We start from the raw sequence: 43,530 nt of genomic DNA on the forward strand, positions 1-43,530 counted from the left end.
CTGGAAAGGTTTAAGGAATTTGCTTCAAGCCAATTGTAAGCAAGTCCTGATTCACCATCAAAAAAATAAAAAACCTCGTTGATCCTGAGAAATCAGAGTGATAGATTGATTTTAGACTGGGCAGAGGTTTGCTATGAACTAAAAATGAGCTATTTCTTTCAACAATTCGATCCTGTTACGCAGGCGTTCATTGCCACACTCTTTACCTGGGGTGTGACTGCCGCAGGGGCGGCGCTTGTTTTCTTTACCAGAGCTGTAGACCAAAAAGTTATGGATTCAATGCTTGGCTTTGCTGCCGGCGTAATGATTGCTGCGAGCTTCTGGTCTCTTCTCGCACCAGGCATAGAGATGGCGGAACAGTTGGGGCATACCCCATGGCTGACCGCGGTCATCGGATTTATGGGTGGCGGGGTTTTTATGAGACTGACTGATAAATTCCTGCCCCACCTTCATCCAGGCCTCAGTGTTGATAAAAGTGAAGGGGTGAAGACTTCATGGCAACGAAGTACCCTTCTGGTACTTGCCATAACCCTCCACAATATACCTGAGGGTCTGGCTGTCGGTGTCGCTTTTGGAGCTGTAGCGGCTAATCTTCCTTCTGCAACAATTGGAGGAGCAATTGCTTTGGCAATCGGCATTGGGATTCAAAACTTTCCTGAAGGTGCCGCTGTATCAATACCATTGAGAAGAGAAGGGATGACTAAAGGGAAAAGTTTTTTCATAGGGCAAGCTTCCGGTATGGTTGGACCCATTGCTGGAGTTATCGGAGCTTTATTTGTCATGAAAATGCAAAACATTCTACCATATGCTCTCTGTTTTGCTGCAGGAGCCATGATTTTTGTCGTGGTGGAGGAACTTATCCCGGAATCTCAAAAAAATTATAAAAACATCGATCTGGTAACAATGACAACAATGATCGGTTTTTCGGTAATGATGATTCTTGACGTGGCTTTTGGGTGATGAGGAACCAGGTCAAGTCTATGTTCAAATAAGAGAAAAGAGAATGAAAAAAGAAGAGTTTCGAAATAAAGCGCTGAAAATTTTCCCGTGGGTCTGCGGAAAATGCGGCAGGGAGTTTTCCGGCAAAAAACTGCGCGAGTTGACGGTCCATCACAGAGACCATAATCACGGGAACAATCCGCCCGACGGCAGCAACTGGGAACTGTTGTGCATCTACTGCCACGACAATGAGCACTCTCGCTTCCTGGAGGCCGAATGGCAGAACACTCCGGATTCTGATACCGAAGAAAGACCGGCGGCTAATCACACCCCTTTCGCAGGCCTCGGCAAACTGTTGCGTGTGTCTGTCCATCAAAGAGAGAAGGACGAAGCAGAATGATTGACAACTTAGGATTAGATCGCATGCAAAAAGTATATTGTGTAGAAAATAAAACGGTCGATGAAATCTTAGATCGGCACAGGCATGGAGGGGGACAATCCCCTATCAATTTCCGTGAAATAATCAGGGAGGTTCTCGAGTTTGTCAATAAATTTATAGCCCCTTCCCGCGCGGGTACGATCTACATAGATGACCCGTCAACACGCGTCTATGATGAAAATGGAAACCTCGATTATGGGGCAGCGAGACTCGTTTTTGCCGCATGTTTTGGTGACAAGTCGGAAAGCCTGATTGGTCGTACTATCCCTGCCGACAAAGGTATAGTGGGATATGTTTACAGAACCGGCCAGGCCCTGCTGGTTAAAGATGCTGTCAACAATCCGTTTTTTAACCACGAGGTCGGCGATGAACTCGGGGTGGCTTCAGACAATATGCTAACCGTTCCCTTAACCGTTGGAACCACGACATTGGGCGTTCTTCAACTAATTAACAAGAAGGGGAAAGGTACTTATTCAAAATATGACCTTGAGCTTGTGGACTACTTTTGTAAACGCCATATCGTCACCAATATTATCCGTACCATAGAATTCAACAAAGATTACCTTACGGGGTTATATAATCAAAGAAGCTTTGAGTCCCGCCTTGGAGACAATCTCGAATATTTAAGAGCCAAAAACAAAAAAGGCTATTTATATTTCATAGATTTAGATTTTTTCAAGACGGTTCCCGATACCTTTGGTCATAGTACGGGAAGCAAGGCAATCGTCCTGGTGGCCGACTTTCTTGGCAAATACATTTTTGACAGGTATGAAAGAAAAGGGTTGACAGCACGTTATGGCGGCGATGAATACGAAGTCTTTATTCCAGAGATAGAACAAACCGAGGCAGTTGAGCTGGCAGGGGAGATCGGTTCCGGAATCAGCCGACTCAAAATGGCTGTAATTAACAGCAACGGAGAAAGCGTGGATGCCCTGGAATGTGTGACGGCAAGTATAGGCGTTGCTTCAACGTTCAACAAGTTCACATCAGTGGATGAATATATTAAGCTTGCAGATCAGGCCATGTATCTGGCTAAGACCAGAAAAAACTGTACCTGCCTTCTTCATGATGATAAGTATGTCATTATATAATCGCTTCATGTAAAATTTGACCAAGGGCGCAAGCTCCGCCCTGTGGGCTAGGAGCTTCACATAAAGGGCCAATGTCGGATCGGATAAAACATATCCTGTTTGTTTGTACGGGTAATATATGTAGAAGCCCATTTGCTGAAGGTTTACTAAAAAAGCTCGCGCAAAAAAATGGACTTGATGACATAGTCGCTGATTCAGCGGGGTTGCTTGCGCTTTCCGGCAATAGCGCCACCAGCCTTGCACAGAAAGTTGCGGCGGAATATGATGTTGATCTGTCGCGCCATATGGCAAAATCCGCAAAACAGGATATTATAAATAGAAGCGATCTTATATTGGCAATGGAAAATTCCCATGTAAAAAACCTTTTGTATGACTTCCCGGAAGCTGAAGACAAGGTTTTTTTAATCAGGCGCTTTGCCTGCTTTGGTTCTAAAGATCGGGGGATCGCGGATCCTTATGGCTTAAATTATGATGCTTATCGTTTCTGCTTTCTCGATATTCAGGACAGTGTTTCAGGTCTGGCAGAATATCTGTCCGGCAGAAACGGTTCGGAAAAGGAAAGCAAGCGTTGATGCTCCATAAAAGATATGAAATCCGGTAAAATATTTAGATGTAATCCCCCTTGTTGAACTTTATTGCCTCGACAGTGGAGGTAACGAGGGCTCTGTTGAGGATATCCTTTATTCCATCTTCATCGGGCAGTGAATTTAAAAGTGGTAACATATTTTCTGCTTCACTTTCCATTTGGGTGACAAGAGGATGCATATCCTTTAAGTTGACGGACGGATCTTTAAGTTTCTTCTGGTAATTTTCGAGAACATCCAGGAACTTTTCCACCCTTTTTATGTTTTCGGTTCTGTCAATGTTGGAAATGAGATCAAATCTTATATTTGATATGTTTTGAAGCGGCGGCAGTGCCATGGTCTGATCCTCGGAAGACGACGATTTGTTAATCGTTTGTTGAAGAATGTCCTCAAATTTATCCCCTGTAGTTTTTGTGAGTTTGTTGGTTTTTTGATCATTGGCGATTTCTAAAATCTCATGCGGTATTATTTTCATGTTGCAGCATCCTTTCTTACAGTTTACTTGCCTCTATCTGAAAAGCAGGAAAATTTTACTGGTATATCGGCAAAAAATTCTTTTTATTTAAGTTTTACTTGTAAAAAACCATAAAGACCGGAAATCATAATTAAGAATCAAAAGATCAAACATTGTAATCTTGATTACTATATTTGTGAGCCGCAAAAGCGAGCGCTAACCCACCCCGTAGCTTGCTACAGGGTTCTTCAAGTTTTTGCAATATTCAGATAAACCTTTTCTTGAAATAAATATAAATTTGTGCCGGCATGACAAAATTACTCTCAAGCGATTAAACGGTTTATTTTCTTTTATTTTCTTAAAAGCATATAGCGTGCCATTATTGTCCGAAATAAATCCAAATTCTTAAAAGCGAGCGCATTCCCCCGCCCCGTTCCATCCGGGCTGCAGGTAGCTTCAACAAGTCGAGGTTAAGATATTTCATAACGGTGCGGAAACATACAGGGTTTTAGGCAGCCACTCTTGTTGACAAAGAAAATGACGTTCGGTAATCTGTTTTTGTGATTATTTTTTAATTTATTACTAAACAACTACATATTAACGGAAATTAAAATGACAATAAAACATGTTGAAGAATATAGAGACCCGGAAATTTCCAGGGCAATTATTAACAGGATAAAAAAGATAAGCCAAAGAAAGATACGCTTGATGGAGGTTTGCGGCACTCATACGATGTCTATTTTTAGAAATGGCATCAGGGCTCTGTTGCCTGATTCAATTTCTCTTCTTTCAGGTCCAGGCTGTCCTGTATGTGTTACCGACCAGAAGGAGATAGATGCCTTTATAGGGCTTGCCAGGGCGGATGATGTTATTATCGCGACCTTTGGTGACCTTATAAGAGTTCCCGGGACAGATTCATCCCTTCAAAAGGAGCTGGCAAACGGCAGGGATATCCGTGTTGTATATTCCACATTTGACTCTCTTGAAATCGCAAGGAAAAATCCCGATAAAAAGGTGGTTTTCTTAGGCGTGGGCTTTGAAACAACAGCCCCGACCATAGCGGCCACCATAATTTCAGCAAAGGAGGCAAATCTTGATAACTTTTTTGTTTTTTCAGCCCACAAAATAGTTCCTCCTGCTCTTGACGCCTTGATGCAGACAAAAGGGGTGAAAATAGACGGCTTTATTCTGCCCGGACATGTTTCCGTAATTATCGGCACAAAGGCTTATCTTCCATTTTTTGAAAAGCATAAAATGCCATGCGTTATTGCCGGTTTTGAACCGTCGGATATATTGCAGTCCATATCGATACTGGTTGAACAGATAGAATCAAACACTCCGGAACTTATCAATGGATACCCCAGGGCGGTGACATTTGATGGAAACAAAAAAGCGCAGAAAATCATGGAGGATGTTTTTGAAACAGTTGACGTTAAATGGCGCGGTATAGGGGTAATACCAAAAAGCGGTTTAAAAATCAGAAAAAGGTTTTCTTCATTTGATGCAGCAGAGATGATTGAATTTTCAGCGCCTGAATCAAAAGATCCAAAGGCATGTGCTTGCGGTGAGATTCTTACAGGCCTGAAGTTACCCCCCGAGTGCCCTTTATATAAGAAGGTCTGCACACCCATGGATCCCGTAGGCCCGTGCATGGTGTCCAGCGAAGGAACATGCGCGGCATATTATAGATATCATAACGGGTAAAGCGGTATTAACAGCTAATCGGCCTTGATGCCTAATTCTTTTTCTTTTGCTGCCACAGCCAGCCTTGTTTTAATAACAGTGTCAGGAATAAGGCTCATGGAATCTATGCCGCATTCAACGAGGAATGTGGCAAATTCAGGGAAATCACTTGGAGCCTGGCCGCATATCCCGATCTTTTTGCCGCGTCGTTTGGCAACATCAATGACCATGCGCACCATGGTTTTAACGGCTTCGTTACGTTCGTCAAATATATGGGCGACAAGGTCTGAATCGCGATCCAGACCCAGGGTAAGCTGGGTTAAGTCGTTGGAGCCGATAGAGAACCCGTCAAAGACATCACAGAAGGCATCTGCTGAGATTACGTTGCTGGGTATCTCGCACATCACATATACTTCAAGACCATTTTCACCCTGAACAAGACCGAATTCCTTCATAACCTCAATTACCCTGCGTCCTTCTTCAGGCGTCCTGCAGAACGGCACCATCAATTTAATGTTGGTCAGGCCCATATCGTTGCGCGCCTTGATCAGAGCTTTGCATTCAAGCTCAAAGGCTGGTTTGTATTTCTTGTCATAATAACGGGATGCCCCTCTCCAGCCGATCATGGGATTGCTTTCTACGGGTTCATATAAGGTGCCGCCGATCAGATTGGCGTACTCATTGCTTTTAAAATCAGACAGCCGGACAATTACGTCCTTTGGATAGAAGCCCGCTCCTATGCGGCTGACACCCTCAGAAAGTTTATCTATAAAAAACTGTTTCTTGTCGTCCGGGTAAGCCGTGGTTTTAGCTTCGATCTTTTTTACAATTTCTGTTAGTTCACTGTCGCCTTTCTCGGCTTTGGCTTTGAGATCATCAAAGTAATACAGAGCCAGCGGATGAATTCCGATATGTGAATTAATAATGAATTCCTCTCTGGCAAGCCCCACCCCTTCATTGGGGATCTGGCATTCGGTGAAGGCCTTTTCCGGGATTCCGACATTCATCATGATCATGGTCCTGGTTGCAGGCACTGAATCAAGATCGATTTTATCTATTTCGAATTTTAAAAGCCCCTCATATATTTTGGCTGTTTCACCTTCCGCGCAGGAAACGGTAATCTCTGCGCCGGTTTTGATAATCTCCGATCCGTTCACAGTGCCTATTACGCACGGGATTCCCAGCTCACGGGAGATGATCGCCGCATGGCAGGTTCGTCCGCCACGGTTGGTTACAATAGCGCCGGCTATTTTCATTATCGGCTCCCAGTCAGGATCCGTCATGTCGGTAACCAGAATTTCACCTTTCTTAAATTCATCTATATGGGCCGTATCTTTAATAATATGGGCACAGCCCTGGCCGATCTTGGCTCCCACAGCCTGTCCGGTTACAAGAACATTGCCGGTTTCTTTGAGCACATAAGTTTCCATGACCCTTTTTGTGTTTTGTGAATGAACGGTTTCCGGCCTTGCCTGGAGGATAAAAAGTTTGCCTGTGCCGACATTAACGCCATCACCGTCTTTGGCCCATTCAATGTCCATGGCTTTCCCATAATGATCTTCGATAATGCAGGCCCATTTGGCGAGATGGATGATTTCATCATCATTTATTACATAACTTCCCTGTTCTTCAGGTGTGGTATCAATATTCCTGACCGGCTCCCCGCCATCACCGGATGTATTATATATCATCTTGATTTCTTTACTTCCCACCCTTTTACCGACTATAGGTCTTTTGCCTTGTTTTAAAGTCGGCTTAAACACATAATATTCATCCGGATTGACAGCGCCCTGCACAACATTTTCGCCAAGGCCCCATGAAGCGGTAATAAAAACCGCGTCCTTAAAACCGGTTTCCGTGTCAATGGAGAATATAACTCCGGAAGAGGCGGAATCGCTTCGGATCATCTTTTGAACCGCAATAGAGAGATATACGTCAAACTGGCCGAATCCTTTATCATGTCTGTATGAAATGGCGCGGTTTGTAAACAGGCTGGCAAAGCATTTTTTGCAATTGTCAATGAGATTGTCAGTGCCCTGGATATTAAGGAAGGTTTCCTGCTGGCCGGCAAAGGACGCGTCAGGCAGATCCTCTGCGGTAGCGGATGACCGGACAGCCACGTCTACATTGTCGCCGTATTCTTCTTCCATTTTTTTGTATGCTTCAATAATAGCCTGCTTGAGATCGTCCGGGAACTCGGCAGTGCGTATGATATTTCTGGCTTTTTTGCCCCGCTCCTGGAGATTTTTCATGTTATGTGTATCCAGTCCGGCCAGCGCATCTTTTATGGCATCTTCAATGCCTGCTGATTTAAGAAGGTACTGATATGCATACGCGGTGATTGCAAAGCCGTGCGGCACAGCCACTCCTTTGGAGGTAAGTTTTTGATACATCTCCCCAAGTGAAGCGTTTTTCCCGCCAACCATGGGAATGTCATTGATGGAAATATTATCAAACCAGAGAATTAAAGCATCATCATGTTTTTCTACCATCTTTTTTCTCCCTCGTACTCTCTTGTATCCGGCTGGTTAAAGTAACATATTGTATTTTTACGAATTCATCAAACCTGTACAAAAATAAAACATTAAATCGACGGCAACAGCCAATGTCATTTTATATATAATTTTAAATCAGCCTGTCAACCTAAACATAAGCGCTTTGTTTTATAATTATGATCTGTTTATAAATCAGGTTAAACGTAATTTGGAAATTATTGGTTTAAAGTGAGACCATCTCGTAAGCGCGGCTTCCAAGTTTAATCTTTTCAGCATAATCGAGCTGGATCTCCCAGTCAACTTCAGGATATAAAGCCCTGAATTTATCCTCGCCTGGTTTTGTGTTTGTTTTAAGGCATGATCCCGGAAGGGCATACTCTTTGTTCACAAGGTCTGCCGATGCCTGGTCAATGGCAACAGGGTCTTTTGATGCAACTATCCCGATATCTCTTATAATCGGCGCATCATTATGGGCTATGCAATCACAGGCAGGGGACACATCTGTAATGAAATTAAGAAACAATGCTCTGCCTTTCTTGTTTTTTAAAACACCCATCGCATATTCGACCATGTTTTCCATAAAAACAGGTATATCCTGATTCCACTGGATCTGTATTGCTTTATTTGGACAGATAATGATGCATTCTCCGCATCCTATACATTTTTTGGGGCTAATAACCGCCTTTTCTTTGATTAGAGAAATGGCCTGTTGCGAGCAGTGAGCTGTGCATTCCCCGCAGCCGGCACATTTTTTTCTTTTTACTTTTGGCGCTACCGTTGAATGCTGGGCCAGCTTTCCCCTTCGTGAGGCGCATCCCATGCCCAGGTTTTTTATGGTTCCTCCAAAACCGGAAAGTTCATGACCCTTGAAATGGGCTGCCGATAACAGAGAATCCGCATGGATAATTTCAGACCCGATATAAACCTTATTAAAATTCTTCTGATCTATGGTAACACAGGTCTCACTTTGCCCTCTTAAGCCATCTGCAATAATAACAGGAGCATTTATCACAGAATAGGCAAAGCCGTTGTAAACAGCTGTTGCATGATGATCAGGAGCATGGCTTCGCGTGCCGGCATAAAGTGTGTTGCAATCTGTCAGAAACGGTATGCTGTTGATCTCTTTTAAGGTTTCCACTATCTTTCGAATATATACGGGACGGATAAAGGCTGTATTGCCCAATTCTCCGAAATGGAGCTTGACTGCGACAAGGTCTCTTTCTTTGATAATTTTTGAAATACCGGCTGTTTTAAGAAGCCTTGCGATCTTTTGGGGCAGATTTTCCTTATAAGTAGCCCTGAGGTCGATAAAATAGACTTTGCTTTTCATAATATCCCTCGTATAATGTTTTAAAAAAGTGTTAAGTGTCAGGTGTTAAGAGGACGAATTAGATTTTTTAAGATGTCATCAAAATTACTTATTGGCTCATCTTAAGTCAAGCTGTTTAAACAGAGTATTTTACAGGGCTGCAAATGAACTTAAATTCAAAATTAGATGTCTTGGACAGGATTTATAAGGTTTATGATGATTTTGCCCGCGACCTGGATGTGGTATGCAAAAGATGCTGCGCCAGCTGTTGCACACGGAATGTCACATTAACGACCCTTGAGGGGTACAAAATTGTTGAGTATTTAATATTGGACGGGAAAGCGGATTTGTTTAATGGTATTCGGAAGGATTTGCATAAAAAGCGATTTCAGCCGGCCATAACCACAAACAGGCTTGCTGAATTATCCGTTGCAGGAGAGGATATCCCTGATGAAGATAGCCGTTATTTTCAGGAAGAGTGCCCGATTTTAACAGACAGACAATGCCCGGTTTATAAGGTCAGGCCGTTTGGATGCAGATGCTTTGTTTCAAAACACAACTGCCGGGAAAAAGGTTATGCCGAGGTTGATGAATTTATTCTTACTGTAAATAATATATTTTTACAGTATATTGAACATGTTGATTCGCAGGGTTGTTCCGGGAACTTTACCGATGTGCTGCTTTTTTTAGAATCAGGCGAAGTCCGCCGGAACTACAGAGAAGGTTTAGTCGATTGCGCGGAAAACACACTGGTCTCAAACCGGTCCATGCCTGCCTTTATGATACCCCCTGAACACCGGCTTAAAATCCAACCGATCCTGCAGGCGATTCTAAGCTTATAAACCAAGCAACCTTGCCGTGTTTTTCCCGCAAATAGAGTCGATTTCGCTTTTTGTAAGTCCGGCTTGATCAAACTCCTTGAAATATTTTGCAGGTGTTAAAAGCGGAAAGTCGCTTCCAAAGATAATCCTGTCTTGTCCCAGGATATTAATTGCAATTCTGTATATCTTTGCATCATAAAGAAAAGGGGATGCTGCTGTGTCAAAATATATGTTGTTAAAGCTCTTTTTTACTTCTTTTTTAAGAAGATTAAAAAAGAATATGCCTCCGCCCCAGTGGGCTAAAACAATCTTGTTTTCCGGAAACTTTGTTATCAGTCTGTAAATCTGCCTGAAAGTGTTTGGAGTTTTGCCGGGATATTGATGGCCTACAGGCTCATTTGTATGAATCAAAACAGGAAGGTTTTTATCAAGGCAGATTCCCATTACAGGTTCCAGCCTGTTTATGGATTCTTCATCAATGCCGGATTCATAAAGGGCAAGCTCTCCTACGCCCGAAAGCCCGCTTTCACAGCACCGCATAATTTCGGCGACAGCTTCCCTGCTGAATATATCAATACAGCAGAAACCTGTAAGACGGCCGGGGTATCTTTTAGTTGATTTAATTATATAATCATTATGCTTTTTAAATGTGTCTGAATTTTTCCAGGGAAACCCGAAGATTACAGACCTGTCCACCCCATGGCTGTCCATGGAATCAATTAGTTCACCGGCTCCTACCAGTTTTGATCCATGCCTGCCATACAAAAGCTCGAAACCAGGTTCGGACGGAAAATATTTTTCCCTGTTTTCACGTATCTCTTTTGGGAAAATGTGTGTATGAAAATCTATAATCATCTTGTTTTATACTGATTTTGTTGCTTAACCCTTAACACCTAACACCCATTTTTATTGAGGCGGAATGTAATGTAAATTATATGCAAAATCGATAATTAGAGCAATAAAGCAGGATACAACCGGCGTTAAAACCCAGGCCAGGAGAATATTTCGCAGGGTTTTCTTTTTGACCGTTTGAGCGCCCTTTACAATACCGATGCCGATTACAGCTCCGACCACAGCCTGGGAGGTTGAGACAGGAACACCGATTAGGGTATAGACATGCACGGTAATGGCCTGGGCCAAGGCTACTACAAAAGCCGAGAACGGATCAAGCTTCACAAGTTTTTTGCCGACCGTCTCCATAACCGACCTGCTGTTTGTTAGAATACCAAGGGCAATGCTGGTCCCACCGATAATGGTGGCAAGGGATACTGTTATAAGTCCGGCACCAACAAAAACCGCTGTTACATTGGCGGCACTATTTGCTCCAAGGGCATAGGCCCCATATGACCCGGCAGCAATCAGGCCGATGCGAAGCAGGCTGTCCGACCTGAAGACACTCAGGTTAAGTTTATTATATATTGCCGCCATCACATAGTAGAGAGGGATGGATATAATCATTGCGCCTGTGGGAGTTCCGACCCAGCATGCCACTACCTTCCCGAGGCCCCCTAAATTAATCTGGTTATTCAGGATTCCGATTCCCATGATCGCTCCGACAACCGCTTGTGATGCTGAGACAGGCAGCCCCAGAACCGTCATTATGGTTACGGTCAAAGCCGCCGCCACAGAGGAAATCACGGCCTGATCAAGCCTGATACTGGTCAGCCCCTTGAGAGTTTCTATACCCGGCTGTCCTCCGACAATCGCCCCTGTCACGACAAAAACCGACGCAACAACAACTGCTGTCCAGAACTTTATCATTCTGGAGGAAACCGCGGCGCCGAACACATTAGACGCGTCGTTGCTTCCAAGGGACCATCCTAAAAAAACTCCGCCTAAAAGAGAAAACATTATACCCGCCTCTTCATATTGATAATATTAATCCGCTTGGACACCCGGTCTGCCTGATCTGAAATTTCCCCCATAATTACGATTAGTTCCTTTAGCTGGAGTTTAAGGAACGGATCCAGATCTGAATCAAAAATTTTACTGATAATACGCCGTTCAATATGGTCGCAGTGGCTTTCGTTTGTGTCAATAGTGCCGAGGATGGCGCGTATTCCATGCTTTTGCTTCAAATGAAGAGCTAACTGCCTGGATAAAAGATCACAGCATTCAAGACTGATGCGTATGAGGTCCTTGACATCTAAGGCAATGAACTCGGGTATGCTTAGTTTTTCAGTTTGCATAACAAACAGAACACGTTCAAAAAGATGCGGGATCAGATCTATTGACTCAATAAGCCGCATTATATCTCCGCGCGAATCAGGAATCAGCGCCTTGCTGTACATCATATTGTTTATCTCGTCACGGATATCGTCTGCTTTGGACTCGTACTTGTGGGTCTGAGTGATAAGAAACTCAAACTCATCACACTTTTGGTCTTCAAGGCAGCTATTTATTGCATTTAAAAAGCTTTCCTGGGTAAGTTTCAATGTGTCCATGTATTCAAAAATTAATACTTCAACACGGTTCTCTTTTTTGAAAAGAAAATTAAACATAGCTTCAACCTTTATTTATGAATTCATTTTTATTTGACAAACTCGTAAAAAGTCAAAAACCACTTTTTACAAAACGTGTTATTTAATCATGCTTTAGATTATGCTCCCTTAAAAGGGCGCAATCCTTGTGCCATTTTTCAGCGATCTCTATAATTTCTTTTCTTAATCCCGCATGTGCTTTTATGCATGACTCGGGTATGTCGCCGCGTATCTGTCTGCTGGAATTTTCTACAAGCTGGATTAATTCGGTGGCTATTATGGAATTGATTTTTATAAGGTCCTGCAAAAGTCCGGTTAATTTTTCCTGACCTTCATTCATATACTTCTCCTCAAAATTTAAATAGAGTTGACTCTACTAAAAAATATTATGTAATACAAGAAGTTATTTATAGCATACAGGAGGATATTATGTATTTTGATAAAGCAGGAAAGGTTAATACAAACAAGACTCTGGAGCTGGCATATGAAAGGGGAAAAGAATTAGGTTTAGACGAGGTTGTGCTGGCTTCCTCCGAAGGGGATACAGCCTATAAGGCGCTGGAAATATTTCAGGGTTTCCGGATTGTTGTGGTGACATACCACTGCGGCTTTAAAGCGCCTTTTAAAAAGGTGATGCCTGATAAAGTTTGCGAAGATTTAAAAAAACATGGAGCGACAATTGTTTCGGCAACCCATGCCCTGTCAGGCGTTGAACGATCCATCGCGAAAAAATACGGGGGAAGCTATCCCGTGCTCCTTATTGCCGATACTTTAAGGCTTTTTGGCCAGGGCACAAAGGTCGCTGTGGAGGTGTCGATTATGGCGGCTGACGCCGGAACTCTTACAGGAAACGATATTGTTTCCATTGGAGGGACATCAGGTGGAGCAGATGCAGCTCTTATAATCAAACCCGCAAACCAGTCTAATCTTTTCGATATGTGCATCAGGGAGATTATCTGCAAGCCAAGATCGTTTTGAACCGCAAAAGCGAGCGCGTTCCCCGTAGCTTGCCGAAGCGGAAGCAGGGAAAAAATACAATGAAACAGAAATCCATTAAAAAAACGTCGATAGATTTCGACCTCCGGCAGTTGGAGATTTTTTGCAAAGTGGTTGAATTAAAAAGTTTTTCAAAAGCAGCCGAAGCTGTTTTTCTGGCCCAGGCCTCTGTCAGCGAGAGAATCGCCTCCCTGGAAAGCATGGTCGGGGTAAAACTGCTTGATAGATTGGGCCGGCAGGTTGTTCCGACCATGGCAGGCAAACTTCTTTATAGGCACGCAAATGAGCTGCTGGACATGAAAACAAGAGCCTGTCTTGATATGGAAAACTTTCTTGGCATTAAAAAAGGGGATGTGCATATAGGGGCGAGCACAATACCCGGCGAATACATCCTTCCAAAATCTATCGGACTTTTTAATAAAAAATACCCATCAATATCGGTTGTAATGACCATTGCAGATACAGATGAAATCGAGCGTCGCATTCTTAATGGAGATTTTGAGCTCGGTGTGGTCGGATCAAAGAGTTCGAACAGGGAACTTATATTCAAGGAGTTGTGGAACGACGAACTGGTTTTAGCTGTACCCCGGGATCACTGCTGGGCCCAAAAGAAACAGATAGATATTAAAGAGCTTTCTGACGAGCCGTTTATATTAAGAGAGGTCGGTTCAGGAACCCTGAGGATAATAGAAGAGTATCTTGGCTCCTCTGCATCAAAGATTATTGATTCACTCCATGTTGTTGCCCGGCTTGGATCTTCTACAGCGGTCAAAGAAGGCATTAAGGCGGGTCTCGGTGTGTCTATTATATCTTCAAGAGCTATTGAGACCGAGCTTGAAACAGGATCGCTTAAGGCCGTACATATAAAAGGGATTTCCATATTGCGAAAATTTTATCTGATCATGGATAAAAGGAGAACCGTTTCTCCAATATGCCGTGCCATGCTTGATTTTTTAATGGATGCTTGCAGAGAGACCTGATAAGAAAGGGCGCTCCATTGAATAAAATAATGGAGTGCCCTTTATATGTTTGAAATGATGGTTTAGACTACCTTAACGTTTACTGCTGCGGGACCTTTTTGCCCCTGTTCTATGTCAAATGTAACCTTGTCGCCGTCATTAAGAGTTTTAAAGCCTTCGCTATCGATTCCTGAATGATGAACAAATACATCCGGACCATCTTCCTGCTCGATGAAGCCATAACCTTTTTTATCGCTAAACCATTTTACAATTCCATTAGTCATCGTGACATCCTCCTTTCAAAAATTTTTCATGGTTCCAAACTTCAGGTCGCCACTTTTGAAAAATGGATATTTCCTTCGGAACGAAACCTGCATGCCTATAAATGTGAATATTTATTGACGCATCAGATAATAATCTATTTTTATCTAAAGTCAAGTTGTTAATGAAAAATATTAATGCAAAAAATGAAATTCTAGGCTTTAAGAAAAAACAAGGCTTCGAAGGAGGCTGATCGGTTTTTTTCATGAAAAAGCCGTCCTGTTATCGGAAAATCCAGTTTGACAAATCGGCGCATCCTCTATACTGTGCCAATCAACATTCCAGCAAGGGGTTCATCCATGTATCAATTTTTCGGCTTTACCTGAGTTATTATAAGCAATTCTGCCCGGGTTCGGTAGGCACTGTCGTTAGCTGAAAAATCGAGTCTATTTTTTCACTTATAGCCTTTCTTTTTTTTCCAAATCGATCAGATTTCATAACGTGCCTTTTAGCCCGAATATTTCATTAAAGAATCAATGCGGGAATATGTAAAACTCATAAAAAGAAAGGACTGAAGTAAAATGAAAAAAAACATTTTTGCAACTCGCTGGGGAATTATAAGCGTAGGGGCATTTATCGGTGTACTTGCCGCGCTTTTACAAAAGCTGGGAAATCCCGGCAACATGGGTGTTTGCGTTGCATGTTTTGGAAGGGATATAGCAGGAGCAATCGGATTCCATCAAGCAGGTGTGGTCCAGTACATGCGGCCGGAGATTATCGGTTTTGTTTTAGGCTCATTGCTTGCCGCCTATATTTTTAAGGAATTTCGGGCAAGGGCGGGTTCTGCGCCCATTGCAAGATTTGTACTTGGTGTTTTTGCCATGATAGGGGCTCTTGTTTTTCTGGGATGTCCCTGGCGGGCAATGCTGCGCTTAGCCGCTGGAGACGGGAATGCAATCTTTGGATTGCTCGGACTCATAGGCGGTATCTGGACAGGCACCCTTTTTCTAAAAGGCGGATATAATCTTGGGCGCGTTCAGAAAACCTATACCTCGGTGGGCTGGTTGCTCCCCTTGACCATGCTCGGTTTTCTAATACTGATGCTCATGTTTCCACAAATTAAGGGGGAGGCTAAAAGCGGGATTCTGTTTTATAGTGTAAAAGGCCCTGGCGCCATGCATGCTTTTTTGCCTGTCTCTCTGGCAACAGGACTTGCAATAGGATTTTTAGCGCAGAGGAGCCGTTTCTGTACTATGGGCGCCTTTAGGGATTTGATTCTGTTTCGACAGGCCCATCTTTTATCCGGTGTTATAGCGCTTGTAGCGTCGGCATTTATTGCAAATTTGCTTCTCCAGCAGTTTCATCCCGGATTTGTGAAACAACCGGTTGCCCATACCATGCAAATCTGGAACTTTGGCGGAATGGTACTTGCCGGTCTTGCTTTTGCCTTGGCCGGTGGATGTCCCGGGCGGCAGCTTTTTCTGGCAGGTGAAGGTGACGGTGATGCTGCTGTCTTTGTAATGGGTATGATAGTCGGAGCTGGATTCGCCCATAATTTCGGCCTGGCAAGCTCGCCGAACGGGGTGGGGCCTCACGGCATTGCCGCTGTTATTATCGGGCTTATTGTCTGTTTGTTTATAGGATTTACAATGAGAAAAAGGGTAAGTTAAGGGGGGTAAAATTATGAGTATAATTGTTGATGCCAAAGGGCTCTCCTGTCCTCAACCGGTCTTGATGACTTTAAATAAAATCAAAGAGATTAAAAAAGGGGAAATCATAATAAAGGTAGATACAGATACTTCCAAAGAGAATGTCAGCCGGGTCGCCCAAAGCCAGGGGTGGGAGATTGCTGATATTCAGGAGAAAGAGGGAGGGTATCAGCTTACTATTAAGAGGGATTAGGGGATTAAGGGATTAGGTTATCGATTAAAAAGATAGAGCGAAGCTATTCCAATAATCAATAATCAACGATCAACAATCATCAATTCAAAGTGGGGGAATGAGAATTGTCATTTTTTGAATTTTTAAAAAAGAAAAAAGAAAAAAAAACACTAAAGTCTGATCAGGACAGGGGTATATTGGTATTTGAACATACCAGCGAGGTGATCCGTGCTGAAAGCGTTCTTAAGGCATCAGGGTGGAAAATCAGGGTTATGGGGCCGCCGCCTGAAATTCAAAACGGATGCGATCTGGTTATAGAGTTTCCGCTTATAGAAGAACTTAATATTATAAGAACTCTTGAGGAGGCAGGGGTTGTTCCAAGGGAAATAGTCCCTGTCAGCGGTCCTCTGTTGCGGCCTGTTGATCTCTTCCAGATTAAGGATTTTGGTCAATACTTGATGGTTCGAGCGGCTAATATGAAATTAACTGTTGAGAAAAAGACCCTGAAGATAGTAAACATATCAGGCGGCGGCTGCCCGGATGTTCCGTATCTGGCACAGGAAATGGTTGGAAAATCGTTGTCCGAAGCGCCAAGCCCCAGGGAAATAGGTCATACTCTCTGCGGATATGCACTGCAACTGGCTTATGAGGAGATGAAACGTCAATGCTCGCCATAGTGGGAACCGTTCCTGATCAAAAGTTTCCCCTGATAACAGGGGAAGTCAGCATGAAAGACGATGAAATCTGCATCCAGGGAAGGCGGGTCCATGTTAACCGCGGGACTCCGGCCCTGCTGGCCGCGGCTGTCAAAGCCGGGCAGGTTATGGGCAAATCAGAACTTTTCGGCTATCTGGTCGGCGACATCGGCCTCGGAGGCGGCAGCCGGAAACTTTATGAATATCTGACTAATAATCTTGACCAATCCGGGTTTTCCGGCATTACATTTCATTATCTTCAGCCGGATGTAGACTGGCATAACCGTGTTTTATTTGCTATAGAAGAGATGGCAAAGCAGCCTGTCCTGATTGCGGATGCCGGATTTATGTATGCAGCCAAGATGAGCGGTCAGGCCGCTGCATATGATCTGTTTACACCGGATATAGGCGAACTGGCCTTTCTGGCCGATGAAACTGCGCCGCACCCGTTTTACACACGGGGTTTTATTTTTCAGGATGAAAAGCGTGTGCCGGATCTGATTAAACGTGCATATGCACATGAAAATGCTTCGCGCTTTGTTCTTGTTAAGGGTGAAAAGGATTACCTGGCCGACCAGGATGGGATTAAGGCAATAATCGACAGCCCTGCCTGTGAAGCCATGGAGGCTATGGGCGGCACAGGGGATACAATTACCGGCATTGTCGCAGCCTTGATTGAATCCGGAATGGAAATAAGCAAAGCCGCAATTATTGCCGCAAAGGTGAATCGATTAGCCGGCTATTATGCCCGGCCAACGCCGGCGACCCAGGTAATGGAGATTATACGCCACATACCCGCAGCACTGGAGGAGATTCTGAGGAGGGAAACACCATGACAGAAAAAAAAGCGCTTCGTCTTACTGAGACGGTTACAGGCTCTGGCTGAGCTTCTAAATTACCTCCAGGGGACCTGGAGAGGGCATTATGCGGGTTGGAGTTTCCGACTGATTCAAATCTTATTGTTGGTTTGGACCGCGCGGACGACGCAGGAGTTTATAAGATCACGGATGATATCGCCATGATTCAGACCGTTGATTTTTTCACGCCGATTGTTGATGATCCTTACTGGTTCGGACAGATTGCCGCTGCCAATGCCTTAAGCGATGTCTATGCCATGGGAGGTATTCCCAAAACAGCCATGAACATTGTAGCCTTTCCAGTCAAACAGATGGAGATGTCTGTACTCCGTCAGATTATCCAGGGGGGACTGGACAAGATGAAGGAGGCGGGTGTGGTTCTTGTGGGAGGACACAGCGTGGAGGACAAGGAGCTGAAATACGGCCTTTCGGTTACCGGTTTTGTCCACCCGGATCATATCCTTACAAAAAAGGCTCTTAATGCCGGAGATCGTTTAATACTTACCAAGCCGCTTGGCACCGGTATTATTAACACAGCCATTAAAGGGGGCATCGCTTCCACTCAACTCATAGAATTTGTTACACATCTTATGGCTACGCTTAACCGGGATGCGGCTCAGGTGATGAAGGGGTTTCCTGTTCACGCCTGCACCGATATTACCGGTTTTGGCCTGTTAGGTCATGTTGCTGAAATGGTTGTAGATTCCGGATTTGGAATCAGCCTCTGGTCCGAGAAGATACCGATAATCCCTGAAGCCCTTGATTACGCGGCAATGGGGTTTGTGCCTGCCGGAGCTTATAATAACAGGAAGTTTCGTGAGGGTATGGTCGATATTTCTCCTTCTGTAAAACAGGCTGTTCTGGATATTCTTTATGATCCCCAGACATCCGGGGGATTGCTGATTAGCGTGGAGAAAGAAAGCGCAGGCGATCTGGTAGATGAATTAAAGAAAAAAGGGATAGATGCTGCCGCAGTTATCGGAGAGGTGCTGACGGAACCAAAAGAAAGAATTGTTGTGAGTTAAATTCATAAAAAGTCCAACATACCCCTTTAAAAAAACCGTTTCGTTACCCGGAAAGTCCTTTGAGGAGCAGGTTTTTTTGTTTTTCTTTGTTCTGTTTGTCCTTCTCAACAAAAATCGATTTTCCGCTGTCATAGGCTTTTCCCGTATAGTACATAAGGGTTGCCGGTGTCGACGGAGAGGGCGTAAAAATCTGAATCTGCCTGGGTTTGAACTTGAGTACCCTGTGGTTGAAGCGGTTTAAACGCTCCATGTCCTGGTATGTACATCCCGGATAAGCAGCGATAAAATAACAGGTTAAGAACTGTTTTTTCCCCATCTGCCGGTTGATTTTCTGAAACCAGCGGAAGAATTCCACAAAGCTCTCGATGGGGGGTTTTCCCATGAGCGCAAGTATATGATCTTCGGAATGCTCGGGCGCGACCTTCAGTTGTCCGGAAATATGATGCTGTATAATCTCTTTAAGATATTGAAGGCCGTATGTTTGATCTTTCAGCACCAGATCATGGCGTATTCCGGAACCGATGAAAACCTTTTTAACCTTCGGCAGCAGCCTGATTTTTTTCAGCAGGGTAATCTGGGGGAGATGGCTGATTTCCAGCTTATTGCAGATGACAGGAGTCAGGCAGCGCTTGTTGCGGCATCTGCCCTTGGTTTTTTTTCGCTCGCATTCGATGCCGTACATATTGGCGGTGGGGCCTCCGACATCGTGAATGTATCCTTTAAATTCAGGATGGTTGATTAAAATCGACGCTTCCTTCAGAATGGACGCTTCGCTCCGATCCACAACCCTTTGCCCCTGATGTGCTGATATGGCGCAGAAGTTACAGTCGCCATAACATCCTCTGTGAGTAGTGATTGAAAAACGGATGGTTTCAAGTGCTCGCACAGGCCCCCATGCCGCATAATACGGGTGGACGTTCCGTTCATAGTCTAGATCATGAACATGGTCCAGTTCCTCGTTCGTGAGCGGAAACTGAGGAGGATTCTGGATCAGATACCGGCTGTCCTGTTTCTGGCAAAGACCTTTTCCGGTTATTGGGTCATTGTTTTTATAAAAAACCTTAAACATTTCAATGAACCTGGTGTTGTCCACCGCAACTTCCGCATGGGACGGGAGCTCTATGTAACCTTCTTCTTTTTCCGGGGCAATATAGCAGATTCCGCGGACATCTGTAACCGGTCGGTGGTGCCGGATGTTTTCTGCCAGTTCGAGAGTTGTTTTTTCCCCCATCCCATAAACCAGAACATCGGCCTTGGCGTCAAAAAGGATGGACCGCCGTATACTGTCGGACCAGTAATGATAATGGGAGATGCGTCTCAGGCTTGCTTCAATCCCGCCGATAACAATCGGTTTTGTCTTTTTGAAATAGCGGCGAACAAGATTGGCATACGCGATAACCGCCATGTCCGGACGTCTGATATTTAGACCGCCGCCGGTCAGATCATCTCGCTTTCGCCGTTTATTCGTCGGAGTATAATTGGATATCATGGAGTCCATGCATCCCGAAGTAATTCCCCAGAAAAGATTCGGTTCCCCCAGCCGCTCGATATCTTTTCCACTGAAGATATCGGGCTGCGCTATTATGCCTACCGTGTAACCGGCATCTAACAGTACCTTTCCAATGATCGCGACGCCGATAAACGGAGAATCCACATAAGTGTCTCCTGTTACCAGTATGACGTCCGGAGACTTCCAGCCAAGAGCATTCAGCTCATTTTTAGTTGTGGGAAGAAACATTAAGAGAAATCCAGGTCAATTCGTGTTTGTTGTATGAAAGATGGAGAAATGCGACATTTTCCCGAATTCAGCCAAATAGAGACCTACTCCATATATCTCTGTGTGTACACGCTGTTCAGATACCTCATGCATCTTGAAATATTTCTATGCGGCTACATTTGCATTATACATTTCAGATATTTGAAGCTCCCCGCCGCAAGCAGAGAGGAGTGCGCTCGCTTTTGCGGTTCAATTAGCAGAATATTCTATTCTAAATGGACGTGACATATTGACCCATATAATATTTTATCTTATATGGGTCAATAGTAGACTTGACTCCATTTGTTCCCGGGTTTGACCAGTTAGAGCCGGGCGAAATGTTTTTGCCAGGCCGTAGTTGATCAAAGAGGCGAGAAGGGAAAAATATGAATGGAAAAAATGTTGTGAGTTAAAAAAATTCGTAGTATTAAAGCTTTGTAATTGTTTACGGTTTACAGTTATCGGTTCACGGTTAAAATAGGTATGCATTCCCATGCAGGAGCGTGAAGAAAAGTGTTAGGTGTTAAGTGTTAGGTGTTAGGTGTTAAGAAAATTATTAATCCCTAAGCCTCGAATCCCTAAGCCTTTGAGTTTCTATCCGTGAAATTTGGAACCTGATAAATTAGACTTTTTACGAAAGCCATCAATTTTCAGGGAGCAAACAGATGATCTATCTTGATTATAATGCTACAACTCCGATAGCTCCGGAGGTTGCTGAAGCTATGATGCCTTTTATCAAGGAAGAATTCGGGAATCCCAGCAGCTCATATTCTCCGGGGATAAGGGCAAAGCAGGCGCTGGAAAAGGCGCGTGGCCAGGTGGCAAGACTTCTCGGGTGTGAATCCGGAGAAATCGTCTTTACCAGCGGAGGGAGCGAATCAAACAATATGGTATTAAAGGGTGTGGCATTGAGCCTGCGTGATAAAGGACGTCATATCATTACAACCGAGATCGAGCACCCTGCCATATTCAATCCTGCTATCTTTCTAATGGAAAACGGCTGGGATGTTACCTTTCTTCATGTGGACAGCTATGGCTCTGTTGATCCGGACGATATAAAAAATGCTATCAAAAAAGATACTGTATTAATTTCCGTTATGCATGCGAACAATGAAACAGGCACCTTGCAGCCTGTTCAGAAAATCGGCCGGATTTCAAGGGAACACGGCATTTTATTTCATACAGACGCCGCCCAGTCTGTCGGCAAGGTGAAAACCGATGTAAGCGATCTGTGCGTGGATTTTTTATCAGTGGCCGGTCATAAATTATATGCTCCTAAGGGGGTGGGTGCGCTCTATATCCGAGACGGCATAGAGATGGTTCCCTTGATTCATGGTGGTGGTCAGGAGTCGGGCCGCAGAGCAGGCACCGAAAATGTAATTCTTAATGTAGGTTTGGGGGCTGCCTGCAAGTCGGCGGCAAAGAATATGAAGGATGACACACCGCGCATCGTCGGCCTTAGAGACAGGCTGCTTGATAAGATAGTGTCAGCCATACCTGAGGCGGCATTAAACGGCCACCTTGACAATCGACTTCCCAATACATTAAATCTTTCCTTTCCAGGGCAGACAGGGGAAAAAATTCTGAAAAGAATCCCAAATCTTTGCGCATCCACCGGCGCTGCCTGCAAGGACCGTTCAACGACTATTTCTCATGTTCTGGCGGCAATGGGGGTCTCCCGTGAATCGGCAACAGGGGCGGTTCGCCTTACCCTTGGCCGCCCGACTACTCAGGATGAAGTTGATCAGGCTGCCGAATGGATAATAAAAGCGGTGAAAGAAGGGATCAGGGATTAAGGATTATGAAAAATATATCCGCCTGTATATTCTGTGCTGTATTTTTGCTTTTTTGCCTTAGCAGCGGCAATGTTTGTGCAAAATCGAAAAAAAGCGATACGGAAAAGATTAAGGTTTTTGTCAGTATCCTGCCGCAGGCATACTTTGTGGAGCGCGTCGGGGGCGACAGGGTGGATGTTTCCGTTATGGTTGGGCCTGGCCAGAGTCCCGCCACTTATGAGCCTATGCCCAGACAGATGGTTGAACTCGGCAAGGCAAAGCTTTTCTTTAGCATCGGAGCGCCTTTTGAGGATGTGTGGATGGATCGGATAAGCAGTGCGCATCCGAAGCTGAAGGTGATAGATACCAGACGCGGTGTACGGCTTTTTCCCATAAAGACCCATCACCATCATGAAGACACGCAACATGCTGAAGAATATAGAGGCCGAAAGGATCCTCACATCTGGTTAAGTTTGAAGCTGGTTAAGATTCAGGCCAAAAATATATGCGATGCCCTGATCTCTGTGGATGATGTTTGCACGGAGTATTATCGGAAAAACTTAAAAGCCTTTCACGATGACCTTGATAAACTGGATATGGAAATAGAGCAAAGCCTGAAAGGTCCCGGCGTCCGGAAATTTATGGTTTTTCACCCTGCCTGGGGATACTTTGCCCGTGATTACGGGCTGGAACAGATACCGGTTGAAATCGGAGGGAAAGATCCAGGGGCAAAAGAGCTTGCCGATCTCATTGAAGAGGCAAAAAATAATGGAATAAAGATAATCTTTGTGCAAAAACAGTTCAGCGAAAAAAGCGCTGAAGCCATAGCTGCCGCTATTAAGGGAAGGATAATTCAGATTGATCCATTGGCAAAAGATTATCTTAATAATATGAAGATGATTGTCGAGACATTTTGCAGGGCAATACAATGACCATGAATAAAACGGTTGTGGAAATCAGAAATGTAGATTTTGCCTATGATGATATTCTTGTGCTAAAGGATATCACGCTGACTGTTGAAGAGGGTAATTTTTTAGGGATAGTAGGTCCTAACGGGAGCGGCAAAACCACGCTTTTGAAATTAATTCTCGGCCTGATTCATCCTTTAAGGGGCAGTGTTCGGGTATTTGGCCAGGCGCCTGAACGGGCAAGGCCTTCCATCGGCTATGTGCCGCAGTATGCGGAAATTGACTCCGGCTTTCCAATCAGTGTAATGGATGTGGTTCTGATAGGCCGGCTGGGAAAGGCTCCGTTGATTGGAAGGTACCGGAAAATTGACAGGGAGATGGCTGAAGAGGCTTTGAAAGAGGTGGAAATTTATGAATTCCGCGATCACCGCTTCGGAACCCTGTCCGGAGGGCAGAGACAGCGGGTCCTTATGGCAAGGGCATTGGTGGGAAGACCTGAAATGCTCCTTCTTGATGAGCCGACAGCAAGCATAGACGGAAGGGTGGAACAGGATATTTATGAACTGTTGAAAAGGCTTAATAAAAAAGCAACCATAATTCTTGTTTCTCACGACCTTGGTTTTATTTCCACATATGTGAATCAGGTGGCATGTGTTAACCGGAGCCTTGTCTGCAACCCAATAGAGCATGTTACGTCGAATGTGATCGAGGCGTGCTATGGAGGGCCGGTTCATATGATAAAGCATAAATGCGAATTATAATATTAAGGGATTAGAGGATTAAAGATTTTCGCAGCCGTTTACTGCTGCTTGAAACTTGAAATTGGAAAGTAGAAATTAGGGAGAATGGTTGCGAAAATTCTAATATGAAGGCCAAATTTCCAATTTCTATTTTCTAATTTCAACGTTATATGAACGCTTACTATTGGATTTAGGATTAAAAGTCAGAAGTTTTCTTAACACTTAACACTTAACACCCAATATAATTATGTTTGAATTTATTCATGTGCTTCAAAGCCAGACTTTTATGCAAAACGCCTTTATTGTCGGCCTGCTGGCCAGTGTGGCATGCGGGGTTATGGGAACATATGTTGTGACCAGACGGATAGTTTTCATCAGCGGAGGAATATCTCACGCGGTTCTTGGCGGTATGGGAGCGGCGTATTACTATGGTTTTAATCCCATACATGGAGCCTTTGTGCTGGCAATTATTTCCGCACTTTTAATCGGATTTGTAAGTCTTCGTTATCACCAGCACGAGGACACACTGATAGGGGCTTTGTGGGCTGTTGGCATGGCTGTCGGGATATTATTTATCTATAAAACACCGGGCTATAATGTAGATCTTATGAGTTATCTGTTCGGCAACATTCTGATGGTGAAAAGAGAAAGCATATTGTTTGTGGCCTGTCTTGATCTGGTTGTTATTTCGCTGGTGATAGTTTTTTACAAACGTTTTTTAGCCGTATGCTTTGATGAGGAGTATAGCCGGCTGCAGGGTGTCAGCGTGGAAAGCACATATTTGCTTTTGCTTTGCCTCGTTGCCGTGACAGTTGTAATGCTTATCCAGGTGGTGGGGATTATACTTGTGATAGCGCTTCTGACACTTCCTGCCGCAACAGCGCGTTATTTTGCGTCAAGCCTCGGGAAAATGATGATTCTTGCCTCGCTGTTTGGAGCGGTATTTACAACATCCGGACTTGTTATTTCATATAAGCAGGACCTTCCTTCAGGGGCTACAATTATAGTTGTTGCCGGGCTGGCCTATATTATGGCAACAGCTCTAAAAGGGCTGGCCTCAAGATTTCGCAGTTATAATAAAGGATAACGATAGCCTTCACGGCTTGAAATTGGAAACTGGAAAGTAGAAATTAGGAAAAGATGAAACGAGTTTACGAGTTGGATGTCTACAAACTTGCGGAAGAGTTGTCAGATATGGTCTGGAATGACTTTGATAAGTGGAACAAAAAAGTTCAGAACACTGTGGGCTATCAGATTATACGATCATCCGACAGCATAGCCGCAAATATAGCGGAAGGCTATGGTCGATATACTCCCGCTGACAGGAAAAAGTTTTATCTATATTCAAGAGGTTCACTTAAAGAAACCAAATCATGGTTGCGAAAACTCATCAGAAGAAAAGTTTTATCTGAGTCAACCGCAACAGAATACAAGGCAATAGTTGAAAAACTTGGCCCAAAATTGAATGCGTTTATCAATAGTACAAAAGTATGAAGGCCAAATTTCCAATTTCTATTTTCCAGTTTCAACATTCTGTGAATGGTTCTAATAAATGTTTCTGATTGCAGGGGTTTCCCCAAAAACAAAGATACTTGATGAAAACCCGAGGCTATGTCCTGTATGCGGGCTGGCTCGTGCCTATTTTAAAAGGGTTGACCATTACTTTAACATATTTTTCATTCCGATTTTAAGGGTGAAAAAAGGCGAGCCTTTTATCATGTGTGATAATTGTGAAAGAAATATACATGATTTCGGCATGGATGATAATCTATGGCAGGGCAAAAAGGACTTAAGGTGCAGTAATTGCGGCAGAGCTCTGCATAAGGATTTCAAGTTCTGTCCCTTTTGCGGCAAACAGATGCCCTGACCTCCGACTCCTGACTTCTGACCCCTAACCCCGGTTTGACATCAAACAGCCGGTGTTTATTTTTTAAGTTATGAAATTCAAAATTCACAATTTCAAATTCACAATTGTGACTGAACGGTCTTTTGGTTCAGGCACTAATCAGGAGGCATTATGCGTTTTGATAAATTAACAATAAAATCACAGGAACTTATTCAAAATGCCCATACCCTGGCCTCACAGCATAATAATCAGCAGATCGAGCCTGAACATTTAATGGGCGCAATGTTGGCAGAGGAGGAAGGGATCGCAAAGGCAATGCTCCGCAAGCTTGGAGTTTCTCCAGGCGGCGTTGCCCGGGATATGGCGTTTGCCGTTGATAAGCTTCCAAAGATAGGCGGAACCGGAATGGGTGACGTTCATGTTTCTCAGACAACCAGTGATGTGCTTGAGGCGGCTTTTGTTGAAGCAGATAAAATGAAGGATCAATATGTAAGCATTGAGCATATCTTCCTGGCGATTTCAGATAAAAAGGATTGTAAGGCAACAGAGATTTTAAGCACTTACGGGATAAAAAGGGAATCTCTCCTGAAGGTTCTTATGGATATCCGAGGATCGCAGAGGATAACCGACCCTAATCCTGAAGAAAAATATCAGGCCCTTGACAGGTTCAGCCGGGATCTTACCGATCTTGCCCGCCTTGGGAAGCTTGACCCGGTTATCGGCCGTGATGATGAAATCAGGCGTATCGCCCAGGTGCTTTCGAGACGCACCAAGAACAATCCTGTTCTCATAGGCGAGCCAGGGGTCGGAAAGACAGCGATTGTTGAAGGCCTTGCCCAGCGCATAATTGAAGGGGATGTATCCGAGAGCCTGAAAAATCGTCGGGTTGTGTCCCTGGATATGGGGGCGCTGATTGCAGGGGCCAAGTACAGGGGCGAATTTGAGGATCGCTTAAAGGCGGTTTTAAAAGAGGTGGAACGCGCGGAGGGGGAGGTAATACTTTTCATAGATGAGCTTCATACCCTCGTCGGCGCAGGCGCAAGCGAAGGATCCATGGATGCGTCAAACATGTTAAAGCCCGCTCTTGCCAGGGGAACATTGCGGTGCGTGGGCGCGACTACATTGAAAGAATATAGAAAATATATTGAAAAGGACGCTGCACTTGAAAGGCGGTTTCAACCTGTAATGGTGCGTGAGCCGAGCGTTGAGGATACGATTTCCATTCTTCGCGGTTTAAAGGAAAAATACGAAGTGCATCACGGGGTGCGGATTAAGGATTCAGCCATTGTAGCTGCCGCAGCTCTTTCAAACCGTTATATTTCAGATCGCTTTCTTCCGGACAAGGCGATTGATCTGGTGGATGAATGCGCCTCAAAGCTCAGGATGGAAATAGACAGCATGCCTGTGGAAATAGATGAGATTCAGCATAAAATAACCCAGGCTGAAATTGAACGCGAAGCCTTGAAAAAGGAATCTGATCCAGCTTCAAAGGAGAGGCTTGTAAAGCTTGAAAAGGAGCTGGAGACCATGCAGGGTGAGCTCTATAAAATGAAAGACCACTGGCGCGGTGAAAAAGAGGCCATTAAAACAATAAGAGAGATCAAGGAAAAGATTGAGCAGCTCGGAATTGAAGAGCAGCAGGCTGAGAGGGATGGAAACCTGGCAAAGGTTGCTGAAATCAGATACGGAAAGGCGGTTGATCTGAGAAAAGGCCTGGATGGGGCAAGGCTAAAACTGTCTAACCTTCAGAAAGATGGTAAAATGCTGAAAGAGGAGGTTGATGATGAGGATATTGCCGGTGTGATATTCAGGTGGACCGGGATTCCCGTGAGCAAAATGCTTGAGGGCGAAAGGGAAAAACTTGTGCATATGGAGGATCGCCTGAGGCTCAGGGTTATCGGACAGGAGGAGGCGGTCGAGGCCGTGTCAAATGCTGTTCGACGCGCTCGCTCGGGCATTCAGGATCAAAACCGTCCTATAGGATCCTTTATTTTTATGGGGCCGACAGGCGTAGGGAAAACCGAGCTTGCCAAGGCGCTGGCGGAATTTATTTTTGACAGTGAACAGGCAATGGTAAGGATCGACATGTCTGAATATATGGAAAAACATTCTGTATCAAGGCTTATAGGGGCGCCGCCCGGTTATGTGGGATATGAAGAGGGGGGCTACTTAACGGAGGCTGTTCGCAGGAGGCCCTATTCGGTAGTGCTCTTTGACGAAATTGAAAAGGCACATCCAGAAGTTTTTAATGTCCTGCTCCAGATTTTAGATGACGGACGCATGACAGACGGCCACGGAAGAACGGTCGATTTTAAAAACAGTATAATCGTCATGACGTCAAACGTCGGCAGCCAGTGGATTCAGGAGCTTGGCGCTTCAAGACGGGAAGAGATGGAATCAAGGGTGACCGAAGCGCTTCACGCAAATTTTAAGCCTGAATTTTTAAACAGAATAGATGACATAATAATTTTCCATAACCTGGCGCCTGAGCAGATTCGTAATATCGTTGAAATTCAGATAAAAAGACTAAGCTCAAGACTTTCTGAAAAGAATATTAATCTTGCTGTTTCAGATAGTGCAATATCGTTTCTTGCGGATAAAGGTTATGATCCGATATACGGCGCTCGACCATTAAAGCGGGCAATACAAAAGTATATTGAAAATCCCCTGGCCATGGAGATTTTAAAAGGAAATATTTTAGAAGGAAGTAGTGTTAGTGCGGAAGCCGAAGGGGAAAAGGATCAAATTGTTTTCCGTCAGTTATCACCTGTTGAATAGTTATAAAACTTATTGAAATTTGTTATAATTCATCGTAAAATTTTTATATGAGTCTTTCTGTTCCAGAAAAGTTGCGCCGTTTCTATGATCAATTTTCCAGCGATGATCATGTTCTTGTAGTAATTAATGCTGATCCGGATTCGATCGCCAGCGCCATGGCCGTTAAAAGGCTGCTGTGGCACAAAGTGGCAAGTGTGGATATTTCAAATATCAATATAATCGAACGTCCGGACAACCTGGTCATGATCCGGCTTTTGGGGGTCGATCTAACGCATATATCAAAGATTGACAGCGCCGGGTTTAACCGTTTTGTCATGGTTGATTCCCAGCCGGAACACAATGATGCCTTTTCAGGAATAAATCCTGATGTAATAATTGACCATCATCCTGAAACAGGCGCACAGGCCTCTTTTATGGATATCTGTCCCCAATACGGCGCTGCTGCCAGTATTTTGACCGAATATTTGAGGGCAGCCAAAATAAAACCCTCCGCCAAACTTGCTACCGGACTGTTTTTTGCCATAAAGACAGATACAAACAACTTTATCAGGGAGACTTCATTTGAGGATGTCCGGGCATTTCAGTTTCTTTTTCGCTATGTCAATGTTCACCTTGTGCGAAAGATCGAGCAGACAGAGATGCGTTTCGATTTTCTTAAATATTTCAAAATTGCTCTTGAGAACATGCACAGGCATAAAGACAGGGTATATGTTCATCTTGGCCCGGTTGTAAGTCCGGATCTATGCGTGCTTATCGCGGATTTTTTTATGCGTGTAAATTCCGTCAAATGGAGCATTATTTCAGGTAGTTGCGGGGGAAAGCTGGTAATAGTTTTTAGAAATGATGGTATATGCAAGAATGCCGGAGATGTGGCAAAAAAGAGTTTTGGCGCCATTGGTTTGGCCGGGGGGCATAAAAGCATGGCCCGTGCCGAGATTCCGATCGCTGATTTAAATGGAATTGTAAGCATTGAGGATGATGAGAAATTATTAACATGGATCATCAGAAAAATCGAAAAAAAAGTTGTGGGTTAGTGACACTTAACACGGTTCGCAAAAAGTGATTTTTGGACTTTTTACGAATTCATTTATGAATTTATAAATAAGGTTTTTTAATAACTTGGATATATCTGTGACCATACTGGGCTCAGGCACATGCGTGCCTTCCCTTAAGAGAAGTTCATGCTCTGTTTTGATGGAAACAGGGGGGACAAAGTTGCTGTTTGATTGCGGGCCCGGCACAATGAGAAGGCTTCTTGAGGCCGGCACAAAAATTTTCGACATTTCCTTTATTTTTTTCAGCCACTTACATCCTGATCATACAGGAGAGCTGGTTTCCTTCCTGTTTGCCACAAAGTACCCGGAGATAGAGCGCCGTCAAAAACCGCTTACGATCGTGGCGGGGAGTGGGTTCTCTGAGTTTTACACCAGGCTTAAAAATGTCTATGGAGAATGGATAGAGCTTAAGCCGGGGCTGCTTAATATTGTTGAGATGGATAACAAGGCAAAGGATTCCATCGATTTCGGCGATTTTACCGTGAAGTCGATTCCGGTAGAGCATAGTGATGAAAGCATAGCCTATCGAATAACCGGTTCAGGTGGAAAATCGGTTGTCTATTCAGGTGATACTGATTTTTCCGATAACCTTGTTACTCTGGCAAAAAATGCGGATATTCTTATTTGCGAATCTGCTCTTCCTGACGAATTAAAGGTTGCAGGCCATCTGACCCCATCACTTGCAGGCCGAATTGCGAGACAGGCAAATGTCAAAAAACTGGTTTTGACCCACTTTTATCCTGAATGCGATCAGGTGGATATTGAAAAGCAGTGCCGCAAGACCTGGCCGGGCCCTTTGATTTTAGCTGAGGACATGATGAAGATAGAACTTGCTTAAGCAGTATCAAGTATTATTTGTGAAATATCAGGATTAGAAAAGTTGGGTGATATAATGAAAAAAGGGTTAATCACAGCAGGGCTGATTTTAATCGTTTTAGCGGCAACCGTGTGGAGCGGTGAGCTAAAAGAAAAGGAGAATTTTGTGTATATCATTCAAACAAATTTAGGTGATATTGAAGTGGAACTGTTTCAAAACGATGCGCCTGAAACTGTCGCTAATTTTATCGGCCTGGCTGAAGGCACAAAGGAATTTAAAGATGCCCGGACCGGCGAAAAAGTCAAAAAGCCTTTTTATGACGGCCTGATTTTTCACAGAGCAATCAAGGATTTCATGATTCAGGGCGGTTGCCCGATGGGCGACGGCAGAGGAGGGCCGGGCTACTCTTTTGCTGATGAGATCAACGCTGCAGCTCTGGGTCTCGACAAGTTAAACGCAGTGGATTCTAAAAAGGGCCCGCATCCTTTTCTTATGATTCGCAGCCAGGAGGAATATCAGAATATCATTCTTGCGCCGCTGTTTCAAAAGATGGGTATTACTTCCCAGAAAGAGCTTGATCAGAGACGGCATGAAGTTAAAGACAAGCTTAACTCCTTTACCGTCAAGGAGATTTATGAAAACATGGGCTATTCATATTCCGACAAAGGATCGCCTCATTCCCCGGTCCGCGGCTCGCTGGCCATGGCTAATTCAGGGCCTGACACCAACGGCTCGCAGTTTTTTATTAATCTCGTAGATACTGACTGGCTTACCGGCAAACACACTGTATTCGGCAGGGTGATAAAGGGCATGGATGTGGTCGATAAAATAGGAGCTGTTAATGTTGACGTCGGAAGCAAGCCGGTTGAAGATGTAAAGATCATTTCGATACGTAGTAATGTTTCGCGATAGTTGTGTGTGAAAAGGGTTGATGTATGACAAGAAAAATTGATAGGTTGATTTTTTATATAACAGATTGGTTTTTATGAGATATTATCCGGTAAGTCTTGATATTCTGAATAGAAAATGTCTGGTTGCAGGGGGCGGCCCTGTCGGCACTCGCAAGGTTTTAACACTTCTGGATTGTGGCGCAAAAGTAACTCTTGTCAGCCCTGATGCTACCGAAAAACTGCTGGAGCTTGTAGATAATGGTTTGATTAGATGGGAAAAGCGGTCTTATCTGGCCTCTGATCTTGACGGGACATTTCTTGTCATCGGCGCAACCAATGACGAAGAATTAAACCGTCAAATCAGCGCTGATGCGGAAAAACTTAATATGCTGTGCAATATTGCCGACCGCCCCGAGGTGTGCAACTTCATACTTCCGTCTATCGTGAACAGAGGGGATCTTGTGATTTCCATCTCTACTTCAGGGAAAAGTCCTGCTTTTGCAAAAAAACTTCGGAAAGAGCTTGAGAAACAGTTCGGCGTTGAGTATATCGAATTTCTCCGGTTAATGGGAGCGATACGGGAAAAACTGTTAAGCGAAAAACATGAGCCGGAAGCCCATAAACATATTTTTGAACGATTAATAAGCAGCGACCTTGTTGAAATGATAAGGACCAATAGAAAAGAAGATATAAATTCCCTGTTTTTTGATATCCTTGGTCAAGGATATGAGTTTGAAGACTTATAAACAGGCATTTTAGTCACTTGTAACTCTAAGGTTAATATGAATATTGTAATTTATATTACGGTGTTATTCTATTTGCTCAGTACCGCAGGATACCTGTTATATCTTTTTATTCAAAAAAATTATCTGCATCAAACAGGACGCTATCTGCTGATTACCGGTTTTTTGTGGCATTCAGCCGCAATAGTCTATTGGTTTATTCAAACAGGGACCATACCTGTTCATAATCTTCGCGAAACCGTTACTATAGCAGGGTGGGCTGTTGCCGGTGTTTTTATTGTATTCCAGTATAAATTCAATCTCAAGATACTTGGCATATATGCTGCGCCGCTTGCAGCCATTGTAATGCTTATTGCTTCCCAATTGCCGGCGGAATCTGCGGAAACCAAGAATGTTTTTAACAACTTTTGGCTGGTGCTTCATATCCTTACAATATTTATCGGCGAGGCATCCTTTGCTCTGGCATGCGGCCTTGGCATTTTATATCTCATGCAGGAGCGCGCCATCAAAACAAAGCGCCACGGCTTTTTTTTCAAGCGTCTTCCCTCGCTGGAACTGCTTGATTATACAGGATATGTCTGTATTGCTGTTGGATTTACCTTTCTTAGTATCGGTCTTGCCGCGGGTTTTGTTTATGCAAAATTGGTCTGGGGTAAATTGTGGAGCTGGGACCCGAAGGAGGTCTGGTCAGGTATAACATGGATATTATATGCGGTGCTGCTCCATGAGCGTTTGACCGTTGGATGGCGCGGCCGGCGTTCGGCAATAATGGCCATTATTGGATTTGCGGTCCTGTTATTTACTTTTTTGGGGGTAAATTTCTTTTTAAAAGGGCACCACGAGGTGTTTACAAGGATGTAAAGCCACATAAGCGCCGAGTTGGCTTTGCCCAGGATGGACTGAAAAAATGAACATCGAACATCGAACGTCCAACATCGAATGTTGAACGGGAAAAGATGAAGAAAGAGAAATAGCTGTTTAATGTTAGGTATTGGTTTTTTATTCGATTTTAAAATAATTTGAGAAGCGGAGCGACATCATTATTCGACGTTCGATGTTCAATGTTCGATGTTGGACGTTCATCTTTTAAAACAACTCCGTATGGCATAAACGTAACCTGTAAACCGTAAACTGTAAACCGCTACATAATCACCTATGCTTGATATTATATTACTTGGAATAAATCATAAAACAGCTCCGATTGAACTCAGGGAGCGTCTTGCTTTTTCTAAAGATGAGATTGCTGCTGCTCTGGAAATTTTTCAAAAGGATCCGGCAATTATTGAGTCTGTACTTTTTTCCACGTGTAATCGTGTTGAAATTCTATTAGCTACAGACAACCGTTCAGATGCTTTGAAAGCCGCTAAGATGTTTATTTCAGAATTTAAGAACATTCCGGTTGCCGGTTTTGAAGATGCTCTTTATATTCATCATGGCGATGAGGCTGTGCGCCATATTTTCAGGGTTGCATCAAGCCTGGATTCGATGATGGTCGGAGAGCCTCAGATTTTAGGGCAGATAAAGGAAGCATATCTGACAGCCACCTCGAAAAAATCATCAGGGGTCATTCTTAACAGGTTGTTACACAGAAGCTTTTTTGTGGCAAAACGTGTTCGAACTGAAACAGGAATAGGTAATCATGCGGTATCGATAAGCTATGCGGCAATCGAGCTTGGACGGAAAATATTCGGCAGTCTTGAAGGCAAAAAAGTACTCCTTATCGGAGCTGGTGAAATGGCGGAGCTCGCGATTGAGCATTTAATTAGAAACAGGGTAGGTGATATTGTTGTCGCAAACAGAACCTTTGAACGGGGCGTTGAACTGGCAAAAAATTTCAAGGGCAAGGCAATACGGTTTGAGGAGATTACAGATTGTTTAGAAACCGTGGACATTATAATAAGTTCAACAGGCTCGCCTGATTTCATTATCAAGCGCAACCAGGTCAAAGGGGTTATGCGCAGCAGGCGAAACCGTCCTATTTTCTTTATAGATATCGCAGTCCCGCGTGATATTGACCCTGAAATCAACGACCTTACCAATTCCTATGTTTATGACATTGATGATTTAAAAGGGGTTATTGATGAAAACATCGGGGATCGTAATAAAGAGGCTTGCAAGGGGGAAAGAATTGTTGATGAGGCTGTAATCCGGTTCCGGCAATGGTATGAAAGTCTGGATGCTGTGCCTACAATTGTTGCGTTAAGGGATAAAATGGATGCTATTGCAAAAACAGAGATAAAGAAAACGCTGCAAAATTTAAACCACCTGACAGATGCCGATTGTCAGGCTATCTGCAGGATGACGGATGCGCTGATAAACAAAATTTTGCATGATCCAACCCTTTTTTTAAAAATGAATGGTCGTCATGGGAACAAGTCGGCATACATTGATATAACTCGTAAACTTTTTAAACTTGATGAGTAACAGAGGGCAGGATTAGAGGATTATGGTAAAAAAAACAGCATTTCTTTTTCCAGGCCAGGGGTCTCAGTCAATCGGCATGGGTCTTGAGCTTTATCAGGAATACGATTTTGTGCGGGAAGTTTTTGACATGGCAGAAGAGATCACGAAGATACATTTATCAAGACTCTGCTTTAATGGCCCCATGGAAGATCTTACCCAAACCGTTAACCTTCAACCCGCTGTAACTGCCGTGAACCTTGCCTGTCTTGCCGCAGTGAAAAAGGAGGGGGTAAAAGCTGATATTACGGCTGGTCACAGTCTCGGCGAATATAGCGCGCTGTATGCATCGGGGGCTGTTTCAAAAGAGGATGTGTGCAGCCTTGTTTTAAAGCGGGGAGAGTTGATGCACAGGGAATCTACCAGGCATAAAGGGGCTATGCATGCAATCATTGGACTTTCGATAGATGCTGTTGATAAACTTGTTAAAGAGGTCCGGGCAGAAGGGGTTGTGGCTGTGGCAAATCACAATACTGCATATCAAATCGTTATAACCGGCGCTCCTGCTCAGGTTGAGAAGGTTTCCTCGCTTGCTTCCTTACAGGGAGCAAAAACAATCCCTTTAAAGGTAAGCGGGGCATGGCACAGCGAATTGATAAAAGGGGCTGAAGATGAATTCAAGGGATTTCTTGAAACCGTTCCCTTTAATGCGCCTGAGATACCCATAGTACATAATGTTACTGCGGACTTTGCAATGAATTCGGATGAAATTAAGGAAGTTATGGCAAAACAGTTTTGCAGCCCTGTCAGGTGGTATGATTCAATGCGCAGGCTGATGGATGAAAAGGTAGAAATTTTTGCAGAGATCGGCCCGGGGAAGGTGCTTGCCGGTTTGTTAAAAAAGATTTTGCCGGAAAATTATCCCTGCAAAATCTATAATATAAACAACATGAAGACTCTTGAAGCTTTTCTTAAAGAGATTACTTAGCACTCTGAATTCGACTTTTTACGACATCATCAAATTTTATCTTTACTAATAGATTAAATTATGTTTAAAGATTAATTTTTTAAAATCATTATAATTTTTTGAGAGATTGACTATGAAAAAGAATGATGTAGAATTTTTTAAAGAATTTCTAACCTGTCGGCTGGAAGAGCTTTTGAACCACGCGGATGATGCTGTTTCCGGCATGACCGTTCAGAAAGAGAATTATCCGGATCCAACGGATCGCGCCTCCCTTGAGGAGAACCGCAATTTTATGCTTCGTATAAGAGACAGGGAAAGCAAGCTGATAAAGAAGATTAAAAAAGCCCTTGATCGCATTGATGACGGCACCTTCGGAATTTGTGAAAAGTGCGGAGAAGATATTTCTGTTAAACGTCTTAAGGCCAGACCCGTTACCACACAATGTATTGGATGCAAAACCGAAGAGGAGTCTCTGGAAAAAGCTCTTGGATTATAAAAAGTATGTGGGGATAGATCTTCACATCCACTCTACAGCTTCGGACGGAACACTCTCTCCCCCGGAAATCATTTCCCTTGCCCATAGTCTTAACATGGGCGCTATTTCAATAACGGATCACGATACTATTGACGGCTCAAAAGAGGCGTTTGCCCTTGACATACCCCCTTCCTTGAAACTTTTAGCTGGTGTTGAAATTAGTGTATCTTCCAATTCGCGGCTTCCCTATACAGGAAGCTTCCACATGTTGGGCTATTCTATCAGGCTTGATGATCCGGCTTTGAACCGGACGCTTGATATGCTTCAGGAGGCCAGGAGAAATCGGAACCCAAGAATTGTTAAGTGTCTTAATAATCTGGGGATAAATTTTTCTTTAAAAGATGTTGCGGATGAATTTGGCGAAGGCCAACTTGGAAGACCTCATATTGCCCAGCTTATGGTAAAAAGAGGTTTCGTGAAATCGTTTAATGAAGCATTTGATAAATATCTTGGGGCCGGCAGGCCGGCATATATTGATAAATATCGCCTTGACTGCGGACAGGCAATTGAGATTATACTTGCTGCAGGAGGTATTCCCGTACTGGCTCATCCCTTTTTTATGCACATTGAAAATAAAAACCTCTTTGAAGATTTTATTGTAAACCTGAAGGAATTAGGCCTTAAGGGGATAGAGACCTATTATCCCGCTCACTCGCCTGATCTAACCGCCTTTTATGTTGAAATTGCAAAACGTTATGACCTGTTGATGACCGGAGGGACCGATTTTCACGGTTCTATTAAACCTGATATAAAAATAGGATCAGGCAGGGGCGATCTTTTTGTACCTTATGAACTTTATGAGAAATTAATAAAGTGAGCTAAAGTGCCTAAAGTGCCTAAAGTTAAGGAATCCTGTTTGTTTTGACGTTATGCACTTGAATCAGCTTGTCAAGCGTACATGCCAGTGTCCGGCAGGGTTTCAAGTAACTGAACAAAAGTCAAAATTGGCAGCGCCGAAGGCGCATTCCTTAACTTTAGGCACTTGTAACTTTTAGTTTAGGCACTTCTAGTCATCAGGAAATGAAATGAAACAGATAGATCTTTCTGAATTTGAACAAAAATTTCTATATAAATTTAATGATATCAATATCCTTGATGAAGCTCTCAGCCACAGTTCGTTTGTCAATGAACAGCCTGGCACAGACATGAAAGATAACGAACGGCTTGAATTTTTGGGAGACGCCGTATTAGACCTTGTTATTGGGCATATTCTCATGCGGCGATATCCGGATATAGATGAGGGTGATCTGTCCAGAATGCGCGCTATCCTTGTTAATGAATCTCAGCTTGCAACCATTGCGGATAAAATAGAGTTGGGTCGATATATTAAATTAGGCAAGGGAGAGATTCAGACAAACGGCAAGGAAAAGAAATCAATTCTGGCTGATACGTTTGAGGCCGTTATTGCTGCTGTATATCTGGATGGCGGGTTTGACGCGGCATTTAAAATTATAGACGCTCATTTTTCATCCCTCTTTCATCTTGTTTCAGCCCCTGCAGCGGATCATGATTACAAAAGCCGGATACAGGAACTTGTCCAGGAAGCCCATAATGAAGCACCTGTTTACAGTGTCATAAGTGCAAGCGGACCGGATCATGACAAGACATTCAATGTGCAACTTAAGGTTTACGAAGTAGTTGTAGATGGTAGCGGCAAAAGTAAAAAGATCGCCGAGCAGGATGCAGCTAAAAAAGCGCTTGAAATTTTAATGAAAAATGACAATAACACATAAGCCTTTTATTATTCCTGTTTTTCTTCCCAATGTCGGATGTCCTCACCAGTGTGCTTTTTGCAATCAGACCGCAATAACAGGTAAAAAGCGAAAAACAATTTCCGCTGAAAAGCTTGGCTCGTACATTAATGAGTTTCTGAATTACAGAAGACCCTGTAGGAAAGGGGTCCAGATCGCATTCTACGGCGGAAATTTTTTAGGGCTGAAAAGTGATTATGCCGGCTCATTACTTAACGAGGCATCAAAGTTTGTAAGCCAGGGAAAGGTTGACAGCATAAGGTTTTCCACCAGGCCTGATACTGTAAACAATGAGCGGCTTGATTCTATAAAGGATTTTCCGGTTGCAACCATTGAACTTGGTGTTCAGTCCATGGATGACCGTGTGTTGACAATGGCCATGCGGGGACACAGCTCTGTTGACACGGAAAAAGCTGTTTGTTTGTTAAAAGAACGAAATTATGAGATCGGACTGCAGATGATGGTGGGGCTGCCCGGTGATGACGAAACAGGGGCTCTTGAAACAGGCCGCAGGATTGCAGAGATGAAGCCTGGTTTTGTCAGGATTTATCCCACTGTCGTCCTTGTCGGCAGTGTTCTTGCCGATTGGTATAAAAAGGGTGAATATGTTCCGTTGCCCCTTGAACAATGCGTAACCCTTGTAAAGAATCTTTATTTATTGTTTAAAAAAAACAGGATTAATGTAATACGCATGGGGCTTCAGGCGTCGGAGGGCCTTGACAAGAGGTCAACAATGCTGGCAGGGCCATATCATCCAGCCTTTGGTGACCTTGTATATTCTGAAATCTTTCTTGATAAGGCTGAATCTATACTGGAATCAAAAGAAAAATTACATGATATAATTTCAATAAAGGTTAATCCGAAAAATATTTCCAAAATGAGGGGCTTAAAAAACAGGAATATCAAAATACTAAAACAAAAATTTCACGTCAGATCGGTTGAGATTATACCTGATATGACGCTTTCAGAGAACATGCTGGAGATTGATTGAGGGTAATCATTATGAATTCGACTCACATGTCTGATTTATAAAACTGTTCAGGTTCTGTTATAGAATCCGATTTTTTTGTATATTCTGTTGGAACGGTTCCTTCCTTGAAGCATTCAAAAATTGTCTTTTTAGACTCAACAGCAGGCAGCAGACCTGTTTCAGCATCAATTTTTGAGAAAACAATCCCTTCCGGCACATTAAAAATTCTGACAGGTTTATCTTTAAGAATTTTTTTCATAAAACCAAGCCATATAGGGCTTGCCGCTCTGGAACCTGTTTCCGCCTTACCAAGGCAGTTTTCATCATCAAAACCCACCCAGACGCCTGTAATATAACGCGGCGTATATCCAACAAACCAGGCATCATGCAGATTGTTAGTTGTGCCGGTTTTGCCTGCAGCCGGTCTGTTTAATGCCCGCACCCTGCGGCCGGTTCCATTATTGACCGCACTTTCAAGAAGGCTTGTCATGATATAGGCCGTGTTCGCTTCTATTACCTTTTTCTTTTCAGGTTTTATTTGTTCTATAACATTTCCATCTCTGTCAACAATTTTCGTAATAAAGACAGGTTCCACAAGATAACCGAGATTGGCAAAAACCGAATATGCCCTGACTATCTCGAACAAAGATACTCCTGAAGAACCAAGGGCTAATGAAAGATCTCTGTTTAAATTCGAGGTAATACCGAGCTTCCTGGCGTAATCTATGGCATAGTCAATGCCAATATCTCTTAGAATCTTAATAGTTATAACATTGCGCGATTTTGCAAGAGCATCGCGTAAAAGGGTGGGGCCGTAAAATTTTTCTCCATAGTTCTTAGGTTTCCAGGTGAAGTCACGCTCCGTGTCCTGGAAAACAATGGGTGAATCAATTATTATGCTTGCAGGTGTATATCCCTTGTCAAGCGCTGCCGCATATATTATCGGTTTAAAAGCCGATCCAGGCTGTCGTCTTGATTGCGTGGCTCTGTTAAACTGGCTTTCCCGGAAACCCAGCCCCCCTATCATTGCCTTTACAAGACCTGTTTCATTTTCAACACACAGCAAGGCAGCCTGGGCATTTGCTTTCTGCTCAAGGGCAAGCTCCCATATATCTGAATTTTCTGTTTTACCTTTAATTCTGGCCAGAATAATATCTCCTGTTTTTAGAGCATCTCCTGGATGTTCGAGCCTGCATTCATAGTGGGGGACCTCGGGGTCTGGTTTTCTTGCCCAGCGCATATCGGCAATTTTTATTATACCCCGGGCATTTCCAATGCGAACAGTCGCGGTATTATTAATGTTGTCAATTGAGATTACAACGCCTGTGACGATTTTTTCTTCAGCAACAAGGTCTTTTTCTTTATCCAGCTCATTTTGAATTTCTTGTGAAAAGGCTTCGATTTCTTCCACGGCAATATGCTTTAAAGGCCCCCGGTAACCCTGACGTTTATCAAGAGCTATCAAGCCTTTTTCTATTTCTGCCCGGGCTGTTTTTTGCGTATCAATATTTATGGCCGTATAAATTTTTAGCCCCTCCCTGTATAAGGTGTCAGGGCCATATTTTTTTTCAATGTAACGTCTTATATGTTCCGTGTAAAAAGGAGCTTCATTAATAAACCAGTTACGTTTGGGCTTTATATCAAGCTTTGCATTTATGGCCTCCGCGGCTTGAATATTGGTTATATAGCCTTCGGCAACCATTCGATTTAAAACATATATCTGGCGCTGTTTTGCTCTTTCAGGATATCTGAAAGGGGAATATCGGCTGGGAGCCTGGGGTAATCCTGCCAAAACAGAGCATTCGGCAAGGTTAAGCTCTTTGACCGGTTTATTGAAATAATTTTCGGAAGCCGCTTCTACTCCATATGCCCCATGCCCTAAGTATATTTGATTCAGATACAAAAAAAGTATTTCTTCTTTAGTAAATGTTTTGTCTATTCTATATGCCAGGATAGCCTCTTTTATTTTCCGGCTGTAACTTCTTTCCGGTGTTAAAAAAAAGGACTTTGTAACCTGTTGCGTAATAGTGCTGCCGCCCTGAACAATGGTTCCTGCTTCGATATTTTTTAAAAAAGCTCTGACAATGCTGGAAAAATCTATTCCTTTGTGTTTTAAGAATCTCGCGTCCTCTGCGGCGATAAAGGCGTCAATCATTACCTGCGGGATATCAGGCAAAGGAACCACAATTCTGCGTTCTTTATAAAACTCGGCAATCTTTGTGCTGTTGTCGGAAAAGACCGTTGTGATCAAAGGAGGACGGTAATCTGCCAGAGAAGATATTTGAGGAAGATCTTTACACAGGTAAAAATAAATGCCGGCAGCTGAAAATCCTCCGAATATTATAAGGAAAAGTATTGACCATAAAAGGAATCTGACAATTTTTAAGAAATAGCTGTCCTGTTCCTCTCTGGCGCGTTTTTTTAATATCTGTGAGGCGTTTTTAAGTTTTGTCATAATCTATTGCAAATCACCGATTGTATCGTAAAAAGTGAAAAAACTACTTTTATGAAATGTGTCAGGTATTAGGTGTCAAGAAACCCCTTAAACTATTATTACTAACAAATGGCTACCTCTTAAGCAAGGGATATTCAGCACAGATTATATGAATTTTCTTTTAGGTGATTGATTAAGTCCGGACACCTGTGTTAAAAGTATAAAATGGACTTAGAAAGCTTTCATAGCCATGCTCACGCGGTTTTATTTTTTTTATGCGCGACACTTGGTATCAGCGTCACAACCAAGGCCAACAGATGGCGTGCCCCTCGTGGTTCAAGCCTTTTTAATTACCATAATAGTATCTATCGCAGAATATTCGGGCTGTAATCGCTGATTTTATTTTGATGCTATTGACATTGTTTCATATCGAAGTTACTTTAAAAATTTGATTTTTGTAACAGTTTAGCTTTTTAAAGAGGAAAATATATTATGATCAAACTTGATTTCAGTAAGCTGGGCGGTCTTTTGCCGGCCATAGTCCAGGATTATCAAAGCAACGAAGTGCTGATGCTTGCTTTTATGAATGAAGAAGCATGGGCGGCCACGCTTTCCACGGGCAAAGCCACCTATTATAGCCGCACCCGCAAGGAATTATGGGTAAAAGGCAAAACATCAGGAAATATGCAGATTGTAAAGGAAATCAGAATTGATTGTGATAATGACACTGTGCTTTTGAAAGTTGAGCAGATCGGCGGAGCCGCGTGTCACATGGGATATAAGAGCTGTTTTTTTAAAAAAATTGAACATGGGTCGATCAAGGTTATTGGGAAACCCGTGTTTGACCCTGAGGAGATATATAAAAAATGAAAACAAAATTAAAACTGGGAATTCCCAAGGGAAGTCTGCAAAACGCTACAATCGCGCTGTTCAAGCGCTCAGGGTGGACGATTAATGTCAACGGCAGAAGTTACTTTCCTGAAATCAACGACGATACAATAGAATGCACCATATGCAGGGCTCAGGAAATGTCACGTTATGTTGAGAGTGGAACTCTTGATGCAGGGCTTACAGGCAAGGACTGGATAGCTGAAAACAGTTCCGATGTTCATGTTATAAGCGACCTTGTTTATTCCAAGGTTAGCGCGCGGCCCGCGCGATGGGTTCTCGCGGTTCCTTATGATTCTCCGATCAAGAAAATCGAGGATCTTCAAGGAAAGAAGATCGCGACCGAGCTGGTGGAATTTACAAGAAGATATTTTGCCGAGCGTGGGATCGATGTAATCGTTGAATTTTCGTGGGGGGCGACCGAGGCAAAGGTTGTTTCAGGGCTTGCGGATGCCATTGTAGAGGTTACGGAAACCGAAACCACCATAAAGGCGCATGGTCTTCAAATTATCCACGAATTGATGCAGACCAATACCCGGTTGATAGCAAATCACAATGTTTGGAAGAACCCTGAAAAGAGAGAAAAGCTCGAACAGATTGCTCTTTTGCTAAAAGGAGCTCTTTTAGGTGAAAAACTAGTCGGACTTAAGATGAATGTTCCTGAAACACTTCTTGAAGATGTTGTATTGTTGCTGCCGAGTCTTAATGCTCCAACGGTCTCTCCTCTTTACAAGTCAAAATGGTTTTCGGTTGAGACAGTGGTTAGCTCGGATAAAGTAAGGGAGCTTATACCAAAACTGTTAAAAAGCGGAGCCGAAGGTATAATAGAATATCCGCTAAATAAGGTTGTATAGGGATTAGAGGATTAGAGGATTAAGGATTAGGGGATCAGGTTAAAATGATGTCAAAGCGGACAAATGAGATGACCTCCTTTATTGTTATGGATGTTCTCGAAAAAGCCGGCGACATGGAGCGCAACGGGATTCATATAATTCACCTGGAGGTTGGAGAGCCTGACTTTGATACCCCCGAGTGCATCAAGAAAGCCGCCTGCAAAGCTCTTGATGACGGCCATACTCATTATACGCACAGTCTTGGTCTTATTGAGCTCAGAGAAGCAATTTGTGAGCACTATTTCAATGAATACAACGTGTCCATAGACCCGGGCCAGGTACTGGTATCTTCCGGGACATCTCCCGCCATGTTTATTATGTTTTCAGTTCTTTTAGAACCCGGCGATCAGGTCATTATTTCAGATCCGCATTATGCATGTTATCCTAATTTTATCAGGTTTGTGCAGGGTGAGCC

General features: G+C 43.5%; 44 protein-coding genes. 34 read left to right on the forward strand and 10 right to left on the reverse strand.

The genetic code is table 11. The annotated features are described in order from the left end of the window. Window positions 1–144: 144 nt before the first annotated feature. The 4 genes from VMW78_09035 to VMW78_09050 all read left to right on the forward strand — a co-directional run bounded on the left by VMW78_09035 (window position 145) and on the right by VMW78_09050 (window position 3,041). Complete coding sequence (locus VMW78_09035; GenBank protein HUV51146.1) at window positions 145–960, forward strand: ZIP family metal transporter; 816 nt, start codon at window positions 145–147, stop codon at window positions 958–960. 43 nt (window positions 961–1,003) lie between these two features. Further along, window positions 1,004–1,339: a YajD family HNH nuclease gene (locus VMW78_09040; protein HUV51147.1), complete on the forward strand. Its 336-nt coding sequence runs from the start codon at window positions 1,004–1,006 to the stop codon at window positions 1,337–1,339. After that, window positions 1,336–2,469 (forward strand): sensor domain-containing diguanylate cyclase, encoded by a 1,134-nt coding sequence (locus VMW78_09045; protein HUV51148.1) that lies wholly within the window; start codon window positions 1,336–1,338, stop codon window positions 2,467–2,469. Before VMW78_09040 ends, VMW78_09045 begins: the two co-directional genes overlap by 4 nt. Window positions 2,470–2,540: 71 nt before the next feature. Continuing rightward, entirely contained in the window at window positions 2,541–3,041 is a 501-nt protein-coding gene (locus VMW78_09050; GenBank protein ID HUV51149.1) for a low molecular weight protein arginine phosphatase, read from the forward strand. 34 nt (window positions 3,042–3,075) lie between these two features. Here the strand turns inward: VMW78_09050 and VMW78_09055 are convergent, their stop codons facing one another. Continuing rightward, window positions 3,076–3,528 carry a hypothetical protein gene (locus VMW78_09055; protein ID HUV51150.1) on the reverse strand — a complete coding sequence of 151 codons (453 nt, stop codon included), beginning with the start codon at window positions 3,526–3,528 and terminating at the stop codon, window positions 3,076–3,078. A gap of 591 nt (window positions 3,529–4,119) precedes the next feature. Here VMW78_09055 and hypD point away from each other — a divergent pair. Next, window positions 4,120–5,211 carry a hydrogenase formation protein HypD gene (gene hypD, locus VMW78_09060; protein HUV51151.1) on the forward strand — a complete coding sequence of 364 codons (1,092 nt, stop codon included), beginning with the start codon at window positions 4,120–4,122 and terminating at the stop codon, window positions 5,209–5,211. Window positions 5,212–5,225: 14 nt separating this feature from the next. Here the strand turns inward: hypD and ppsA are convergent, their stop codons facing one another. After that, window positions 5,226–7,682, reverse strand: coding sequence for a phosphoenolpyruvate synthase (gene ppsA / locus VMW78_09065; protein ID HUV51152.1), 2,457 nt, complete (start codon window positions 7,680–7,682; stop codon window positions 5,226–5,228). A 226-nt stretch (window positions 7,683–7,908) separates the two neighbouring features. Next, complete coding sequence (locus VMW78_09070; GenBank protein HUV51153.1) at window positions 7,909–9,015, reverse strand: DUF362 domain-containing protein; 1,107 nt, start codon at window positions 9,013–9,015, stop codon at window positions 7,909–7,911. Window positions 9,016–9,158: 143 nt separating this feature from the next. On the opposite strand from VMW78_09070, the gene VMW78_09075 reads away from it, so the two are divergent. Then, window positions 9,159–9,836 carry a hypothetical protein gene (locus VMW78_09075; protein HUV51154.1) on the forward strand — a complete coding sequence of 226 codons (678 nt, stop codon included), beginning with the start codon at window positions 9,159–9,161 and terminating at the stop codon, window positions 9,834–9,836. Here the strand turns inward: VMW78_09075 and VMW78_09080 are convergent. From VMW78_09080 to VMW78_09095, 4 genes are all read right to left on the reverse strand, one after another. Continuing rightward, window positions 9,831–10,670 (reverse strand): amidohydrolase family protein, encoded by an 840-nt coding sequence (locus VMW78_09080; GenBank protein HUV51155.1) that lies wholly within the window; start codon window positions 10,668–10,670, stop codon window positions 9,831–9,833. The two genes, VMW78_09075 and VMW78_09080, sit on opposite strands and share 6 nt — an antisense overlap. Window positions 10,671–10,721: 51 nt before the next feature. After that, entirely contained in the window at window positions 10,722–11,666 is a 945-nt protein-coding gene (locus VMW78_09085) for an inorganic phosphate transporter (GenBank protein HUV51156.1), read from the reverse strand. Next, entirely contained in the window at window positions 11,666–12,316 is a 651-nt protein-coding gene (locus tag VMW78_09090) for a DUF47 family protein (GenBank protein HUV51157.1), read from the reverse strand. The genes VMW78_09085 and VMW78_09090 overlap by 1 nt, the downstream gene beginning before the upstream one ends. 82 nt (window positions 12,317–12,398) lie before the next feature. After that, window positions 12,399–12,635: a hypothetical protein gene (locus VMW78_09095; GenBank protein ID HUV51158.1), complete on the reverse strand. Its 237-nt coding sequence runs from the start codon at window positions 12,633–12,635 to the stop codon at window positions 12,399–12,401. 89 nt (window positions 12,636–12,724) lie between these two features. On the opposite strand from VMW78_09095, the gene VMW78_09100 reads away from it, so the two are divergent. Both VMW78_09100 and VMW78_09105 read left to right on the forward strand, forming a co-directional pair. Then, window positions 12,725–13,273, forward strand: a complete 549-nt coding sequence (locus tag VMW78_09100) for a pyruvate kinase alpha/beta domain-containing protein (protein HUV51159.1) — start codon at window positions 12,725–12,727, stop codon at window positions 13,271–13,273. Between the two features lie 59 nt (window positions 13,274–13,332). Further along, window positions 13,333–14,271 (forward strand): selenium metabolism-associated LysR family transcriptional regulator, encoded by a 939-nt coding sequence (locus VMW78_09105; GenBank protein ID HUV51160.1) that lies wholly within the window; start codon window positions 13,333–13,335, stop codon window positions 14,269–14,271. Window positions 14,272–14,333: 62 nt separating this feature from the next. On the opposite strand, the gene VMW78_09110 is transcribed toward VMW78_09105, so the two are convergent. Continuing rightward, window positions 14,334–14,534, reverse strand: a complete 201-nt coding sequence (locus VMW78_09110) for a cold-shock protein (GenBank protein ID HUV51161.1) — start codon at window positions 14,532–14,534, stop codon at window positions 14,334–14,336. Window positions 14,535–15,092: 558 nt separating this feature from the next. On the opposite strand from VMW78_09110, the gene yedE reads away from it, so the two are divergent. The 5 genes from yedE (at window position 15,093) to selD (ending at window position 18,969) form a co-directional block, all read left to right on the forward strand. Then, on the forward strand, window positions 15,093–16,181 hold the full coding sequence (gene yedE, locus VMW78_09115; protein ID HUV51162.1) for a YedE family putative selenium transporter: 1,089 nt from the start codon (window positions 15,093–15,095) through the stop codon (window positions 16,179–16,181). Between the two features lie 13 nt (window positions 16,182–16,194). Next, window positions 16,195–16,413 carry a sulfurtransferase TusA family protein gene (locus VMW78_09120; protein ID HUV51163.1) on the forward strand — a complete coding sequence of 73 codons (219 nt, stop codon included), beginning with the start codon at window positions 16,195–16,197 and terminating at the stop codon, window positions 16,411–16,413. A gap of 104 nt (window positions 16,414–16,517) precedes the next feature. Next, window positions 16,518–17,069: a DUF3343 domain-containing protein gene (locus VMW78_09125; GenBank protein HUV51164.1), complete on the forward strand. Its 552-nt coding sequence runs from the start codon at window positions 16,518–16,520 to the stop codon at window positions 17,067–17,069. After that, on the forward strand, window positions 17,057–17,923 hold the full coding sequence (locus VMW78_09130) for an NAD(P)H-hydrate dehydratase (protein HUV51165.1): 867 nt from the start codon (window positions 17,057–17,059) through the stop codon (window positions 17,921–17,923). The genes VMW78_09125 and VMW78_09130 overlap by 13 nt, the downstream gene beginning before the upstream one ends. Continuing rightward, window positions 17,920–18,969 (forward strand): selenide, water dikinase SelD, encoded by a 1,050-nt coding sequence (selD, locus tag VMW78_09135; GenBank protein ID HUV51166.1) that lies wholly within the window; start codon window positions 17,920–17,922, stop codon window positions 18,967–18,969. The genes VMW78_09130 and selD overlap by 4 nt, the downstream gene beginning before the upstream one ends. Before the next feature lie 43 nt (window positions 18,970–19,012). Here the strand turns inward: selD and VMW78_09140 are convergent, their stop codons facing one another. Continuing rightward, entirely contained in the window at window positions 19,013–20,707 is a 1,695-nt protein-coding gene (locus tag VMW78_09140) for a YgiQ family radical SAM protein (GenBank protein ID HUV51167.1), read from the reverse strand. 683 nt (window positions 20,708–21,390) lie between these two features. Between VMW78_09140 and VMW78_09145 the strand changes: the two genes are divergently transcribed. From VMW78_09145 to VMW78_09230, 18 genes are all read left to right on the forward strand, one after another. After that, on the forward strand, window positions 21,391–22,521 hold the full coding sequence (locus VMW78_09145) for a cysteine desulfurase family protein (protein ID HUV51168.1): 1,131 nt from the start codon (window positions 21,391–21,393) through the stop codon (window positions 22,519–22,521). Next, window positions 22,482–23,432 (forward strand): zinc ABC transporter substrate-binding protein, encoded by a 951-nt coding sequence (locus VMW78_09150; protein ID HUV51169.1) that lies wholly within the window; start codon window positions 22,482–22,484, stop codon window positions 23,430–23,432. Before VMW78_09145 ends, VMW78_09150 begins: the two co-directional genes overlap by 40 nt. Continuing rightward, a complete protein-coding gene (locus VMW78_09155) occupies window positions 23,429–24,169 on the forward strand; it encodes an ABC transporter ATP-binding protein (protein HUV51170.1) in 741 nt (246 codons plus the stop codon). Before VMW78_09150 ends, VMW78_09155 begins: the two co-directional genes overlap by 4 nt. Before the next feature lie 226 nt (window positions 24,170–24,395). Next, window positions 24,396–25,235, forward strand: a complete 840-nt coding sequence (locus VMW78_09160) for a metal ABC transporter permease (GenBank protein ID HUV51171.1) — start codon at window positions 24,396–24,398, stop codon at window positions 25,233–25,235. A gap of 53 nt (window positions 25,236–25,288) precedes the next feature. Beyond that, window positions 25,289–25,642: a four helix bundle protein gene (locus VMW78_09165; GenBank protein HUV51172.1), complete on the forward strand. Its 354-nt coding sequence runs from the start codon at window positions 25,289–25,291 to the stop codon at window positions 25,640–25,642. Between the two features lie 58 nt (window positions 25,643–25,700). Further along, on the forward strand, window positions 25,701–26,015 hold the full coding sequence (locus tag VMW78_09170; GenBank protein ID HUV51173.1) for a zinc ribbon domain-containing protein: 315 nt from the start codon (window positions 25,701–25,703) through the stop codon (window positions 26,013–26,015). 150 nt (window positions 26,016–26,165) lie between these two features. After that, window positions 26,166–28,772, forward strand: a complete 2,607-nt coding sequence (gene clpB / locus VMW78_09175) for an ATP-dependent chaperone ClpB (protein ID HUV51174.1) — start codon at window positions 26,166–26,168, stop codon at window positions 28,770–28,772. 47 nt (window positions 28,773–28,819) lie between these two features. Continuing rightward, a complete protein-coding gene (locus tag VMW78_09180; protein ID HUV51175.1) occupies window positions 28,820–29,806 on the forward strand; it encodes a DHH family phosphoesterase in 987 nt (328 codons plus the stop codon). Window positions 29,807–29,903: 97 nt separating this feature from the next. Next, complete coding sequence (locus VMW78_09185; protein ID HUV51176.1) at window positions 29,904–30,665, forward strand: ribonuclease Z; 762 nt, start codon at window positions 29,904–29,906, stop codon at window positions 30,663–30,665. Between the two features lie 54 nt (window positions 30,666–30,719). Beyond that, window positions 30,720–31,556, forward strand: a complete 837-nt coding sequence (locus VMW78_09190) for a peptidylprolyl isomerase (protein ID HUV51177.1) — start codon at window positions 30,720–30,722, stop codon at window positions 31,554–31,556. A 73-nt stretch (window positions 31,557–31,629) separates the two neighbouring features. Then, on the forward strand, window positions 31,630–32,280 hold the full coding sequence (locus tag VMW78_09195) for a bifunctional precorrin-2 dehydrogenase/sirohydrochlorin ferrochelatase (protein HUV51178.1): 651 nt from the start codon (window positions 31,630–31,632) through the stop codon (window positions 32,278–32,280). Between the two features lie 36 nt (window positions 32,281–32,316). Further along, the gene (gene ccsB, locus VMW78_09200; protein HUV51179.1) at window positions 32,317–33,138 is read left to right on the forward strand and encodes a c-type cytochrome biogenesis protein CcsB; all 822 of its coding nucleotides are present in this window, start codon (window positions 32,317–32,319) and stop codon (window positions 33,136–33,138) included. A gap of 294 nt (window positions 33,139–33,432) precedes the next feature. Beyond that, a complete protein-coding gene (hemA, locus tag VMW78_09205) occupies window positions 33,433–34,701 on the forward strand; it encodes a glutamyl-tRNA reductase (GenBank protein HUV51180.1) in 1,269 nt (422 codons plus the stop codon). Between the two features lie 22 nt (window positions 34,702–34,723). After that, window positions 34,724–35,665, forward strand: a complete 942-nt coding sequence (gene fabD, locus VMW78_09210) for an ACP S-malonyltransferase (protein HUV51181.1) — start codon at window positions 34,724–34,726, stop codon at window positions 35,663–35,665. Between the two features lie 112 nt (window positions 35,666–35,777). Next, a complete protein-coding gene (gene dksA, locus VMW78_09215) occupies window positions 35,778–36,140 on the forward strand; it encodes an RNA polymerase-binding protein DksA (protein HUV51182.1) in 363 nt (120 codons plus the stop codon). Beyond that, window positions 36,130–36,996 carry a PHP domain-containing protein gene (locus VMW78_09220; protein ID HUV51183.1) on the forward strand — a complete coding sequence of 289 codons (867 nt, stop codon included), beginning with the start codon at window positions 36,130–36,132 and terminating at the stop codon, window positions 36,994–36,996. The genes dksA and VMW78_09220 overlap by 11 nt, the downstream gene beginning before the upstream one ends. A 208-nt stretch (window positions 36,997–37,204) precedes the next feature. Then, the gene (gene rnc / locus VMW78_09225) at window positions 37,205–37,912 is read left to right on the forward strand and encodes a ribonuclease III (protein ID HUV51184.1); all 708 of its coding nucleotides are present in this window, start codon (window positions 37,205–37,207) and stop codon (window positions 37,910–37,912) included. Beyond that, the gene (locus VMW78_09230) at window positions 37,896–38,921 is read left to right on the forward strand and encodes a radical SAM protein (GenBank protein ID HUV51185.1); all 1,026 of its coding nucleotides are present in this window, start codon (window positions 37,896–37,898) and stop codon (window positions 38,919–38,921) included. Before rnc ends, VMW78_09230 begins: the two co-directional genes overlap by 17 nt. Before the next feature lie 22 nt (window positions 38,922–38,943). Here VMW78_09230 and VMW78_09235 read toward each other — a convergent pair whose 3' ends face one another. Beyond that, window positions 38,944–41,355, reverse strand: coding sequence for a PBP1A family penicillin-binding protein (locus tag VMW78_09235; GenBank protein HUV51186.1), 2,412 nt, complete (start codon window positions 41,353–41,355; stop codon window positions 38,944–38,946). Window positions 41,356–41,826: 471 nt separating this feature from the next. Here VMW78_09235 and hisI point away from each other — a divergent pair, with 471 nt between their 5' ends. From hisI to VMW78_09250, 3 genes are all read left to right on the forward strand, one after another. Then, complete coding sequence (gene hisI / locus VMW78_09240) at window positions 41,827–42,204, forward strand: phosphoribosyl-AMP cyclohydrolase (GenBank protein HUV51187.1); 378 nt, start codon at window positions 41,827–41,829, stop codon at window positions 42,202–42,204. Next, window positions 42,201–43,076, forward strand: coding sequence for an ATP phosphoribosyltransferase (hisG, locus tag VMW78_09245; GenBank protein ID HUV51188.1), 876 nt, complete (start codon window positions 42,201–42,203; stop codon window positions 43,074–43,076). The genes hisI and hisG overlap by 4 nt, the downstream gene beginning before the upstream one ends. A gap of 44 nt (window positions 43,077–43,120) precedes the next feature. After that, a partial coding sequence (locus VMW78_09250) for an aminotransferase class I/II-fold pyridoxal phosphate-dependent enzyme (GenBank protein HUV51189.1) occupies window positions 43,121–43,530 on the forward strand: 410 nt, incomplete at its 3' end.

The organism is Anaerolineae bacterium (genome assembly GCA_035529315.1).
In the GTDB taxonomy this organism is placed as follows: domain Bacteria; phylum Desulfobacterota; class Desulfobacteria; order Desulfobacterales; family ETH-SRB1; genus Desulfaltia.

Bases quoted from the DNA above. Each gene is read 5' to 3' on its own strand.
- VMW78_09145 (HUV51168.1), top strand. From the start codon at position 21,391: ATGATCTATCTTGATTATAATGCTACAACTCCGATAGCTCCGGAGGTT.
- clpB (HUV51174.1), top strand. From the start codon at position 26,166: ATGCGTTTTGATAAATTAACAATAAAATCACAGGAACTTATTCAAAAT.
- hypD (HUV51151.1), top strand. From the start codon at position 4,120: ATGACAATAAAACATGTTGAAGAATATAGAGACCCGGAAATTTCCAGG.
- VMW78_09130 (HUV51165.1), top strand. From the start codon at position 17,057: ATGCTCGCCATAGTGGGAACCGTTCCTGATCAAAAGTTTCCCCTGATA.
- VMW78_09180 (HUV51175.1), top strand. From the start codon at position 28,820: ATGAGTCTTTCTGTTCCAGAAAAGTTGCGCCGTTTCTATGATCAATTT.
- VMW78_09095 (HUV51158.1), bottom strand. From the start codon at position 12,635: ATGAATGAAGGTCAGGAAAAATTAACCGGACTTTTGCAGGACCTTATA.
- VMW78_09035 (HUV51146.1), top strand. From the start codon at position 145: ATGAGCTATTTCTTTCAACAATTCGATCCTGTTACGCAGGCGTTCATT.
- ccsB (HUV51179.1), top strand. From the start codon at position 32,317: ATGAATATTGTAATTTATATTACGGTGTTATTCTATTTGCTCAGTACC.
- yedE (HUV51162.1), top strand. From the start codon at position 15,093: ATGAAAAAAAACATTTTTGCAACTCGCTGGGGAATTATAAGCGTAGGG.
- hisG (HUV51188.1), top strand. From the start codon at position 42,201: ATGAAAACAAAATTAAAACTGGGAATTCCCAAGGGAAGTCTGCAAAAC.
- VMW78_09070 (HUV51153.1), bottom strand. From the start codon at position 9,015: ATGAAAAGCAAAGTCTATTTTATCGACCTCAGGGCTACTTATAAGGAA.
- VMW78_09160 (HUV51171.1), top strand. From the start codon at position 24,396: ATGTTTGAATTTATTCATGTGCTTCAAAGCCAGACTTTTATGCAAAAC.
- VMW78_09105 (HUV51160.1), top strand. From the start codon at position 13,333: ATGAAACAGAAATCCATTAAAAAAACGTCGATAGATTTCGACCTCCGG.
- VMW78_09235 (HUV51186.1), bottom strand. From the start codon at position 41,355: ATGACAAAACTTAAAAACGCCTCACAGATATTAAAAAAACGCGCCAGA.
- dksA (HUV51182.1), top strand. From the start codon at position 35,778: ATGAAAAAGAATGATGTAGAATTTTTTAAAGAATTTCTAACCTGTCGG.
- rnc (HUV51184.1), top strand. From the start codon at position 37,205: ATGAAACAGATAGATCTTTCTGAATTTGAACAAAAATTTCTATATAAA.
- VMW78_09195 (HUV51178.1), top strand. From the start codon at position 31,630: ATGAGATATTATCCGGTAAGTCTTGATATTCTGAATAGAAAATGTCTG.
- VMW78_09110 (HUV51161.1), bottom strand. From the start codon at position 14,534: ATGACTAATGGAATTGTAAAATGGTTTAGCGATAAAAAAGGTTATGGC.
- ppsA (HUV51152.1), bottom strand. From the start codon at position 7,682: ATGGTAGAAAAACATGATGATGCTTTAATTCTCTGGTTTGATAATATT.
- VMW78_09075 (HUV51154.1), top strand. From the start codon at position 9,159: ATGAACTTAAATTCAAAATTAGATGTCTTGGACAGGATTTATAAGGTT.
- VMW78_09050 (HUV51149.1), top strand. From the start codon at position 2,541: ATGTCGGATCGGATAAAACATATCCTGTTTGTTTGTACGGGTAATATA.
- VMW78_09085 (HUV51156.1), bottom strand. From the start codon at position 11,666: ATGTTTTCTCTTTTAGGCGGAGTTTTTTTAGGATGGTCCCTTGGAAGC.
- VMW78_09230 (HUV51185.1), top strand. From the start codon at position 37,896: ATGACAATAACACATAAGCCTTTTATTATTCCTGTTTTTCTTCCCAAT.
- fabD (HUV51181.1), top strand. From the start codon at position 34,724: ATGGTAAAAAAAACAGCATTTCTTTTTCCAGGCCAGGGGTCTCAGTCA.
- VMW78_09055 (HUV51150.1), bottom strand. From the start codon at position 3,528: ATGAAAATAATACCGCATGAGATTTTAGAAATCGCCAATGATCAAAAA.
- VMW78_09170 (HUV51173.1), top strand. From the start codon at position 25,701: ATGTTTCTGATTGCAGGGGTTTCCCCAAAAACAAAGATACTTGATGAA.
- VMW78_09045 (HUV51148.1), top strand. From the start codon at position 1,336: ATGATTGACAACTTAGGATTAGATCGCATGCAAAAAGTATATTGTGTA.
- VMW78_09140 (HUV51167.1), bottom strand. From the start codon at position 20,707: ATGTTTCTTCCCACAACTAAAAATGAGCTGAATGCTCTTGGCTGGAAG.
- VMW78_09040 (HUV51147.1), top strand. From the start codon at position 1,004: ATGAAAAAAGAAGAGTTTCGAAATAAAGCGCTGAAAATTTTCCCGTGG.
- VMW78_09150 (HUV51169.1), top strand. From the start codon at position 22,482: ATGGATAATAAAAGCGGTGAAAGAAGGGATCAGGGATTAAGGATTATG.
- VMW78_09190 (HUV51177.1), top strand. From the start codon at position 30,720: ATGAAAAAAGGGTTAATCACAGCAGGGCTGATTTTAATCGTTTTAGCG.
- hemA (HUV51180.1), top strand. From the start codon at position 33,433: ATGCTTGATATTATATTACTTGGAATAAATCATAAAACAGCTCCGATT.
- VMW78_09120 (HUV51163.1), top strand. From the start codon at position 16,195: ATGAGTATAATTGTTGATGCCAAAGGGCTCTCCTGTCCTCAACCGGTC.
- VMW78_09155 (HUV51170.1), top strand. From the start codon at position 23,429: ATGACCATGAATAAAACGGTTGTGGAAATCAGAAATGTAGATTTTGCC.
- hisI (HUV51187.1), top strand. From the start codon at position 41,827: ATGATCAAACTTGATTTCAGTAAGCTGGGCGGTCTTTTGCCGGCCATA.
- VMW78_09165 (HUV51172.1), top strand. From the start codon at position 25,289: ATGAAACGAGTTTACGAGTTGGATGTCTACAAACTTGCGGAAGAGTTG.
- VMW78_09080 (HUV51155.1), bottom strand. From the start codon at position 10,670: ATGATTATAGATTTTCATACACACATTTTCCCAAAAGAGATACGTGAA.
- VMW78_09100 (HUV51159.1), top strand. From the start codon at position 12,725: ATGTATTTTGATAAAGCAGGAAAGGTTAATACAAACAAGACTCTGGAG.
- VMW78_09090 (HUV51157.1), bottom strand. From the start codon at position 12,316: ATGTTTAATTTTCTTTTCAAAAAAGAGAACCGTGTTGAAGTATTAATT.